Consider the following 57,535-nt stretch of genomic DNA (forward strand, 5'->3'; position numbering starts at 1 on the left):
GAACGTTGAAGACGACGACGTTGATAGGCCGGGTGTGTAAGCGCAGCGATGCGTTGAGCTAACCGGTACTAATGAACCGTGAGGCTTAACCTTACAACGCCGAAGCTGTTTCGGTGGNTTTGAGAGATTTTCAGCATTGATTCAGAGTTAAGTACACAATAGTTTGCGCAGCAGCAAGGCGGCAAGCGAAGGAAAGAAAGGAGCATACTGAAGTATGTGACTGACTTTACGAGCGCAGCCAACGCGGCTGATGCGATAAAGTATTGCGTACAGAGCACCAAGAATTTGCCTGGCGGCTGTAGCGCGGTGGTCCCACCTGACCCCATGCCGAACTCAGAAGTGAAACGCCGTAGCGCCGATGGTAGTGTGGGGTCTCCCCATGCGAGAGTAGGGAACTGCCAGGCATCAATTAAAGCCGAAAGCCCATCCTCACGGATGGGCTTTTTGCGTTGGGCGTTAAAAAAGCCGGGTGGCGGCTTCGCCTTACCCGGCCTACGGCTATCCCTTTCTTGAAACTTTCTCACCTTTCACATGCAGACTCGACATTTTCCCGATTCCTGGTTATTGTCAGCTATCTGGATGTCTAAACGTTTATACGTATGCTGTGAGGATGTAAAGTTATGCCGATTCGGGTGCAGGACGAGCTACCAGCCGTCAATTTCTTGCGTGAAGAAAATGTCTTTGTCATGACGGCTTCGCGCGCTACAGGTCAGGAAATTCGCCCTCTGAAGGTGCTTATCCTGAATCTGATGCCAAAGAAGATTGAGACGGAAAATCAGTTCCTCCGCTTGCTCTCAAACTCCCCGCTGCAGGTCGATATTCAGCTGCTGCGTATTGATGCGCGCGAGTCCCGTAACACGCCTTCTGAGCATCTCAATAACTTCTACTGCAACTTTGAAGATATCCGTAACGAAAACTTTGATGGCTTGATCGTTACCGGTGCGCCGCTTGGCCTGGTTGAATTCAACGACGTGGCCTACTGGCCGCAAATCAAGCAGGTGCTGGAGTGGGCCAAAGATCATGTCACTTCAACCCTGTTCGTCTGCTGGGCGGTCCAGGCGGCGCTCAACATTCTGTACGGCATCCCTAAACAAACCCGTACCGAAAAGCTCTCTGGTGTCTATGAGCATCATATTCTGCATCCTCATGCGCTGCTGACTCGCGGGTTTGATGACTCCTTCCTGGCGCCGCATTCGCGCTATGCCGATTTCCCGGCTGCATTGATTCGTGACTACACCGATCTTGAGATCCTCGCGGAAACCGAAGAGGGCGATGCCTATCTGTTTGCCAGCAAAGACAAGCGTATTGCCTTTGTCACCGGTCATCCGGAATACGATCCCGATACCCTGGCGAGCGAATATTTCCGCGATGTGGAAGCGGGTTTAAATCCGGACGTACCGTACAACTATTTCCCGCAAAACGATCCGCAAAACAAACCGCGTGCCACCTGGCGCAGCCACGGCAATCTGCTGTTTACCAACTGGCTTAACTACTACGTCTATCAGATCACGCCGTACGATCTGCGCCACATGAATCCGACGCTGGATTAATCTTCTGACGATCCTCATCCTGTAGCGTTTCAGCTCTCCAGTTAAGGCACCTTTGGGTGCCTTTTTTATTTCCGAAATTCACTCCGTCTGTAGATATATTTTTAAACCTATCTTTATCAGTAAGTTACATAGCATTTTAATTAAAAATGGAAATTGTTTTTGATTTTATCGTAGAGCGAGGTAGTCTTAACTCTGCTGAACGAAAACTACACAAGGATCTTTCGTTCGCGTGGGGGAAAAAAATTCGGATCAATGACGAGGAGCAGCGCAATGAATCAACAGGCAACCATTATCGATGAACTGTCCTTTACTCAACCGCATGGTGAGCAGGAGAAGCAGATCCTGACCGCCGATGCCGTAGAGTTCCTTACCGAGCTGGTGACCCGCTTCACGCCAAAACGCAATAAATTACTGGCGGCACGCATTCAGCAGCAGCAAGACATTGATAACGGCAAGCTGCCTGACTTTATTTCGGAAACTGCTTCCATTCGAGAAGGGAACTGGACGATCCGCGGTATCCCGCAGGATCTGCAGGACCGACGCGTTGAAATCACCGGCCCGGTAGAACGCAAGATGGTGATCAACGCGCTGAACGCCAATGTGAAGGTCTTTATGGCCGATTTTGAAGATTCACTGGCACCCGACTGGAATAAAGTGATTGATGGGCAGATCAACCTGCGTGATGCGGTTGATGGCACCATCAGCCACACCAACGAAGCGGGCAAAATCTACCAGCTTAAGCCCAACCCGGCGGTACTGGTTTGCCGCGTACGTGGCCTGCATTTACCAGAAAAGCATGTCACCTGGAACAATGAGGCGATCCCCGGCAGCCTGTTCGATTTTGCGCTCTACTTCTTCCATAACCATAAAAACCTGCTGGCAAAAGGCAGCGGACCTTACTTCTATCTGCCAAAAACGCAGTCATGGCAGGAAGCGGCCTGGTGGAGTGAGGTCTTTAGTTACACTGAGGACCGTTTTGAACTGCCGCGCGGCACCATCAAGGCCACGCTGCTGATTGAAACGTTGCCTGCGGTCTTCCAGATGGATGAGATTCTGCATGCCCTGCGTGACCACATTGTTGGCCTGAACTGTGGCCGCTGGGATTACATCTTCAGCTACATCAAGACTCTGAAGAACCACCCGGATCGCGTTCTGCCCGATCGTCAGGTGGTGACGATGGATAAATCTTTCCTCAATGCCTATTCGCGTCTGCTGATCAAAACCTGCCACAAACGCGGCGCCTTCGCGATGGGCGGAATGGCAGCGTTTATTCCCAGCAAAGACAGCGAACGTAACACCCAGGTGCTGAATAAAGTGAAGGCCGATAAAGAGCTGGAAGCCAGCAACGGCCATGACGGCACGTGGGTGGCGCACCCCGGCCTGGCAGATACCGCCATGGAGGTGTTCAACCGCATCCTGGGCGATAACAAAAACCAGCTGCACGTAACCCGCGAAGATGATGCGCCCGTTACCGCTGCACAGCTCCTCGAGCCGTGCGAGGGCGAGCGCACCGAAGAGGGGATGCGCGCCAACATCCGCGTAGCCGTCCAGTACATCGAAGCGTGGATCTCCGGTAACGGCTGTGTACCGATTTACGGTCTGATGGAGGATGCCGCCACCGCCGAGATCTCCCGCACCTCTATCTGGCAGTGGATCCATCATCAGAAAACGCTCAGCAACGGCAAGCCCGTCACCAAAGCCCTGTTCCGCCAGATGCTGTCGGAAGAGATGCTGAACATTCAGGAAGAGCTGGGCGAGCACCGCTTCAGCAGCGGCCGCTTCGACGCCGCCGCGCGCCTGATGGAACAGATCACCACCTCAGATGACTTAATCGACTTCCTGACGCTGCCGGGCTACCGCCTGCTGGCCTGATTTCACCACATAACAATATGGAGCATCTGCACATGAAAACCCGTACCCAACAGATCGAAGCATTACAGAACGAGTGGACTCAGCCGCGCTGGGAAGGCATTGAACGCCCTTATAGCGCTGAGGATGTGGTGAAGTTGCGCGGCTCGGTAAACCCGGAATGCACCCTGGCGCAGCTGGGTGCCGCCAAAATGTGGCGTCTGCTGCACGGCGAGTCGAAGAAAGGCTACATCAACAGCCTCGGCGCGCTGACCGGTGGCCAGGCGTTGCAGCAGGCGAAAGCGGGCATTGAAGCGGTCTATCTGTCAGGCTGGCAGGTGGCGGCAGATGCCAACCTCGCGTCCAGCATGTACCCGGATCAGTCCCTCTATCCGGCGAATTCCGTCCCGGCCGTGGTGGAGCGAATCAACAATACCTTCCGTCGTGCGGATCAGATCCAGTGGGCATCCGGTATTGAGCCAAACGATCCGCGCTTCGTAGATTACTTCCTGCCGATTGTGGCCGACGCCGAGGCGGGCTTTGGTGGGGTTCTGAATGCCTTTGAGCTGATGAAAACGATGATTGAAGCCGGTGCAGCGGCTGTCCATTTCGAAGATCAGCTGGCCTCCGTGAAGAAGTGTGGACACATGGGCGGCAAAGTGCTGGTTCCGACTCAGGAGGCGATCCAGAAACTGGTTGCTGCCCGTCTGGCCGCTGACGTCATGGGCGTCCCGACGCTGGTGATTGCCCGTACCGATGCCGATGCTGCGGATTTGATCACCTCTGACTGCGACCCTTACGATAGCCAGTTTATTACCGGCGAACGCACCAGCGAAGGGTTCTACCGTACCCATGCCGGCATTGAGCAGGCGATCAGCCGCGGTCTGGCGTATGCCCCCTATGCTGACCTGGTGTGGTGCGAAACCTCCACCCCGGATCTGGCGCTGGCGAAACGCTTTGCCGATGCCATCCATGCGAAATACCCGGGCAAGCTGCTGGCTTACAACTGCTCGCCCTCCTTTAACTGGCAGAAAAACCTGGATGATAAAACGATCGCCAGCTTCCAGCAGGAACTGTCGGAGATGGGCTACAAATACCAGTTCATCACCCTGGCCGGCATTCACAGCATGTGGTTCAACATGTTCGACCTGGCGCACGCCTACGCGCAGGGCGAGGGCATGAAGCACTACGTCGAGAAGGTCCAGCAGCCGGAGTTCGCGGCAAGCCAAAAGGGCTATACCTTCGTCTCGCACCAGCAGGAGGTGGGAACAGGCTACTTCGACAGAGTGACCACCATCATTCAGGGCGGTGCCTCCTCCGTCACCGCCCTGACCGGGTCGACCGAAGAAGCGCAGTTCTGATAACGGAAACGCCCGGTGGCGCTGCGCTTACCGGGCCTACGGTTCTGTTTCCTGGGGTGAGGGACATCTATGTCGCGTGGCCTGGAATTGCTGATTGCGCAGACCATTTTGCAGGGCTTTGATGCTCAGTATGGCCGTTTTCTGGAAGTGACGGGCGGGGCGCAGCAGCGCTTCGAGCAGGCAGACTGGCACGCCGTGCAGCAGGCCATGAAACAGCGTATTCATCTCTACGATCATCATGTGGGTCTGGTGGTAGAGCAGCTGCGCTGCATCACCGGCAGCATCGATATCAATGCCGCTTTTTTGCTGCGGGTGAAAAGCCATTACACCCAGCTTATGCCGGACTATCCGCGCTATGAGATTGCAGAAAGCTTTTTTAACTCCGTCTACTGTCGGCTGTTTGATCACCGCTCGCTGTCACCGGAGCGGCTTTTTATTTTCAGCTCTCAGCCGGGGCAACGTTTCCGCACCCTGCCGCGTCCGCTGGCGAAAGATTTCTATCCTGAACAGGGATGGGAGGCGTTGTTAACCAAAGTGTTAGCCGACCTTCCCCTGCGCCTGCCGTGGCAAAATCGCCCTCGAGATGTCGGGTATATCATCGCCCATCTTTGCGAAACGCTCGGTGCAGACAACCTGCGCAACTGCCATCTGCAGGTGGCTAACGAACTTTTCTACCGCAACAAAGCCGCCTGGCTGGTGGGGAAACTGATTACCCCGGGCGCCACGCTGCCGTTTTTACTGCCCATTCACCGCAGCGATGAAGGTGAACTGGTGGTGGATACCTGCCTGACTACCAGCGCCGAAGCGAGCATTGTTTTCGGCTTCGCCCGTTCCTACTTTATGGTTTACGCCCCCCTGCCAGGCGCGCTGGTGGAGTGGCTGCGTGAGATCCTGCCCGGTAAAACCACCGCTGAGTTGTATATGGCGATAGGGTGCCAGAAACATGCGAAAACCGAGAGCTACCGGGAATATCTGCACTATATCACCCATGCGGATGAGCAGTTTATCGAGGCGCCAGGCATTCGCGGCATGGTGATGCTGGTCTTTACCCTGCCGGGTTTTGACCGGGTGTTTAAGGTGATAAAGGATAAATTCGCCCCGCAGAAAGAGATGTCTGCCGCCCATGTGCGCGCCTGCTACCAGCTGGTTAAGGAGCACGATCGCGTCGGGCGCATGGCGGATACCCAGGAGTTTGAGAATTTTGTTCTCGATAAGCGACAGATTGCGCCGCAGCTGATGGCGCTGTTGCTCCAGGAAGCGCCAGAAAAAATCAGCGATCTGGGGGATAAAATCGTCATCAGCCATCTCTACATTGAACGGCGCATGGTGCCGCTCAATATCTGGCTGGAGCAGTCAGAGGGGCAGGCGCTGCACGATGCGATTGAAGAGTACGGCAATGCCATCCGGCAGCTGGCGGCAGCCAATATCTTCCCGGGCGACATGCTGTTTAAAAACTTTGGCGTCACCCGTCACGGGCGGGTCGTATTCTATGACTACGACGAAATCTGCTACATGACGGAAGTGAATTTTCGTGAAATCCCGCCGCCGCGCTACCCGGAAGATGAGCTCGCCAGCGAGCCGTGGTACAGCGTCTCGCCGGGGGATGTCTTCCCGGAGGAGTTTCGCCACTGGTTATGCGCTGACCCGCGTATCGGAGCTCTGTTTGAAGAGATGCATGCCGATCTGTTTCGCGCCGATTACTGGCGTGGCCTGCAGACCCGCATTAAGAACGGGCATGTGGAAGATGTTTATGCTTACCGGCGTAAGCAGCGGTTTAGCGTGAAGTATGCGGCTTAACGCCGGGTGGCGGCTGCGCCTTATCCGGCCTACAGAGTTTTGTAGGCCCGTGCAAGCGTAGCGCCGCCGGGCATTGAAGACTTAACGAATCCCACCATACGCCAGCGTCACCTCTTTCGCCGCCTTAATCACCAGCGCTCCCAGCTCTGTCACCCGGTCGTCGGTCATGCGTGAGATAGGCCCGGAGATGGAGATAGCGGCAAACGGCTCGCGGTGCTCATCATAAATGCAGGCGGCAATACAGCGCAGGCCGAGAGCATGCTCTTCATCATCGAAGGAGTAGCCACGCTTGCGCGTCAGGGCTAAATCCTCTTTCAGATGGACCGGTGATACCAGCGTGGCATGGGTATAGGCGTGTAAACCTTTGCGGTGCAGCAGACCCGTTACCTGCTCTTCGCTGAGCTGGGATAAAAACGCTTTTCCCGCCCCGGAGGCGTGCATCGGCAGCTTGCCGCCAATCGGGGCCGACATGCGCATCAGTTGGGTACACTGCACCTGGTCGATAATAATCGCCTGGTGATCGCTCTGATCGAGCACCGCCAGGTTGACCGTCTCGCCGGAGTCTTCCATCAGCTTGCGCAGGATCGGATGGACAATGGCGAGCAGGTTACGGCTCTGCAAAAAGCTGCTGCCGACAATAAACGCGTGGGCACCCACGGACCAGTGCCCGAGCTCGCCCACCTGACGAACAAAGCCCAACTGCTGCATAGTGGTCAGCAGGCGATGGGTGGTGGAGTTTGGCAGACCTGCCTGCTGGGCCAGCTCCGTTAGCGCCACGCTGCTGTGCGACTCGGCTATCCATTCAAGGAGCTTTAACCCCCGTGTCAGGGACTGGACTTGACCGCCCGCCTGGGCGGTCGCGGCGGCGGGTTTTCTGCCGCGTTTAGCGGGAACGGTGGCGACCATGGCAGGCTCCTTTTTTCTGTATCGTGGAAATCATTTTCGTTTTATTTGGATGTTTTGCAACCGTTATCCTGACTGATCGGATGAGTCATGCTGAACATGTCTCATGTTACCGCGGTGTGACTTTTCCCCTTAGCAAGATTATGCCAGTATGGACTGCTGGCCTTTTGGCCTGGTTGAGCGTTGTCGGGAGCAAGTGTGAGCAGCAAAGTAGATCAACTGCGTGCGCAGTTAAATGAACGCATTCTGGTACTGGATGGCGGTATGGGCACCATGATCCAGAGCTATCGTCTGAGTGAAGACGACTTTCGCGGCGACCGTTTCGCCGACTGGCCCTGCGATCTGAAAGGTAACAATGACCTGCTGGTACTCAGCAAGCCAGAGATTATCGCCGCCATTCACTACGCCTATTTCGAGGCGGGTGCGGATATCGTTGAAACCAACACCTTTAACTCGACAACCATCGCCATGGCGGATTACGAGATGGAATCCCTGTCGGCGGAGATCAACTACGAGGCAGCGAAGCTGGCCCGCGCCTGCGCCGATGAGTGGACGGCCCGCACGCCAGAGAAACCGCGCTATGTGGCGGGCGTACTTGGCCCGACCAACCGCACCGCCTCTATCTCGCCGGATGTGAACGATCCGGCTTTTCGTAATATCACCTTTGACCAGCTGGTGACCGCGTACCGCGAGTCCACCAAAGCGCTGGTGGAAGGCGGTGTCGATCTGATCATGATTGAAACGGTCTTCGATACGCTCAACGCCAAAGCCGCCATCTACGCGGTGAAAGAGGAGTTCGAAGCCCTGGGTGTCGACCTGCCGATTATGATCTCCGGCACCATCACCGATGCCTCTGGCCGTACCCTTTCCGGGCAGACGACCGAAGCCTTTTATAACTCCCTGCGCCACGCCGATGCGCTGACCTTTGGTCTGAACTGTGCGCTGGGGCCGGACGAACTGCGCCAGTATGTGCGGGAGCTGTCGCGCATCGCGGAGTGCTACGTCACTGCCCACCCGAATGCCGGTCTGCCAAACGCATTTGGTGAGTACGATCTCGATGCCGCCACCATGGCGGCGCAGATCCGCGAGTGGGCTGAATCCGGGTTCCTGAATATCGTCGGCGGCTGCTGCGGCACCACGCCAGAGCACATTGCTGCCATGAGCAACGCGGTGGCGGGCCTGGCACCACGTAAGCTCCCCGACCTGCCGGTGGCCTGTCGACTGTCTGGTCTTGAGCCGCTGAACATTGGCGATGAGAGTCTGTTTGTGAACGTTGGCGAACGTACCAACGTGACCGGCTCCGCGAAGTTCAAACGCCTGATCAAAGAAGAGAAGTACAGCGAAGCGCTGGACGTTGCCCGCCAGCAGGTTGAGAGCGGGGCGCAGATTATTGATATCAACATGGATGAGGGGATGCTCGACGCCGAAGCGGCGATGGTGCGTTTCCTCAACCTGATCGCCGGTGAGCCGGACATTGCCCGCGTGCCGATTATGATCGACTCCTCGAAGTGGGAAGTGATCGAAAAAGGGCTGAAGTGCATTCAGGGTAAGGGGATTGTTAACTCCATCTCCATGAAAGAGGGGGTTGAGCCCTTTATCCATCACGCGAAGATGGTGCGCCGCTACGGTGCCGCCGTGGTGGTGATGGCCTTTGACGAAGTGGGCCAGGCGGATACCCGTGAGCGCAAAATTGAGATTTGCCGCCGCGCATACCAGATTTTGACCGAAGAGGTCGGCTTCCCGCCGGAAGACATCATCTTTGACCCGAACATCTTCGCCGTCGCCACCGGGATTGAAGAGCACAATAACTACGCCCAGGACTTTATCGGCGCGTGTGAAGACATCAAACGTGAGCTGCCGCATGCGCTGATCTCCGGCGGTGTCTCGAACGTGTCGTTCTCGTTCCGCGGCAACGACCCGGTACGTGAAGCGATCCACGCCGTATTCCTCTACTACGCCATCCGCAACGGGATGGACATGGGGATCGTCAACGCTGGCCAGCTGGCGATTTATGACGACCTGCCACTGGAGCTGCGCGACGCGGTTGAGGATGTGATCCTGAATCGCCGCGACGACGCCACCGAGCGCATGCTGGAGCTGGCCGAAAAGTATCGCGGCAGCAAAGCTGATGACAGCGCCAACGTTCAGCAGGCGGAGTGGCGTACCTGGGATGTGAAAAAACGCCTCGAATATTCGCTGGTAAAAGGGATCACCGAGTTTATCGAGCAGGATACCGAAGAGGCCCGCCAGCAGGCCACGCGCCCGATTGAAGTGATCGAAGGGCCGCTGATGGACGGCATGAACGTGGTTGGCGATCTGTTCGGCGAGGGCAAAATGTTCCTGCCGCAGGTGGTGAAATCCGCCCGCGTAATGAAGCAGGCTGTAGCGTATCTGGAGCCGTTTATCGAAGCCAGCAAAGAGAAGGGCTCCAGTAACGGCAAGATGGTCATCGCCACCGTAAAAGGCGACGTGCATGATATCGGCAAAAACATCGTCGGCGTGGTGCTGCAGTGTAATAACTACGAGATTATCGATCTGGGCGTGATGGTGCCGGCGGAGAAAATCCTCAAAACCGCACGCGAAGTGAATGCCGATCTGATTGGCCTTTCCGGACTGATCACCCCGTCGCTGGATGAGATGGTCAACGTGGCAAAAGAGATGGAGCGCCAGGGCTTTACCCTTCCGCTGCTCATTGGCGGGGCGACCACCTCAAAAGCGCATACCGCGGTGAAGATTGAGCAGAACTACAGCGGGCCGACGGTCTACGTGCAGAACGCCTCGCGCACGGTTGGCGTGGTTTCGGCGCTGCTGTCCGAAACCCAGCGCGACGACTTTGTTGCCAGAACCCGCAAAGAGTATGAAACGGTGCGCATTCAGCACGGGCGTAAAAAGCCGCGTACCCCGCCGGTAACGCTGGCTGCGGCGCGGGATAACGACCTGGCCTTTGACTGGTCGAGCTATACGCCGCCGGTCGCCCATCGCCTGGGCGTGCAGGAGGTGACGGCCAGCATCGAGACCCTGCGTAACTATATCGACTGGACGCCGTTCTTTATGACCTGGTCGCTGGCCGGGAAGTACCCGCGTATTCTGGAAGATGAGGTGGTAGGCGAGGAGGCGAAGCGCCTGTTTAAAGACGCCAACGACCTGCTCGACAAGCTCAGCGCCGAGAAAACCCTCAACCCGCGCGGCGTGGTGGGGCTGTTCCCGGCGAACCGCGTGGGCGACGACATCGAAATTTATCGCGATGAGACGCGTACTCATGTGCTGACCGTAAGCCATCATCTGCGTCAGCAGACCGAGAAGGTCGGGTTTGCCAACTACTGCCTGGCCGATTTCGTCGCGCCGAAGCTGAGCGGTAAAGCGGACTACATCGGTGCCTTCGCCGTGACCGGCGGGCTGGAGGAGGACGCGCTGGCGGATGCCTACGAAGCGCAGCATGATGATTACAACAAAATCATGATCAAAGCGATTGCCGACCGTCTGGCAGAGGCTTTTGCGGAATACCTGCACGAGCGGGTGCGTAAGGTGCACTGGGGTTACGCGCCTACTGAGAATCTCAGCAATGAGGATCTGATCCGCGAGAACTACCAGGGGATCCGTCCGGCGCCAGGCTACCCGGCCTGCCCGGAGCATACCGAGAAAGGCACTATCTGGCAGCTTCTGGATGTCGAAACCCATACCGGCATGAAGCTCACCGAGTCCTTCGCCATGTGGCCGGGTGCATCGGTTTCCGGCTGGTACTTCAGTCACCCTGACAGCAAATACTTCGCCGTGGCGCAGATCCAGCGTGACCAGGTGGAAGATTATGCCCTGCGTAAAGGGATGAGCGTGGCGGAGGTGGAGCGCTGGTTAGCGCCAAACCTCGGCTACGACGCCGACTGACCTGACTGCGCCGCCGACGGTCAGGGCCCGGCTCACGTCACGTTTCCTTACAACAAACAGGGCACCCAATGGGTGCCCTGTCTCTTTCTTACATTTAAGCCCTTATACTGGAAGAAGGCTCAGCGATCCGCGCCACAACGTAGGCCGGATAAGGCGTAGCCGCCATCCGGCACTACCGCGCGCAATGAGCCTCAGGACAACGCATAACGAAAAGGAGAACCTGTATCCGTGCTGACTCTGCTACATCTGCTTTCTGCCGGGGCGTTGCTGGTCTGGGGCACCCATATTGTCCGTACCGGCGTAATGCGCGTTTTTGGCGCCCGCTTACGTACCGTTCTCAGCCGCAGCGTTGAGAAAAAGCCGCTCGCGTTCTGTGCAGGCATTGGCGTCACCGCGCTGGTGCAAAGCAGTAATGCCACCACCATGCTGGTCACCTCGTTTGTGGCCCAGGATCTGGTGGCGCTGACGCCTGCGCTGGTGATTGTTCTCGGTGCCGATGTAGGGACCGCGCTGATGGCGCGGGTATTGACCTTTGATCTCTCCTGGCTGTCGCCGCTGCTGATCTTTATCGGCGTGATATTTTTCCTTGGCCGTAAGCAGACCCGGGCCGGACAGCTGGGGCGCGTGGGGATCGGCCTTGGGCTGATTCTGCTGGCCCTGGAGCTGATCGTTCAGGCCGTCACCCCCATTACGCAGGCGAGCGGCGTCCAGGTTATCTTCGCTTCGCTGACCGGCGACATCATGCTGGATGCGTTGATTGGTGCGGTGTTTGCGCTTATCAGCTACTCCAGCCTGGCGGCGGTACTGTTAACCGCGACCCTGACCGCGGCGGGGATCATCTCCTTCCCGGTCGCCCTCTGTCTGGTGATTGGTGCGAACCTTGGCTCCGGCCTGCTGGCGGTACTAAACAACAGCGCCGCCAATGCCGCAGCGCGCCGCGTAGCGCTTGGCAGCCTGCTGTTTAAGCTGGTGGGAAGCCTGATTATTCTGCCGTTCGTTAAGCCGCTGGCGGACCTGATGGATAACCTGTCGCTGCCGGAATCGGAGATGGTCATCTACTTCCACGTCTTCTATAACCTGGTGCGCTGCGTGGCGATGGTGCCCTTTGCTGGGCCAATGGCGCGCTTCTGTGAACGTATCATCCGTGATGAACCGGAGCTTGATACCCGTCTGAAACCGAAACATCTTGATACCAGCGCGTTGGATACCCCGGCGCTGGCACTGGCCAATGCCGCCCGCGAAACGCTGCGCATGGGCGATGCAATGGAGTTAATGCTGGAGGGGCTGAAAAAGGTGGTGCATGGCGAGCCGCGGGAAGAGAAAGCGCTGCGTAAACTCGCCGACGATATCAACGTGCTCTATACCGCCATCAAACTCTATCTGGCGCGGATGCCAAAAGATGAGCTGGCGGAAGAGGAGTCCCGCCGCTGGGCGGAGATCATCGAAATGTCGCTCAACCTGGAGCAGGCCTCCGATATCGTCGAGCGCATGGGGAGCGAAATCGCCGACAAATCGCTGGCGGCCCGCCGGGCATTCTCCCTGGAAGGGGTTAAAGAGCTGGACGCACTGCACGATCAGCTGCTCGCTAACCTTAAGCTGGCGATGTCGGTCTTTTTCTCCGGCGACGTACCCAGCGCCCGCCGTCTGCGCCGTAATAAACACCGGTTCCGTATTCTCAACCGTCGCTATTCCCACGCGCACGTTGACCGTCTGCACCAGCAGAACGTGCAAAGCATTGAGACCAGCTCCCTGCACCTGGGGCTGCTTGGCGACATGAAGCGCCTTAACTCCCTGTTCTGCGCGGTGGCTTACAGCGTCATGGAGCAGCCGGATGAGGACGATGATCGGGATGAGTATTGATCTGGAAAGCGCCTCGCAGAACGGAGCGGCGAGGCGTGAGTAAACACATCGCCTGGTTTAATGTTATGCCATGGATGATATGTATAAAATTTTATACAGGGATGTGTTATGCTGCCAGAAAGACCGACCCTGCGCCCGATAGCCTGGGTAGGGAGTGCGTTCGATGATTTGCTCTGTTTTCCCTAAGAGGTCCGCCGGGAGGCTGGCTATCAGTTGCACCGCCTGCAGGCAGGGTTAGAGGCGGCAGACTGGAAGCCAATGACAGAGATTGGCAGAGGCGTGGAAGAAGTCAGATTGCGCAGTAGTTCAGGGGCTTACCGTATCCTCTACCTGGCCCGTTTTGAAGAGGCTGTTTATATCCTGCACTGTTTTATAAAAAAAAGCCGACGTACATCCGAGCACGATAAGCGTATCGCGAAAGCGCGTTTTCAGAGCGTAATGGAGGAGCTAAGGAGTGGAAAATGAGTCAGGCCATTGATTGTAAAATTCGCCATATCACCCCTACAGAGGCAAATATTTTTGCCGAACTCGGCTTTAACGAGCATGAATCTAAACATCTGCAGGAGGATGCCCAGAAAGAAGTCGAACAACTGTTGCTGCTTAAACGACAGCTGATGCAAGAAATTTCAGCATGGATTGCTGAGCATAACCTTCGTCAGGCGGACGCCGCGGAGAAGCTCAATGTCTCACGACCGCGTGTGTCAGATGTCGTGAATCTTAAAACCAGCAAGTTTACTCTTGATACCCTGGTGATGATGCTCAGCAAACTTGGGAAACCTGTCTCAGTGACGGTAGGCTGATCTTTTTACCAGCCGAAACCTAAGGTATATTTCGCCTCTACAGGAGAAATTATGCTGCCAACTCAATCCACCCGATTAAACAAATACATTAGCGAGAGCGGGATCTGCTCGCGCCGCGAGGCTGATCGTTACATCGAACAGGGCAACGTGTTTATCAACGGTAAACGCGCCACCATTGGCGATCAGGTCGTTCCTGGCGATGTGGTCAAAGTGAATGGTCAAACGATCGAGCCCCGTAACGCAGAAGACCTGGTGTTTATCGCGCTGAATAAACCGGTTGGCATTGTCAGTACCACGGAAGATGGCGAGCGTGACAACATCGTGGATTTCGTCAACCACAGCAGCCGTATCTTCCCGATTGGCCGCCTGGACAAAGACTCCCAGGGGTTGATTTTCCTCACCAACCACGGCGATCTGGTGAACAAGATCCTGCGTGCCGGTAACGACCACGAAAAAGAGTACATCGTCACGGTTAACAAACCGGTGACGGACGACTTTATCCGCGGCATGGGGGCAGGCGTTCCGATCCTCGGCACGGTGACGAAAAAGTGCAAGGTGAAGAAAGAGGCGCCGTTCGCGTTCCGCATTACCCTGGTTCAGGGGTTAAACCGGCAGATCCGCCGCATGTGCGAATATTTCGGTTACGACGTGACGAAGCTGGAACGTACGCGCATCATGAACGTCAGCCTCTCCGGCATCCCGCTGGGCGAGTGGCGCGATCTGACCGATGATGAACTGATTGAGCTCTTTAAGCTGATTGAGAATTCATCCTCGGAAGCAAAACCCAAAGCCAAAGCCAAACCGAAAACCCAGGGCATCAAACGCCCGGTGGTTAAGGCTCCGCAATCGGAAGAGAAAAGCCGGGCGAAGCCTGCCGGAAACGGAAAGCGCTTTACGTCGCCAGGCCGTAAAAAGAAAGGGCGCTAATCAGCGCCTTCCACGGGTTGGGGTATTCGCCGACCAGGAAAACGTCGCCTCTTTATCTACTTTATAAGCCTGCTCTTTTCGAAGTTTGCGGGCTTTTTTGGCATCCAGCTCACGCTGCGCCATCAGTTTGTCGATGTACTCTTTTTTGAGGTGATTGGTTTCGGCGTTGGTCAGCAGACGGCCATGGGCGATACGCGCGCGGTCGAGCAGAGTTTTCAGTTCGCGCTGCTCGCTTTCCGTCATCTCTTTCTGGGTCAATCTTGGTGTGGACATACCTGAAGCCTCCTGTGAAAGAGGCTTCAGTGTAAAGCATGCCTTCGCTGCGGCGAAGTGAATTAACCTTCCTTCACCACATCGCTTTTCTTTTGTCCCTCGAGCGGCTTACCCGACCAGTAACCCGCCAGCAGCGAGCCGGAAAGGTTATGCCATACCGAGAAGAGCGCGCCCGGCAGCGCAGCCAGCGGCGAGAAGTAAATTTTGCCGAGGGCCGCGGCCAGGCCGGAGTTCTGCATCCCCACTTCAATCGCCAGCGTGCGGCAGGTGGATTCGTCAAAGCCGAACAGCTTCCCGCCCCAGTAGCCGCCCATCAGGCCAATAATGTTGTGCAGCACCACGGCGATAATCACCACAAAACCGACAGAGGCAATATGCGCCGCAGAACCGGCGACCACGGCGCTGATGATCGCCAGAATGCAGGCCATGGAAAACGCCGGCAGGTACGGCTCTACAGCTATCACCAGCCGTGGGAACAGATGATGAATCACCAGCCCCAGCGCAATCGGGATCACCACGATTTGCAGAATGCTCAGCAGCATTCCCATCACATCCACCTGAATGTGGGCATCCACATACAGACGCGTCAGCAGCGGAGTGGCGACCACGCCAACCAGGGTGGAGACAGAGGAGATAGTCACCGACAGCGCCACATCTCCTTTCGCCAGATAGATCATCACGTTGGAGGCGGTACCGCTGGCCACGCTGCCCACCAGCACCATCCCGGCGGAGAGGTCTGGCGGCATCTTAAAGGCGATAGCGAGCGCCCATGCTGCCAGGGGCATCACCAGATAGTGCAGAAAGATCCCCGCCACGACCGGGGCGGGACGTGACAGGACGCGTTTAAAATCGTCGATTTTCAGGTGCACGCCCATGCCGAACATGATCAGCATCAGCAACGTAGTGACCCACGGGCCGACAGGGGTAAACGTGGTGGGCGTATAATAGGCTATAACAGAGAGCAGCAGCGCCCATAGCGGGAACAGCCGGGTGATGGCGGATAACATACAGATTCCTTGCGATTTGTTGTGTTGTGTCGTTATTAAAAAAGCCGGGATCGAGCCCGGCTTAGAGGTATTGTTTATCCTGCTAAGTAATTTTGTTCAATCAAATAATATTCATGATCGCTGACGTACGCTTTCCCAGCTCAGGCCAAAGCGGGCCAGATATTTGCGGAGCCTGTCGGCATCGTTAGGATTCGCTTTTTTCAAACGCGAGACGGCAAAAAGTTCGCGTCCGGCCTCAGACAAGGAGGCACTGCGGCGACATACCTCCAGCACGGTTTCCAGTTGACGCAAATCGAAAAGGTCGATCGCCATTTCTGCCGTAGCCGGTAGCGAAACAGCCTGCCAGTCACTAAGCAGACGGGCAATTTCCTCCTCAACCAATGCCAGCGTGATGCGACCCTGCTCGGCAAGCGTGGCCATTCGCGCCACAGAAGAGCCCAGTTCACGAAAGTTACCGCGCCATAACGCCTGCGGAGAGTCAGCAAAACGCAGATAGCGCTCGCGCGCCTCTTTGTCGAAGCGAACCTGAGATTGTGCTTCGGTCGCAAAGCGTTGCAGTTCGTACTCCACGTTGGGGGCGATATCTTCCCGGCGCTGCGCCAGGCCGGGCAGGGCAAAACTCCACATATTGATACGGGCGTAGAGATCTTCGCGAAAACGACCTTCCGCCACCCACTGGCGCATATCCCGGTGCGTGCCGGCAATCAGCTGAAAATCGCTCCTGACCTCTTTATCGGAGCCAAACGGGAAGAAGGTTTTTTCTTCGATAGCTTTTAACAGCATGGCCTGTTCATCGAGACCCAGTTCGGCAATCTCATCTAAGAACAGCACGCCGCCGTCGGCCTCACGCAGCAGCCCGGCGCGGGCGGCGACTGCCCCGGTAAATGCCCCTTTAACATGGCCAAAAAGAGTCGACATGGCGTTGTCGCCCCGCAGCGTAGCGCAGTTTACCGCCACCAGCCTGCCGGAAAGCTGATGACGGGATTGCTTAAGCTGGTAAATGCGATTGGCGAGAAACGATTTTCCGGCCCCCGTTGGGCCAGTCAGCAGGAGAGGAGCGGTTGAGCGCAGCGCCACACGCTCAATCTGATCGATCAGGGCGTTGAAGGTGGCATTGCGGGTATCAATCCCGGCTTTCAGGAACGAAACGGATTCCTGCTGTTCACGCTGAAAGCGGCTGGTCAATGTGGCATAACGGCTTAAATCCAGGTCGATGATCGAATAACGTCCGACGGGGACGGCCTCTTCTGGCGCCTCCCTGCTGGCAGGGCCGGTCTGGATCAGGCTGGCGGGGAGATACCGCGCTTCGGTCAGCAAAAACCAGCAAATCTGCGCCACGTGCGTGCCGGTGGTGATATGGACCAGGTACTCTTCATGTTCGGTGTCAAACTGATAGTGTGTGGCGAAGTCGAGGAAGGCGGCGTAGACCTCTTCAAAATCCCAGGGATCGGCTATGGTGACGGGACATGCGCGCACGGTGGTATGTGGGGAAAGCTGGCTGATATCTTCCGTTATCTGTTCCGCCATCCCCCGGTCCTGCGGCTGGTGGAGTAGTTCAAGCCTGTCGACGGGGAGATCGGGCTGCAGACAAAGTGCGACCGTTGGGCGCCATTTACGTAAGCGGTTAGCCCGCTTGCCGCGCTTATCCATCACCGTACCCAGTACCCCAATAACCACTCGCCGCTTTTTCATGTTTATCCTGAAAGATAAAAACTGATATTGAAAGATAAAAATATTCTGTGGATTAAGCAATGTCCGTGAAGGGCTTCTAAGTTAATTTCAGTTTAATCAATGAGATATATTCAATCGGTGCTGGCTGTACCTTTTGGCACGCTTCTGGCAATACCTGTTACTAACAGACAAAGTAAATGGGTTGGCCGTGAAAGTTTCAGGCGACCCTGAGGGTGAGTACCATGAAACAGACTGATTTTGATGTTTTAAGCGCGCAGCACAGCGCACCGGTAAAAATGTGGACGCACGGGGTGCCCGTTGAGCCAGAGGCGCGCGAACAGTTGCTCAATACCGCAAAGATGCCGTTTATTTTTAAGCATATGGCGGTGATGCCGGATGTGCATCTCGGAAAAGGCTCCACCATTGGCAGCGTAATCCCCACTAAAGGGGCGATCATTCCCGCGGCGGTGGGGGTGGATATTGGTTGCGGGATGATTGCCGTGCGGACATCTCTGCTGGCAGGCGATCTGCCGGATAACCTTCACGGACTGCGCAGCGCCATTGAACAGGCGGTGCCGCACGGGCGGACCAACACCCGCTCCCGTCGCGACAAGGGAGCATGGGCAAAGACGCCGGATGAGGTGGATAACCACTGGGCCCGGCTGGCGCCGCGCTTCAAACGGCTGACGGATAAATATCCGCAACTGCTGAAAACCAATAACCATCAGCATCTGGGGACGCTGGGCACCGGGAACCACTTTATCGAGATCTGCCTGGATGAGCAGCAACGCGTCTGGGTCATGCTGCACAGCGGTTCGCGTGGCGTGGGCAATGCCATCGGCAATGTGTTTATCACGCTGGCGCAGAAGGATATGCAGCAGCATATTGCCAACCTGCCTGACAGAAACCTGGCCTATTTCCAGGAGGGGAGCCGGCACTATAACGACTACATCGAAGCCGTGGAGTGGGCACAGGATTTTGCGCGCCATAACCGCGAGGTAATGATGTCCCGCGTGCTGGCCGCGCTCTCGCGCATTGTGCCAAAGCCTTTCCTGACCCAGCAGGAGGCGGTGAATTGCCATCACAACTATGTCCAGAAAGAGCGTCATTTTGGTGAAGAGATCCTGGTGACGCGCAAAGGGGCGGTGTCGGCGCAGAAGGGCGAGATGGGGATCATCCCCGGGTCGATGGGGGCGAAAAGCTTTATCGTGCGCGGCCTGGGCAATGAAGAGAGCTTCTGCTCCTGCAGTCATGGGGCAGGGCGGGTGATGAGCCGCACGGCGGCCAAAAAACGCTTCACCGTTGCCGATCAGGTTCGTGCCACGGCCCACGTCGAGTGCAGAAAAGACAGCGAGGTCATCGATGAGATCCCGATGGCCTATAAAGATATCGATGCCGTCATGGCGGCGCAGGCGTCGCTGGTCGAAATCGTCCATACCTTGCGCCAGGTGGTCTGTGTAAAAGGATAAAAGAGATGGCTGATAACGGTGTAGATGCCGCCATGCGCGAGCGCGTGCGGCAGCAACTTAACGAGATAGAGCAACGGTTCAATGTGTCCGTGCTGTACGCCTGTGAGTCGGGCAGCCGGGGCTGGGGCTTTGCGTCGCCGGACAGCGATTATGACGTGCGCTTCCTGTATGTGCATAAACCTGACTGGTATTTGCGCGTCGAACCGCAGCGGGATGTGATCGAGCTGCCCATAGACGACGAACTGGACATAAGCGGCTGGGAGTGGCGCAAGGCGCTGGGTTTGCTGAAAGCGGCCAACCCCACGCTTATCGAGTGGCTGGATTCGCCGGTGGTCTATCAGCAGAGCGATACGGTAATCACGGAGCTGCGCGCGCAGGTACCCGCCTGGTTTTCACCCGTGCGTGCGCGCTGGCACTACTACTCTATGGCGCGTAAAAACTTCCGCGGTTATTTACAGGGCGAAGAGGTGCGGCTGAAGAAGTACTTTTACGTCCTGCGTCCGCTGCTGGCAGTGCGGTGGGTGGAGGCCGGAAAAGGGATGCCGCCGATGCGTTTTGCTGAACTGCTGGCGGGAAGCGAGCTTGATGCGCCATTACGTCAGGAAATCGATGCCCTGCTGGCAATAAAACAGCGTGCCGGGGAAGCGCAATATGGTCCCAGACGCCCTTTGCTGCACGCTTTCATCACCCAGGAGCTGGCGCGGGGCGAAAACCCGCCCACGCTGCCGGACAGCCGTCATGGCAAGGTAGCCTCGCTGGATGCGCTGCTGATGAGAACGGTGCTGGCAGGATAAAAAAAGGGCCCGGTTGTCCGGGCCCTTTTTTGTTATTCAAACAAGTTATGATGCAGTTTCTGCACGACCTGCTCGGCTTCATGGCCTGGTACCAGGAAGCAGAGGTTGTAGCTGGATGCGCCATAGCAAATCATGCGGATGTTAAACGGATCCAGCACGCCAAACACCTCTTTGCCCACGCCGCTGGCGCGGGACAGCTCGTTACCGATGATCGCCACCAGGGCGAGATCTTCTTCCACCTCGACGCGGCACAGCTCAGAGAGCTCCATCAGCAGAGATTGCGTCAGTAGGGTATCGCCGGTGGAGGTTGAGCCGGTGGTGTCCAGCGTCAGGGCGATGTTCACCTCTGAGGTGGTGACCAGATCAACCGAGATGCTGTGGCGCGCCAGAATGCTGAATACCTCGGCCAGGAAGCCGCGGGAGTGCAGCATGCTCAGGCTGTGCAGGGTCAGCAGGGTCTGCTTGCGACGCAGGGCGATGGCGCGGAACAGCGGTGGGTTTTCGGTGGTGTTGCACACCATGGTGCCGCCCGCTTTTGGATCCTTGCTGGAGCCGACGAACACAGGAATGTCGCTGCGCACTGCCGGCAGTAATGTCGCCGGGTGCAGCACTTTCGCGCCGAAGGTCGCCATCTCGGCGGCCTCTTCAAAGGCGATCTCGTCAATACGTTTTGCCGCCGGCACCACGCGCGGGTCGGTGGTGTAAATACCCGGCACGTCCGTCCAGATATCCACGCGGGAGGCGCGCAGCGCCTCGCCCAGCAGGGCTGCGGTGTAGTCGCTGCCGCCACGGCCCAGCGTGGTGGTGCGGCCTTTGGCTTCGCTACCGATAAAGCCCTGGGTGATGACAATCCCTTCCGCCAGACGCGGCGCCAGCTGTTGGGTGGTCAGCTCGGCAATGGCCTCAATATCCGGCTCGGCACGACCGAAACGGTCGCTGGTGCGCAGCACTTTACGCACGTCAAACCACTGCGACTGAACGTTACGCTCGCGCAGCACTTCGACAAACAGCAGGGTCGACATCAGCTCACCGTGGCTGACCAGCTCGTCGGTCAGGGCGGTGGAGGTGGCCAGAGAGGCGGCTTCGGCCAGGGTGATGATATTTTCCAGCAGGCGCTCAATCTCTTCGCTGATGACGCTCGGATCGCGCAGACGGCTAAGGATATCGAACTGAATTTTGTGCAGCGCTTCCAGCTTCGCCTGGCGCTCGCTCGCTTCCAGCCCTTCTGCCAGGGCTACCAGCAGATTAGTGACGCCCGCCGAAGCGGACAACACCACCAGCCGGGTATTCGGATCGGCCAGCACCACATCGGCGCTGCGGTTCATGGCATCAAAATCGGCCACGCTGGTACCGCCAAACTTGGCGACAACAAAACTCGTCATAACAACCTCGTGTCAGGGAAGGAAAAAAGCGACCATGGCACAAGGACAAAATAGTTTTATCGGTGCAGGCGCAAATACCGTGTGTATAAATAAAATGTGCAGGGGATCCTGTCAACGCTGGGATTATGCGGATTTTTCATGCTGCATTCCATATGAGAAACAGGACTTATAACAGCTATACTTTTGGAGCTTTTGCACTGCACTTGATGCAAGCCAGGCCAATGGCATAAAAACCATCACAATTTTTAGCGGCAGAGGCTACAATCGACCGAGGTCACAATTCTCAATTCAGAAGAGTATTGCTATGAAAAATATCAACCCAACGCAGACTGCAGCCTGGCAGGCATTACAGAAACACTTTGATGAGATGAAAGACGTTACTATCGCGGAGCTGTTCGCGAAAGACGGCGATCGTTTCAATAAGTTCTCCGCGACGTTTGACGATCAGATGCTGGTCGATTTTTCCAAAAACCGCATCACTGAAGAGACGCTGGCAAAACTGCAGGATCTGGCGAAAGAGACCGATCTGAGCGGTGCCATCAAGTCCATGTTCTCTGGCGAGAAGATCAACCGTACTGAAGATCGCGCCGTACTGCATGTTGCACTGCGTAACCGTAGCAATACTCCAATCATCGTTGACGGCAAAGATGTGATGCCTGAAGTGAACGCCGTGCTGGAAAAGATGAAAACCTTCTCGGAAGCAATCATCTCAGGTCAGTGGAAAGGCTACACCGGCAAACCGATCACCGATGTGGTGAACATCGGTATCGGCGGCTCCGACCTTGGCCCATTCATGGTGACCGAAGCGCTGCGCCCGTACAAAAACCACCTCAACATGCACTTTGTCTCTAACGTCGATGGCACTCACATCGCCGAAGTGCTGAAAAAAGTGAACCCGGAAAGCACCCTGTTCCTGGTGGCGTCCAAAACCTTCACCACCCAGGAAACCATGACCAACGCCCACAGCGCGCGCGACTGGTTCCTGCAGAGTGCCGGTGACGAGCAGCACGTGGCGAAACACTTCGCGGCGCTCTCCACCAACGCTAAAGCGGTCGGCGAGTTCGGCATCGACACTGCCAACATGTTCGAGTTCTGGGACTGGGTTGGCGGTCGTTACTCCCTGTGGTCCGCGATCGGTCTGTCTATCATACTCTCCGTGGGCTACGACAACTTTGTTGAGCTGCTCTCCGGCGCGCATGCGATGGATAAACATTTCTCTACCACGCCGGCAGAGAAAAACCTGCCGGTACTGCTGGCGCTGATCGGTATCTGGTACAACAACTTCTTTGGTGCAGAAACCGAAGCGATCCTGCCGTACGACCAGTACATGCACCGTTTCGCAGCCTACTTCCAGCAGGGCAACATGGAATCCAACGGTAAATACGTTGACCGTAACGGCAACGCCGTGGATTACCAGACCGGCCCAATCATCTGGGGTGAGCCAGGCACCAACGGCCAGCACGCGTTCTACCAGCTGATCCACCAGGGCACCAAAATGGTACCGTGCGATTTCATCGCCCCGGCTATCACTCATAACCCGCTGTCTGACCACCATCCGAAGCTGCTGTCGAACTTCTTCGCGCAGACCGAAGCGCTGGCGTTCGGTAAAGCGCGTGACGTGGTTGAGCAGGAGTATCGCGATCAGGGTAAAGATCCGGCGACCCTGGATCACGTGGTGCCGTTCAAAGTGTTCGAAGGCAATCGTCCAACTAACTCCATCCTGCTGCGTGAGATCACCCCGTTCAGCCTGGGCGCGCTGATTGCCTTGTATGAGCACAAAATCTTCACCCAGGGCGCGATCCTGAACATCTTCACCTTTGACCAGTGGGGCGTTGAGCTGGGCAAACAGCTGGCTAACCGCATCCTGCCTGAGCTGGGGGATAACCAGGACATTAGCAGCCACGACAGCTCCACCAACGGCCTGATTAACCGTTATAAAGCCTGGCGCGCATAATTCTGCTGCGGTCTGTCTGCCCGGTGGCGCTACGCTTACCGGGCCTACAAAACCCCGTAGGCCGGGCAAACTGAGTGCCGCCCGGCAGATCTGCACAAAATATAAACAAAAAATATAGATCCCCGTCACATTTTTGCGTTATACAGGAATCTCGTCCCGGAGAATGAGGTGCTGTATGACATCCCTGACTCGCCCGCGTGTTGAGTTTATCTCAACCATTCTGCAGACCGTGTTGAACCTGGGTCTGCTGAGCCTTGGCCTGATCCTGGTCGTCTTCCTCGGTAAAGAGACGGTGCATCTGGCTGATGTGCTTTTCGCCCCTGAGCAAACCAGCAAATACGAGCTGGTTGAAGGGCTGGTGGTTTACTTTCTCTACTTCGAATTTATCGCCCTGATCGTCAAGTACTTTCAGTCTGGCTTTCACTTCCCGCTGCGCTACTTTGTCTACATTGGTATCACCGCGATTGTGCGACTGATCATCGTCGATCATAAATCGCCCCTCGACGTGCTGCTCTACTCGGCGGCTATCCTGCTGCTGGTGGTCACCCTCTGGCTGTGCAACTCGAAGCGACTGAAGCGGGAATAAAAAAAGGGCGGCCCGAGGGCCGCCGAAAACAGTCACAAGTTTGGATCAAGACATCAAGGCAAAGTTGAGGGTTGCAGTGGAATAACAATGAAACTTAACCTTTCACGCCTCCCGCGGTCAGGCCGTTCACCAGCCAGCGCTGGGCCAGCAGGAAGACGACGGTGATCGGGATAGCGGAGAGGACAGCGGCTGCGGCAAAGTCGCCCCACAGATAGTTTTGCGGGTTGAGGTATTGCTGCATCCCTACCGCCAGGGTGTAGCTGTTCACATCACGCAGCAGCAGTGAGGCGACCGGCACTTCGGTGATGGCGGCGATAAACGACAGAATAAAGACCACCGCCAGAATCGGCACGGAGAGCGGCAGCAGCACCAGGCGGAACGCCTGCCACGGGGTGGCGCCATCCAGCGACGCGGCCTCTTCCAGCGAGTTGTCGATGGTTTCGAAATAGCCTTTGATGGTCCAGACGTGCAGCGCAATCCCGCCGAGGTAGGCGAAAATCACCCCACCGTGGGTGTTCAGACCGATAAACGGCACATACTGGCCGAGGCGGTCAAACAAGGCGTACAGCGCCACCAGGGACAGGACCGCCGGGAACATCTGGAAAATCAGCATCCCTTTCAGCAGCGTCGCTTTCCCTTTGAAGCGCATACGGGCAAAGGCGTAGGCGCAGGTGGTGGAGAGCGTCACGATACCGATCGCGGTGATGGTGGCGACTTTCACCGAGTTCCACAGCCACAGCAGCACCGGGAACGGCGGCGGGGTGACGCGGCCATCAGCATGTTCCACGCTGAAGCCCAACGCTAACTTCCAGTGCTCCCAGGAGATTTGCTCCGGGATCAGGCTACCGGTGGCGAAGTTACCCGAACGCAGGGAGATGGCGATAACCATCAGCAGCGGGAACATGATTGCCGCGATAAAAATCAGCAGACCCAGGTGGGTGATCAGTAAACGTAATTTCTGCGATTTGGGTTGGACCATAGCCATTTTCAGTACCCTCCTTAGTCAAACTTCATGCGGGTTGCTTTCAGGTTCACGATTGCCAGCGCGCCCACCAGCAGGAAGATCAGGGTGGCAATCGCTGCCGCCAGACCGAAGTCCTGACCACCGCCGCCTTCGAAGGCGATGCGGTAGGTGTAGCTCACGAGCAGGTCGGTATAACCGGCTGGCGTAGTGGTGCCGAGACGGTCCGGGCCACCGTTGGTCAACAGCTGAATCAACACGAAGTTGTTAAAGTTAAAGGCGAAGCTGGCAATCATCAGCGGCGTCAGCGGCTTGATCAGCAGCGGGAGCGTAATCTTAAAGAAGTTCTGGAACGGGGTGGCTCCGTCCATGGCCGACGCTTCATACAGGTCATCCGGGATCGCCTTCAGCAGCCCCATGCACAGGATCATCATGTACGGATAGCCGAGCCAGGTGTTGACGATGATGATCATGCTGCGGGCGGTAGTCGGGTCGCTGAACCACGCCGGTTTGATACCAAACAGGCTGCTCAGCATCATGTTGATTTCACCAAAGCTCTGGTTGAACAGCCCTTTGAAAATCAGAATCGAAATGAACGACGGTACGGCGTAGGGCAGGATCAGCAGGACGCGGTAAATCGCTTTGCCTTTCAGGGCTTCCCACTGCACCAGGCAGGCCAGCACCATGCCAACGGCCACGGTCAGGATCACGGTCAGTATCGAGAAGACCACGGTCCAGACAAAGATGGCGAAGAACGGTTTCTGAATGCCTTCGTCGGTAAAGACGCGGGTAAAGTTATCCCAGCCGATGGTGACGGTATAGCCCGGGCTGAGCTTATCGTCGCCCCAGGTGCCGTCAGCATTCACGGACTGGTAGAAGCCGACGTCGTTATTCGGGCGGTACTTCACGCCGGTCTGGTTGTTGGTGAGCGTGCTGTCATCGCCCAGCGTGTACAGCGGGCGGGTGCCGGAGAACTGGCGCAGCGAGCTCATAATGACTTTGCTTTCGTCCGGCAGCTCAGCGGTAATCTGGGTCAGCGCCTGACGGTTCTGGGTGATGACGCGCAGGTTGGCGCGTTCCCCTTCCGGCAGGGCATCAGCTTCTTTCAGGGCCAGTTTCTGCTCGCCGCCAAATTTAAAGGCGTCGGAGACGTAATATTTGCCTGCGGCATCGTCGGTCAGCGCCAGCTTCCATTCGTCACCTGCGGGATAGAGACCAAAGTTAAAGGTCTTACCGGCCTGATAGGAACGATCCATCAGTACCTGCTGGGCGCGCTCCTGGGCGAGCTGGTTGGTGCTGCTGTAGTTGGTGAAAGCGATGGCGATGGTGCAAATAAGCGGGAACAGGACAAACAGCCCCATCCCGGCAACGCCTGGATAGACATAGCGCCAGGCGTAGGCTTTGCGGTTAGCAAAAATATAGAGGCCGACCGAGCTTAAAATCAGCGTCATGGCGGCAAACAGGTACTCCCCCTGGGCGTACATCAAAACAATAAGGTAACCCACCAGCAAACCCAGCAGACCAATCACTGACCATTTCAGCGTGTCGCTTTGCCACCAGTGTTTCTTTTTAACGACATCCATGGGGTTCTTCCTCTACAACTGTGAAAACTGATTGTCAGGTGGCGCTCCGCTTACCTGACCTACGGCTCGAACCGTAGTTGTAGGGCGGGTAAGCGAAGCGCCACCCGCCGCTTTTACTTACTTAGTGATACGACCCTGAGCATCTTTCAGCGCAGCATCCACAGTCTGACGACCGCTGGCGGCGTTGATCACCGCGGTACGGGTGGCGTACCAGAAGGCAGCCATCTGCGGGATGTTAGGCATGATTTCGCCCTTCTCCGCGTTGCTCATGGTGGCGGCGATACGTGGATCTTTCGCCAACTGCTCCTGGAAGGATTTCAGCGCGACGGCGCCCAGCGGTTTGTCCTTGTTCACTTCGTCCAGACCCTGATCGGTCAGCAGGTAGTTTTCGAGGAACTCTTTCGCCAGCTCTTTGTTCGGGCTGGCGGCGTTGATACCGGCACTCAGCACGCCAACGAACGGTTTAGACGGCTTGCCTTTGAAGGTTGGCAGCACCGCGACGCCGTAGTTGATTTTGCTCTTGTCGATGTTGGACCACGCCCACGGACCGTTGATGGTCATCGCGGTTTCGCCCTTGTTGAAGGCCGCTTCTGCGATGGAGTAGTCGGTATCCGCATTCATCTGTTTGTTCTTGATCAGGTCAACCAGGAAGGTCAGACCCGCTTTCGCGCCCGCGTTGTCCACGCCGACGTCTTTCACGTCGTATTTGCCGTTTTCAAACTTGAACGCATAACCGCCGTCGGCTGCAATCAGCGGCCAGGTGAAGTACGGCTCTTGCAGGTTGAACATCAGCGCGCTCTTACCTTTCGCCTTCAGCTCTTTATCCAGCGCCGGGATCTCTTCCCAGGTTTTTGGCGGGTTCGGTACGAGGTCTTTGTTGTAGATCAGGGAGAGCGATTCAACCGCAACCGGGTAAGCGATCAGCTTGCCGTTGTAGCGCACGGCGTCCCAGGTGAACGGGAACAGCTTGTCCTGGAAGGCTTTATCCGGGGAGATCTCGGCCAGCAGGCCAGACTGAGCATAGCCGCCGAAACGGTCATGGGCCCAGAAGATAATGTCAGGGCCGTCGCCGGTTGCAGCAACCTGTGGGAATTTCTCTTCCAGCTTGTCCGGGTGTTCAACGGTGACTTTAATGCCGGTATCTTTCTCGAATTTTTTACCCACTTCAGCCAGGCCGTTATAGCCTTTGTCGCCGTTAATCCAGATTACCAGCTTACCTTCTTCAATTTTGGCGAGCGCAGGTGCGGAAATCATCATTGCTGCAAGGGCGGACAATGCGAAAACGCGTGCGCCAGTCTTGATATTCATATCTGCCATCCTTTTTGGTGATGTGCTGTGGATACATTGAGGTGGTTCAACGTCGCTCAGTCTCCTTATTTGACATCCTCTTTCCATCCTCCTGGCCCCTACGCCCCACCCCCTCTTTATGTGATCTGCGTTGCATAAATTTCAGTTATGTGTCCTGGCGCACACAAAAGAGCGATGAATTTTGCCGGTGACATCACGAATTTTGCCTCCGCCCCCGGGGGGCGCTGGCGGAGTCCACTCTCTCATCCTCCCGCCTCCTCCCCCATAAAAAAGGCTGGGGGTGGAGGATTCGCGAAACGCCCCGATACCGCATAGTCAGCCCATATTGAATGTTTCTGTTGATGACAGGCTGTAACGAAGGGAGTAGGGCATGGCGAGCGTAGAACTGCGTAACGTAACGAAAGCCTGGGGTGACGTGGTGGTATCGAAAGATATCAATCTCGATATCCAGGAAGGTGAATTCGTGGTTTTTGTTGGCCCGTCAGGCTGCGGTAAATCCACGCTGCTGCGTATGATTGCCGGTCTGGAAACCATCACCAGCGGCGATCTGATGATTGGCGATACCCGCATGAACGATATTCCGCCCGCGGAGCGTGGCGTCGGGATGGTCTTCCAGTCCTATGCGCTTTATCCCCACCTCTCCGTTGCCGAGAACATGTCGTTCGGCCTCAAGCTGGCGGGCGCCAAAAAAGAGACCATCAACCAGCGCGTGACCCAGGTTGCTGAAGTGTTGCAGCTGGCGCATCTGCTGGAGCGTAAGCCGAAGGCCCTGTCCGGTGGGCAGCGCCAGCGCGTGGCGATTGGCCGTACGCTGGTGGCAGAGCCGCGCGTGTTCCTGCTCGATGAGCCGCTGTCGAACCTCGACGCCGCGCTGCGCGTGCAGATGCGTATTGAGATTTCCCGTCTGCACAAGCGTCTTGGTCGCACCATGATTTACGTCACCCACGATCAGGTCGAAGCGATGACTCTCGCCGACAAGATTGTGGTGCTGGATGCCGGTCGCGTGGCGCAGGTGGGTAAACCGCTGGAGCTCTATCACTACCCGGCAGACCGCTTTGTTGCGGGCTTTATTGGCTCGCCAAAGATGAACTTCTTGCCGGTAAAAGTCACCGCCACTGCCATCGATCAGGTTCAGGTTGAGCTGCCGAACCGCCAGCAGGTGTGGCTGCCGGTAGACAGCGTAAACGTCAACGTGGGGGCCAACATGTCCCTCGGGATCCGTCCTGAACATCTGCTGCCAAGCCACATCGCTGATGTGACCCTGGAGGGCGAGGTTCAGGTGGTTGAGCAGTTAGGTCACGAAACACAGATTCATATCCAGATCCCAGCCATTCGTCAGAACCTGGTCTACCGCCAGAACGACGTGGTGTTGGTAAAAGAGGGTGCCACATTCGCTATCGGCTTGCCGCCAGAGCGCTGCCATCTGTTCCGTGAGGATGGCACCGCATGTCGTCGGCTGCATCAAGAGCCCGGCGTTTAAGCAATCCCAATAATAAGCACGAAACCATCAGGTGAAGTGTTCAAAGAAAAGCAATGATCTCAGGAGATAGAATAATGATTACTCTGCGCAAAGTCCCTCTGGCACTCGCCATTGCGGCAGGCATCCTGTCTGCCCAGGCCGGCGCTGTAGACTTCAAAGGTTATGCTCGTTCTGGCATTGGCTGGACCGGGAGTGGTGGCGAACAACAGTGTTTCCAGGCAACAGGTGCACAGAGCAAATACCGTCTTGGTAACGAATGTGAAACCTATGCCGAACTGAAACTGGGTCAGGAAGTGTGGAAAGAGGGCGACAAGAGCTTCTACTTCGACACCAACGTAGCCTACTCTGTTTCTCAGCAGAACGACTGGGAATCAACCAGCCCGGCCTTCCGCGAAGCTAACGTGCAGGGTAAAAACCTGATTGAATGGCTGCCAGGTTCCACTATCTGGGCCGGTAAGCGCTTCTATCAGCGTCATGACGTTCACATGATCGACTTCTACTACTGGGATATCTCCGGTCCTGGTGCAGGTATCGAAAACATCGATCTGGGCTTCGGTAAACTCTCTCTGGCAGCGACCCGTTCTTCTGAGTCCGGCGGCTCTTCTGCATTTGCCGACTTCGATGCAAATGGCGACCGTATTTACGACAATATCGTACCAAACGATGTCTTTGACGTTCGTTTAGCCGGTATGGAAATCAACCCAGGCGGTACGCTGGAGCTGGGCGTTGACTACGGTCACACCAACATTCCTGACGACTACTACCTGCAGCCTGGCGCCTCTAAAGATGGCTGGATGTTCACCGCTGAACATACTCAGAGCATGCTGAAAGGCTTTAACAAGTTTGTTGTTCAGTACGCAACAGACTCCATGACTTCTAACGGTAAAGGTATTCCGCAGGGTGCGAGCCTGAACAACGACGGCTCCATGATCCGCGTTCTTGACCACGGTGCTGTCACCCTGGCTGACCAGTGGGATCTGATGTACGTCGGTATGTACCAGAACATCGACCTGGACAATAACAACGGTACCGAGTGGTGGACCGTCGGTGTTCGTCCGATGTTCAAATGGACGCCAATCATGTCCACCTTGCTGGAAGTGGGCTACGACAACGTCAAATCTCAGAAAACTGACGACACCAACAGCCAGTACAAAATCACCCTGGCCCAACAGTGGCAGGCTGGCGACAGCATCTGGTCCCGTCCGGCTATCCGCGTCTTCGCAACCTACGCCAAGTGGGATGAGAAATGGGGTTACGCGAACAATGGCGATGCAGGCTACACCTCTGGCGTAGCGTACAACGACACCTCCGCGAAAACCTTCAGCCGTGGCGACAACGATGAGTGGACCTTCGGTGCCCAGATGGAGATCTGGTGGTAAGTCGTAACACCTGATGTATTGACCTAAAAGAGGGGCGCAAGCCCCTCTCTTCATAGGGTGCTGCGCGCTATTGCCTGGCCACCGCAGTGCTAACGCAATCTGAGGTAAACATAATGAAAATGAAAAAAAGTCTCGTCGCGCTGTGCCTCTCCGCAGGTCTGCTGGCAGGAGCTCCTGCCATCACGCTTGCGAACGTCAATTTCGTCCCACAAAACACCAGCGCTGCGCCTGCGGTTCCGGCAGCCGCGCTGCAACAGCTGGTCTGGACGCCTGTCGATCAGTCCAAAACCCAGACCACCCAACTTTCTACCGGCGGCCAGACCTTAAACGTGGCGGGGATCGCCGGCCCGGTGGCGGCGTACAGTGTGCCGGCTAATATCGGCGAAATCACCCTGACGCTGACAAGCGTGGTGGAGAAACAGACCAGCGTATTTGCACCGAACGTGCTGATTCTGGATCAGAACCTGACGCCGTCTGCCTACTTCCCAAGCGAATACTTCACCTACCAGGAGCCGGGCGTAATGAGCGCCGATCGTCTGGAAGGGGTCATGCGCCTGACGCCAGCCCTGGGTCAGCAGAAACTGTACGTCCTGGTCTTTACCACCGACAAAGATCTGCAGCAAACCACCAAACTGATCGATCCGGCGAAAGCCTATGCCAAAGGCACCGGCAACGCCGTACCGGATATTCCGGACCCGATTGCCCGTCATGTGACGGATGGCCAGCTGAAGCTGAAAGTCTCCACTAACAGCACCTCCAGCGTGCTGGTCGGTCCGCTGTTTGGCTCCTCCGGTCCTGGCCCGGTCACCGTAGGCAATACCGCGGCACCGGTCTATGCTGCGCCAGCGGTTGCACCTGCTGCGGCTCCGGCTGCCGCGCCAGCCGTTGCCCCGGCCCCGGCGAAGAAGAGCGAGCCGGTACTGACCGATACCGAAGCCTATTTTAATCAGGCCATTAAGCAGGCAGTCGCAAAAGGTGATGTCGATAAAGCGCTGAAACTGCTGGATGAAGCAGAGCGTTTAGGCTCGACCACTGCCCGTTCCACCTTTATCAGCAGTGTAAAAGGCAAGGGGTGACCGTCTCCCCACAATGCTGATTTTGTCAGTAGTTTGGTGCGCCCCTGTGGGCGCACTTTTTTTTGTGATTTACACCGCTGTTGCATCTCTGTTGCGATAATGTTCGCTAACTCACGTTTGCCCGCCCCCAGTAGGCGTTTCTGCGATACAATAGCTTTACGTTATGTATCGGAGAGACTGGCATGTCACACCCCGCGCTTTTGCTCCTGCGTGCGCTGCGTTATTTTGACGAAATCCCTGCGCTGGAACCGGAGCAGCTCGACTGGCTGCTGCTGGAAGATTCCATGACTAAACGTTTTGAGCAGCAGGGCAAGAACGTCACCGTTACCCTCATTCAGGAGGGATTCGTCACGCCTGACGCGGTGGCGGATGAGCTGCCATTATTGCCGAAAGAGGCGCGCTACTGGCTGCGGGAGATCCTGCTCTGTGCCGACGGCGAGCCGTGGCTGGCCGGACGCACGGTGGTGCCAGAGTCCACCCTTACCGGGCCGGAGATGGCGCTGCAGCAGATGGGCAAAACCCCGCTGGGACGCTATCTGTTCACCTCCTCCGAGCTGACCCGCGATTTTATTGAAATTGGACGCGATGCCGGATTATGGGGACGCCGTTCCCGCTTGCGCTTAAGTGGAAAACCCTTAATGCTGACCGAGCTGTTTTTACCGGCGTCACCGTTGTACTAAGAGGAAGAGAAAATGGAGTGGAGTCTGACGCAGAACAAGCTGCTGGCGTACCACCGCCTGATGCGAACGGATAAGCCGATCGGTGCGCTACTGCTGCTGTGGCCGACCCTGTGGGCGCTGTGGGTTGCAACCCCCGGGCTGCCGCCGCTGTGGATCCTGGCGGTATTTGTGGCGGGTGTCTGGCTGATGCGAGCCGCGGGCTGTGTGGTTAACGATTATGCCGATCGCAAATTTGACGGCCACGTGAAACGCACCGCGAATCGTCCGCTGCCGAGCGGTGATGTCACGGAGAAAGAGGCGCGGACGCTGTTTGTGGTGCTGGTCCTGCTCTCGTTCCTGCTGGTGTTGACCCTCAACACCATGACCATCCTGCTCTCCGTGGCAGCGCTGGCCCTGGCCTGGGTCTACCCGTTTATGAAGCGCTATACCCATCTGCCCCAGGTGGTGCTGGGCGCCGCCTTTGGCTGGTCGATCCCCATGGCCTTTGCCGCCGTCAGCGAAAGTGTGCCGCTGAGCTGCTGGCTGATGTTCCTGGCCAATATCCTCTGGGCGGTGGCCTACGATACCCAGTACGCGATGGTTGACCGCGACGATGATCTGAAGATTGGCATTAAATCGACGGCCATTCTGTTTGGTCGTCAGGACAAGCTGATCATTGGGATTTTGCAGGTCGCGGTGTTGGCACTGATGATGGCAATTGGTTACCTGAACCAGCTGAACGGGGCATTTTACGGGGCGGTTGCGGCGGCGGGTGTGCTCTTTATCTACCAGCAAAAGCTCATTGCCAACCGCGAACGCGAGGCCTGTTTTAAAGCGTTTCTGAACAATAACTACGTTGGTCTGGTGTTGTTTGTCGGGTTAGCGATTAGCTATTGGGCATAAAAAAGCCGGGTGGTGGCTTCGCCTTACCCGGCCTACGATTTGGCAGAATATGTAGGCCGGGTAAGCGTTAGCGCCACCCGGCTTTTTTACGCACTATTCTCCCTGCGTCGCGCTCTCAATCGTTAAGCGCACGTCAGAGGTGATCAGCTCTGCCAGCATCTGGTAAACCTTCATCGTCTCTTCCGGCTCGGCATCACCGCTGTCACTGATATAACCCTCATCACGTAGCGTCAATACCAGCGAACTGAAGACCGCTTTGTCGAAGAACTCCGGCGCGTTGATACCGTGCAGCATCGACAGACGCTGGGCCAGAGTACGGCTCTCTTTCTCCAGCGTACCGCGGTTGATCGACGGGTTGGCGCTCAGCAGCCAGAAGGTGATGGCGTAGCGCTGCACAGTCTCGCGCGCACCCGCCGCCAGCAGCTGTAGCGTGCGTGAGCGGGACGGGTTGATCACCAGAACGTCCTCTTTCTGCGTCATCAGCCCCTGGCGGACCAGCTCTTCAGTATGCTTATCCAGCACCTCTGCCAGCTCGTCGCTGTTCCAGCGCAGGAACAACTCGGCTTTCAGCATCGGGTAGAGAGCGGTGACATGCTCCAGCAGCGCCTGACGGCTGATCTGGCGATGCTGGGTCACGATGGCGGCCATCAGCGAAGGCAGCATCAGCATATGCGCGATGTTATTGCGGTAGTAGGTCATCAGCACCGCCTGCTCGCGCGGCAGAATGATGATATCGCCGATCGTGTCTTTCTCGACCTCGAACTTGTTCATCTGCAATGCGTGATCGATGAGCTCGCTGGCGCTGGCCGTCGGCACCGTGGCATCGGCGGCGTAGGGCACGTTGCGCATCAGGTTCAGGTAGCAGTCGATCTGCTCGGTCAACTGCTCGCGGGTGAGCGAGCGCTGGCGTGAGGCAAGCAGGGCGGTACAGCACAGGTTCATAGCGTTCGCCGCCCCGGCGTTGTTAATGCGCACCATCAGATCGGCAGCAATGGCGTTCACCGTCGGCGTCAGCCAGGCCGGACGCACCGCTTCGATCGGATCGATGGACTCACGCCACTCCGGTACACGGTGGTTGAGGTAGGTCATCAGCGGCATCGGCTCGCCGAAGTTAACATACCCCTGGCCGAGGTTACGCAGCTTGCTCAAACCACGCAGCATCTGCAGCAGGCTCTCTTTCTCTTTGGTGGCGCCGCGCAGCTCTTTGGCGTAGGTGCCCACTTCCATCACGTGCTCGTAACCGATGTAGATCGGCACCAGGGTGATAGGACGCGTACCGCCGCGCAGCATCGCCTGGATAGTCATCGACAGGGTGCCGGTCTTCGGATCGAGCAAACGCCCGGTACGGGAACGGCCACCCTCCACAAAGTACTCGACGGAATAGCCGCGGCTGAACAGCTCGCCCAGATATTCACGGAAGACGGTGGAGTAGAGCTTGTTGCCTTTAAAGGTACGGCGAATAAAGAACGCACCCAGACGGCGGAAGATCGGCCCTGCCGGCCAGAAGTTGAGGTTAATGCCCGCCGCAATGTGCGGTGGCACCAGCCCCTGGTGATAGAGCACGTACGAGAGCAGCAGGTAGTCCATGTGGCTGCGGTGGCAGGGGACGTAGACAATTTCATGGCCGTCATGGGCCAGCTGGCGCACACGCTCGGCGTTGTGCACGTTAATCCCCTGATAGAGACGGTTCCAGGTAAAGCTCAGGATACGGTCGCTGAGGCGGATCATCTCGTAGGAGAAGTTGGCGGCAATCTCTTCCATCAGGGCGATGGCGTTTTGCTGCGCCTTCTCATGGGAGATCTTTTTGCTGCGCGCTTCGTCTTCGACGGCACGGGCAATGGCTTTCGACGCCAGCAGCTTATTGAACAGATCCTGGCGAGCAGGCAGGCGCGGGCCTACCGCGGCAAGACGCTGGCGGGCAAAGTGCATACGCGCCACGCGGGCCAGCTTCTGGGCGATGGTTTTATCCGTGCCGTGCTCATCGGCCATGCGGCGCAGGGAGACGGAAGGTGAAAAACGGACAAAGCTGTCGCGGCCCAGCCAGTTGACGGCGAAAAACTTCTGCACCCCGTTGAGCATGCGCAACGGCGGATTCTCTTCGCCTTTATCGCGCCCCGGACGACGGCCAAACATCACCGATACCGGCACCATCTGCACATCCAGCAGCGGGTTGCTGCGGTGCAGGTCGAGGTAATCATGGAACAGCTTAATGGACTCTTCTTTCGGCGTGTACCAGGTGAATACGCGAGGTCCGCCGTGGATAAAGATGTAGCGTGGCAGTTGGGTGCCGTCGATCTCCAGCGGCTCCAGCGGATCCGGGAGATCGTGCGCCAGGCATTGGGCGCGGAGCGTCAGCAAGTCGGCCTTCGAGTTGTAAGGCAAAACGTACATAATAGGACGCGAGGTATCGAGTCCCAATTCCAGCGTGGGAACCGCCGGAATAGACTTGCTTTTTACCAGGACGCTTAATGGTAAATTAAGTAATTTGTAGTAAATTCGTGGCCAGCCAGACATAAACGATGTAAAGCCTCTGGTTAAAAATGCAATTGCGGCGCAAGGATAACAGAAAGCGCGCAAAATTTCTGTTGTTACCCGTCATACTTCCGGCGGCAGCGCAGCGCGCTTAAGCCACCGTTTCTGACGCTATTTTCGAAGAAAGGTTTCTTTTAATGGCCAACAATACCACTGGGTTAACCCGAATCATTAAAGCTGCCGGCTATTCCTGGAAAGGCATTCGTGCTGCCTGGATCAATGAAGCCGCTTTTCGCCAGGAGGGGGTAGCAGTCATCGCGGCGATTATTATTGCCTGCTGGCTGGATGTTGATCCCATCACCCGCGTACTCCTGATTGGATCGGTAATGTTGGTGATGATAGTCGAAATTCTGAACAGTGCGATCGAGGCGGTGGTCGACCGCATTGGCAGCGACTTCCATGAGCTTTCGGGCCGGGCGAAAGATATGGGCTCTGCCGCTGTGCTGATGGCGATTATCGTTGCTCTGTTTACCTGGGTCACGCTGCTTTGGGGGCATTTGCGATAAGCCTTCAGAAACCGAACAAGTCTCTGGTTTTTTATGCGGTTTGTGGTTCCAAAATCGCCTTTAGCTGTATATACTCACAGCATAACTGTATATACACCCAGGGGGCGGAATGAAAGCGTTAACGACCAGGCAGCAAGAGGTGTTTGATCTCATTCGGGATCATATCGGCCAGACGGGTATGCCGCCGACGCGTGCAGAAATCGCGCAGCGTCTGGGCTTCCGTTCTCCAAACGCCGCTGAAGAGCACCTTAAAGCCCTGGCGCGTAAGGGTGTGCTTGAGATTGTCTCCGGCGCGTCTCGTGGTATTCGTCTGCTCGTTGAAGCAGAAGAGGGCCTTCCGCTTGTCGGTCGTGTCGCCGCCGGGGAACCGCTGCTGGCGCAACAGCATATTGAAGGCCACTATCAGGTCGATCCGGGCATGTTCAAACCGAGCGCGGACTTCTTGCTGCGCGTCAGCGGGATGTCCATGAAGGATATCGGCATTCTCGACGGCGATCTGCTGGCGGTACATAAAACGCAGGATGTGCGCAACGGCCAGGTCGTTGTGGCGCGCATAGATGATGAAGTGACCGTTAAGCGTCTGAAAAAACAGGGCAACACGGTACAGCTGCTGCCGGAAAACAGCGAGTTTTCCCCGATTGTTGTCGATCTGCGTGAACATAACTTTTCCATCGAAGGGCTGGCGGTAGGCGTCATCCGCAACGGTGAATGGTTATAACCTCTTTCTGACAGACTGCGGCAACCCCGCAGTCTGCTTTTCTTTTTTCTCCCGGTCATACACATGTCTCTGCTGACTGCTTCAGACAAGGCGTTGTGGCGTCTTGCCCTCCCGATGATCGTCTCCAATATCAGCGTCCCGCTGCTGGGGCTGGTGGATACCGCCGTTATCGGCCATCTCGACTCTCCGGTCTATCTGGGCGGTGTCGCCATCGGCGCCACGGCAACCAGTTTCCTGTTTATGCTGCTGCTCTTTTTGCGTATGAGCACCACCGGTCTCACCGCTCAGGCCTATGGCGCGAAAGATCCGCTGCGTCTGGCCCGGGCGCTGGTGCAGCCGCTGATCCTCGCGCTCGGCGCCGGTCTGCTGATTGTGCTGCTGCGCACACCGCTTATCGATCTGGCGCTACATATCGTGGGTGGCAGCGAGGATGTCCTGCATCAGGCGCGGCGCTTCCTTGAGATCCGCTGGCTCAGCGCCCCGGCATCGCTGGCTAATCTGGTGCTGCTCGGCTGGCTGCTGGGGGTGCAGTATGCCCGGGCACCGGTGATCCTGCTGGTGGTGGGTAATCTGCTCAATATCGTGCTGGATCTATGGCTGGTGATCGGGCTGAAAATGAACGTGCAGGGGGCCGCCCTGGCGACTGCTGCCGCCGAATACGCCACCCTGTTGCTCGGCTTGTGGATGGTCTGGCGGGTGCTGGCTCTGCGCGGCATTTCCCTGGCGCTGCTGAAAGCGAGCTGGCGCGGCAATATCCGCAAGCTGCTGGCCCTGAACCGGGACATTATGCTGCGCTCGCTGCTGCTGCAACTCTGTTTCGGCGCGCTGACGGTGCTGGGCGCGCGTTTGGGGCCGGAGATTATCGCCGTTAACGCCGTGCTGATGACGCTCCTCACCTTTACCGCCTACGCGCTGGATGGTTTTGCCTATGCGGTTGAAGCGCACTCCGGGCAGGCCTATGGCGCCCGGGAAAGCGGCCAGCTGCGCGAAGTATGGCGGGCAGCCTGCCGTCAGTCTGGCATGGTGGCGCTGGCCTTCGCGCTTGTCTATGCCCTGGCGGGTAACCCGATCGTGGCGCTGCTGACTTCGCTGCCAGAGCTGCGCGCGCTGGCGAGCCATTATCTTGTCTGGCAGGTGATTTTGCCGGTGGTGGGGGTCTGGTGCTATTTGCTCGACGGCATGTTTATCGGCGCAACCCGTGGCGCAGAGATGCGCAACAGTATGGCCGTCGCGGCCGCCGGGTTTGGTCTGACGCTGTTCACCTTGCCCTGGCTGGGTAATCACGGCCTGTGGCTGGCCCTGAGCGTTTTCCTGGCGCTGCGGGGGCTCTCTCTGGGCTGGATCTGGCGCCGGCACTGGCGCAACGGCACCTGGTTTCAATAACGGCTTCACCTTACTGAATGGTAAAAGATTCCGAATAACAAACCCAACGCCGCACGCTTATCTATAATTATTATCACGTCCAGCACGAAATCTATTTCAGGACGAACTTATCCTTAACGACCGAGCGAAGAGGAATCGATGATGAATAAAGACCAAGTCGGCGGTAACTGGAAGCAGATCAAAGGTAAAGTAAAAGAACAGTGGGGCGACCTGACTGACGATGACATGACCGTTATCGAAGGTAAACGTGACCAGCTGGTGGGGAAAATTCAGGAACGCTATGGTTATGAGAAAGACCAGGCGGAGAAAGAAGTTGGTGACTGGGAAACCCGTAACAACTATCGCTGGTAATTCAGCTCTACCCGCAGGTACACGGATGTACGCCCAGGGCGACCTTCAGGTCGCCCCTTTTTTTGTGCTCAACGCGGCTTCTTTTTCAACTGGATAGAGTGGTCATGCTGGCAATTTTCCTGATGGCGGCAGGCCTCGACTTCTACGCAGTTGCGGCACAGACCGTGCGCTTCAATCACGTTGTGACGCAGGGCAAATCCCATCTTCGCCGCCAGAGTATGCATGATGTCTTCCACCCCTTCCGCGCCTTCTTCCTTCACGCTGCCGCAGCGATCGCAAATAAACATCGCTGAGGTGTGGGTAGGCTGATCGAAAAGGTGGCACAGCACATAGCTGTTGGTCGATTCCACTTTATGCACAAAACCCTGCTCAAGCAGAAAATCGAGCGCCCGGTATACGGTAGGGGGCTTCGCCTGCGGCTCGCTTTCGCGCAGCAGATCGAGCAGGTCGTAAGCGCTGATGGCCCCGTTTTGCAGGCTCAGCAGGCGCAACACTTCAAGGCGCTGCGGAGTCAGGCGCACATTGCGTTGCGCACAGAGCTTTTCGGCTTGCGCTAACAGTGCCTGCATTGTGGTCGTTTCCATTTTGCACCTCGAATAACGTGGAATAACAAACCGCCAGTTTACCATGTTCTGGCCTAAACGCCGAGATCCAGCAGGTGTGCTACCCTGACGAAAAACCACGGGGGACCAAAAGATGAAAAGACCGGACTGTATTCGACACTGGCGTGAGGTAGAAGGGGCCGACAATTCAACCTATCCCGATAGCACAGAGCGTTTCTCCATTGGCGCGCCCCTGGCTCGAGCGCTTGGCTTAGGCCGCCTCGGTATTCACCATGAACGCCTGCCGCCTGGGCGTCGTACCTCCTATCCACATGCCGAAAGCGATGAAGAGGAGTTTATCTTTGTGCTGGAGGGTTATCCCGAAGCCTGGATCAACGGGTATTTATGGAAGCTGGAGCCGGGGGACAGCGTAGGATTTCCGGCCGGGACGGGGGTTTGCCACACCTTTATTAATAACACCACTGAAGAAGTGCGGTTATTAGTGGTGGGCGAAGCCAATAAAAAATATAACCGAATTTATTATCCGCTAAATGCAGTATATGCCGCCACCCGTGAAGATCGCTGGATCGATCACCCGCCACAATTTTTTGGTCCGCATGATGGAAAACCCGGGCGAAAATAAATTCTTGTTCTATACCTATTTAAAGCCATAAGGAAATCAATAGCTTATCTAATACTAAAGTTTAAGACATATTTAGCTTCTAATACTTTTTTCACAGAGGACGTATTTCCCTGCGCGGCGTATAGCCGCCGGGGTTAATTTACCCAAAATAAGTCAGGTGTCCTGTGAAAATAAAACTCAAACTTTCTGTGGCGGGAATTGCCACCGGTATTCTTTTGTCTCATCAGGCTGGAGCCGCAAATACCTGGACGGAAGCACGCGGCGATGCAATGGGCGGAACAGGCGTTGCATCGGCCCATTATGGCAGCGGGGTGTTAATTAACCCGGCGCTGTTGGCAAAATCAAAAGAAGAGGATGACGTCGCCATCATTTTCCCCTCCGTGGGAGCGCAAATTAGCGATAAAGACAATTTGCAGGATAAGATCGATGAAATCAGCGATGAGATCACCGACGATCGGCAGATGATCGACGATCTGACCGTGGCGCAGATCGCCGCCGATCCGCAAGGCACGCTTAGTGAGCTGCAGAGAGCCGCCGGCAGCCTTGCCGATCAGCTGGAATTTCTTGATGGCAAAACGGCGCATGCCAACGCCGGCGGCGGGATAGCCGTGAGCATCCCGGGTTCCGGCCTGTCGCTGGCGTTTGTCGCCAAAGCTAATGCCCATGCCCGCGTCAGCTCAGAAATCGATCCTCAGGACATCGATTTTTTACGCCGATTGCAGGGTAGCCCGGGAATGACCAACCAGATGGCGCTGAGCGCGGCGCGCAACGGCAGCGACGTGATTACCCGCAATCTTAACTCTGTTGCCATGGGCAGAGGGGCCATCGTCTCCGATTATGGCGTGGCGATTGCCCGTCAGTTTACGGTAAGCGACCTGCCGGTTTCGGTGGGCGTCACGCCGAAACTGCAGCAAACCTGGCTCTATAACTACACCACCTCCATTTATACCTACGACAGCGGCGACTTTAACAGCAGCCGCTACCGTAACGACGATACCAGTTTTAACGTCGATGTCGGCGTGGCGGTGGACTTTGGTGAGAACTGGACGGTGGGCCTGAGCGGGCAGAACCTCTTATCACGTGATATTGATACCAATGACATCCGCATTCTCAACGGGCGTACCGGGCAGGTGGTGAGCTATCAGGACACATACCAGATCCGCCCCCTGGTAACGGCGGGTGTCGCCTGGCATACCGGCCTGCTTACCCTCAGCGCCGATGGCGATCTGACCGAAACCCGCGGCTTTAAGAGTGAAGAAAACGCGCAGTATGTCGGCGTGGGGGCAGAAGTGACCCCTCTGAGCTGGCTGGCGGTACGCGCAGGCTTTCGCGGTGACGTGAGGGGCACCGACAGCAACGTCTTCACGGGCGGGTTAGGCTTTGCGCCGTTTAATACCGTGCATATCGATTTGACCGGTATTTACGGGGAAGATGAAACCTGGGGGGCCGGGGCCCAGTTGAGCCTGACCTTCTGAAGGCATCCGGAGGCGCTCGGCCTCCGGCGAATATGTGCTATAGTAGCGCCCCATTTTCACCAGATGCTTAAAACTTCGCCATGTCGTCAGAAAACTCGTCCCGCTATCCTGCCCACCGTTTTTCCATCGCGCCGATGCTCGACTGGACAGACAGACATTGCCGCTACTTCCTGCGTCTGCTGTCGCGCCACACCCTGCTCTATACCGAGATGGTGACCACCGGGGCGATCATTCACGGCAAGGGTGACTATCTCGCCTACAGCGAAGAGGAGCATCCGGTGGCGTTGCAGCTGGGCGGCAGCGATCCGGCGGCGCTGGCGCACTGCGCGAAGCTGGCTGAGGCGCGTGGCTACGACGAGATTAACCTCAACGTCGGCTGCCCTTCCGATCGCGTGCAGAACGGCATGTTTGGCGCCTGCCTGATGGGTAATGCGCAGCTGGTGGCCGACTGCGTGAAAGCGATGCGCGACGTGGTCTCCATTCCGGTGACGGTAAAAACCCGCATCGGCATCGACGATCAGGATAGCTACGAATTTCTCTGTGATTTCATCGGTACGGTGGCTGGCAAGGGGGAGTGCGAGATGTTTATCATCCATGCCCGCAAAGCCTGGCTCTCTGGCCTGAGCCCGAAAGAGAACCGTGAGATCCCGCCGCTGGATTACCCGCGCGTGTATCAGCTAAAGCGCGATTTCCCTCAGCTGACCATGTCCATTAACGGCGGCATCAAGTCCCTTGAAGAGGCGAAAGGGCATCTGCAGCATATGGACGGCGTTATGGTGGGCCGTGAGGCGTACCAGAACCCGGGCGTGCTGGCGGCGGTAGATCGCGAAATCTTTGGTGTGGACGTTGCCGATCGTGACCCGGTGGCGGTGGTGCGGGCGATGTACCCTTACATTGAGCGCGAGCTGAGCAACGGCACCTATCTGGGCCACATCACCCGTCATATGCTGGGGCTGTTCCAGGGTATTCCGGGGGCGCGCCAGTGGCGCCGTTACCTGAGTGAAAACGCCCATAAAGCGGGTGCCGATATCGAGGTGCTGGAGCAGGCGCTGCGTCTGGTGGCAGACAAACGATAATTTTCACCAATACTTCGTCAAATTCACCACGCCCGGCACCGCATTGCCGGGCGTTTGGTTTCATTATCAAGAGGTTATTTTTGGCACGGATCTTGTAACTATCACATCAGCGTATCGTTGTGATGCATTTGGGAGAGAGCCATGCTGGAACTACTTTTTGTGATTGGATTTTTTGTCATGCTGCTGGCAACCGGCGTCTCGTTGCTGGGGATCATCGCCGCACTGGTGGTTGCGACAGTGGTGATGTTTATCGGGGGACTGTTTGCCCTGATGTTGAAACTGTTGCCGTGGTTGCTGTTAGCCGTGGCGGTGGTGTGGGCAATACGGGCGATTAAATCGCCAAAACTTCCACGCTATCAGCGCAATAACCGTTTTCGTTACTAAGGTATTGAGCGGTTCGTCACATCCTTGCAACTTTTACGGCATCATCACTTAGAACAGAATAGGATTTAGTTATCGAATCTGTCACTATGACCGCCGTTAAAGAATTCATCGTGCTGTACCCTACATACAGCCGAACTAAAAAAAAGCAAAGCAAGAAAGGGCTTCCCAAGGGAAGCCCAATTTTTTATCAAGGGATAAGCAAACTCGATCCCTGCGTCGCCCGGCTCTCCAGCGCTTCATGCGCGCGTTGCGCATCACTCAGCGGATACTTCTGCGCCTCGGCCACATCCACCTTAATGACCCCGCTGGCAATCAACGAGAACAGTTCGTTGCTGGCCTCGACCAGTTCGTCATGGTTGGTGATATAGCCCTGCAGCGAAGGACGGGTGGCAAACAGCGACCCCTTCTGGTTAAGAATGCCGAGGTTAACGCCGGTCACCGGGCCGGAAGCATTGCCGAAGCTAACCATCAGACCGCGACGTTGCAGGCAGTCCAGCGAAGCTTCCCAGGTATCTTTCCCCACCGAGTCATACACCACACGCACCTTCTTGCCGCCGGTGATCTCTTTCACCCGCTCAACAATGCTCTCTTCACGGTAGTTAATCACCTGCCAGGCACCCGCCTGTAGCGCGCGCTGCGCCTTTTGCGCATTACCCACCGTGCCGATGAGTTTAGCCCCCAGCGCTTTTGCCCACTGGCAGGCGATCAGGCCCACACCGCCGGCGGCAGCGTGGAACAGAAACTGTTCGTCAGGTTTGATTTCGTAGGTTTTACGCAACAGGTAGAAGACCGTCAGCCCCTTCAGGAAGGAGGCGGCTGCCTGCTCATAGGAGATGGCGCCGGGCAGAATCGCTGCTTTATCTGCCGGGACGTTATGGACCGAGCTGTAGGCACCGAGAGCCGATTGCGCATACACCACGCGATCGCCCTCTTTAATATGTTTTACCGCACTACCGACTTTCACCACCACGCCCGCCGCCTCGGTACCCAGACCGCTCGGCAGAGCAGGGGGCGGATAGAGCCCGCTGCGGATGTAGGTGTCGATGTAGTTAATACCAATGGCTTTGTTTTCGACCTGGACTTCGTTCTCCCCAGGCGCGGTGGGAGTGAACTCTACCGCCCTGAGAACGTCCGGGCCGCCGTGTTTATGAAATTCAATACGCGTTGCCATGCTCCCTCCATTAGAATTAGAAAATATGGTAATCTTTCGACCCACTCTCTATCTCGGTAACTCCATTCACTATGGCAGGAAACAAACCCTTCAACAAACAGACTGAACCCCGGGAACGCGATCCCCAGTTAGCCGGATTAAAGGTCCCGCCTCACTCGATCGAAGCGGAACAGTCGGTGTTGGGCGGTTTAATGCTGGATAACGAACGCTGGGACGATGTCGCCGAGCGCGTGGTCACTGACGATTTCTACACCCGCCCGCACCGCCATATCTTTACCGAAATGGCGCGTTTGCAGGAGTCAGGCAGCCCTATCGACCTGATCACGCTCGCGGAATCGCTGGAGCGTCAGGGGCAGCTGGAGTCGGTAGGCGGCTTCGCTTATCTGGCTGAACTGTCAAAAAACACCCCAAGCGCGGCGAACATCAGCGCCTATGCGGACATCGTGCGTGAACGTGCGGTGGTACGTGACATGATTTCCGTTGCCAACGAAATCGCCGAAGCTGGTTTCGATCCGCAGGGGCGTAACAGTGATGAACTGCTCGACCTGGCCGAATCCCGGGTCTTTAAAATTGCCGAAAGCCGGGCCAATAAAGACGAAGGGCCGAAGAACATCGCCGACGTGCTTGATGCCACCGTGTCGCGTATTGAGCAGCTGTTCCAGCAGCCGCACGATGGGGTGACGGGCGTTAACACGGGTTATGACGATCTGAATAAAAAGACCGCCGGTTTGCAGCCGTCGGATCTGATTATCGTCGCCGCCCGTCCGTCGATGGGTAAGACGACCTTTGCGATGAACCTCGTCGAAAACGCGGCGATGTTGCAGGATAAACCGGTTTTAATCTTCAGTCTGGAGATGCCCTCCGAGCAGATCATGATGCGTTCTCTGGCCTCGCTGTCCCGCGTGGACCAGACCCGGATTCGTACCGGGCAGCTGGACGATGAGGACTGGGCGCGGATCTCCGGCACCATGGGTATTCTGCTGGAAAAACGTAATATCTATATTGATGACTCCTCCGGCCTGACGCCAACGGAAGTGCGCTCCCGTGCGCGCCGTATCGCCCGCGAGCACGGCGGCATTGGCCTGATCATGATCGACTACCTCCAGCTGATGCGCGTCCCGTCGCTCTCTGATAACCGAACGCTTGAGATCGCCGAAATCTCCCGCTCGCTGAAAGCGCTGGCGAAAGAGTTGCAGGTGCCAGTGGTTGCGCTGTCGCAGCTTAACCGCTCCCTGGAGCAGCGTGCCGACAAACGTCCTGTTAACTCCGACCTGCGTGAATCCGGCTCTATCGAGCAGGATGCCGACTTAATCATGTTCATCTATCGTGACGAGGTTTATCACGAGAACAGCGACCTGAAAGGGATCGCGGAAATTATTATCGGTAAGCAGCGTAACGGCCCCATCGGTACGGTGCGGCTTACCTTTAACGGCCAGTGGTCGCGTTTCGACAACTATGCTGGCCCGCAATACGATGACGAATAACTCTCCGACCTTCTTTTAACAAGGATTTGCAATGCAAGCGGCAACAGTTGTCATTAACCGCCGCGCTCTGCGACACAACCTGCAACGCCTGCGTGAACTGGCGCCCGCCAGCAAGCTCGTTGCAGTCGTGAAAGCGAACGCTTACGGACACGGTCTTATTGAGACCGCGCGAACGCTCCCTGATGCCGACGCCTTTGGCGTCGCCCGTCTCGAAGAAGCCCTGCGTCTGCGCGAAGGGGGGATCACCCAGCCGATTCTGCTGCTCGAAGGCTTCTTTAACGCCGCCGATCTCCCGACTATCGCCACGCAACGGCTGCATACCGCCGTACACAATCTTGAGCAGCTCGAAGCGCTGGAAAACACGGTGCTCAGCGAGCCCGTCACCGTTTGGATGAAGCTCGACACCGGCATGCACCGTCTGGGCGTGCGTCCGGAGCAGGCGGAGGCGTTTTACCAGCGCTTAAGCCAGTGCAGGAATGTACGTCAGCCGGTCAATATCGTCAGCCATTTTGCCCGCGCCGATGAGCCTGACTGTGGTGCCACCGAGCAGCAGCTCGATATCTTCAACACCTTCTGCGAAGGCAAGCCGGGCATGCGCTCGATTGCGGCATCCGGCGGTATTTTGCTCTGGCCGCAGTCTCATTTCGACTGGGCACGTCCAGGCATAATCCTGTACGGCGTCTCGCCGCTGGAGTGTAAGCCCTGGGGGCCGGACCTCGGTTTTCAGCCGGTAATGTCGCTCACCTCCAGCCTGATTGCGGTGCGTGAGCACAAAGCCGGGGAGCCGGTCGGCTACGGCGGGACCTGGATCAGCGAGCGCGACACCCGTTTAGGCGTGGTGGCGATGGGCTACGGCGACGGCTATCCGCGCGCGGCGCCATCCGGGACGCCAGTGCTGGTGAATGGCCGGGAAGTGACCATCGTTGGCCGTGTGGCGATGGATATGATCTGCGTCGACCTCGGGCCAGAGGCCCTGGAGAAAGCGGGCGATCCGGTGACGCTGTGGGGTGAAGGTTTGCCCGTGGAACGGATCGCGGAAATCACGAAAGTAAGTGCTTACGAACTTATCACGCGACTGACGTCGCGCCTGGCGATGCGGTACCTGGATTGAGCGTGACTTTGCTTGTAGGGATGAGAGAGCGCCAGTAATTTTCTTGTCGGTAGCCCGGGTCGCCAGGGTGGTGGCGATGGAGCCACCCTGGCACGTTCACCGGTTCAGATGTATCAGAGAAGCAAGGAACGTAAGGTGAACGGAACCACCACCTGAGTCGCAGGTTCCCCCTCATCCTCAGGTTGAAGAAGCCGACTGTGCCCGTTTTTTATGAAGTGCCACGCAACGTGTCGACCATACCCCATCTTCATTAACATCCTCTCGATCTTCTGCCACTTCCGGTTTATTGTTGAATTCCCTGCCTCATTATTATCCGGAGAACCATCGCGTGTTCCAGAAAGTCGACGCCTATGCTGGCGACCCTATCCTCTCCTTAATGGAGCGTTTCAAAGACGATCCGCGTGGCGATAAAGTTAACCTCAGTATCGGTCTTTACTACAACGAAGCGGGCATCATCCCGCAGCTGCAGGCCGTTGCCAAAGCCGAAGCGCGTCTGAACGCCACGCCACACGGTGCGTCGCTCTATCTGCCGATGGAAGGACTCAACAGCTACCGTCACACCATCGCCCCACTGCTGTTTGGCGCAGACCATCCGGTGCTGGCACAGAAGCGTGTTGCAACCATCCAGACGCTGGGCGGGTCAGGCGCGCTGAAGGTCGGCGCCGACTTCCTGCACAAATATTTTCCGGAGTCGGGTGTCTGGGTGAGCGATCCGACCTGGGAAAATCATGTCGCCATCTTTGAAGGCGCGGGCTTCACGGTGAATACCTATCCGTGGTTCGACGACCAGACTAACGGCGTACGCGTTGGCGCCTTGCTGGAAAAACTGAGCACCCTGCCGGAACGCAGCATCGTGCTGCTGCATCCGTGCTGCCATAACCCGACCGGTGCCGATCTGACGAATGCGCAGTGGGATGCGGTTATCGAGGTGCTGAAAGCCCGCAACCTGATCCCGTTCCTCGACATCGCCTACCAGGGCTTTGGCGCCGGGATGGAAGAGGATGCTTACGCCATCCGCGCCATTGCCAGCGCAGGTCTGCCGGCGCTGGTCAGCAACTCCTTCTCCAAAATCTTCTCGCTGTATGGCGAACGTGTCGGCGGTCTGTCTGTGGTCTGCGAAGATCAGGACGCCGCCGGGCGCGTGCTGGGCCAGCTGAAGGCGACCGTGCGTCGTATCTACTCCAGCCCACCAAACTTCGGGGCGCAGGTGGTGGCGACCGTGCTCGGCGATGACGAACTCAAAGCCGAGTGGCTGGCAGAGGTGGAAGCGATGCGTACCCGCATTCTCGCCATGCGTCAGACGCTGGTGGATGTGCTGAAGGATGCCGTTCCGGGGCACAACTTCGACTACCTGCTACAGCAGCGCGGCATGTTCAGCTATACCGGCTTCAGCGCACAGCAGGTGGACCGCCTGCGCGACGAGTTCGGCGTCTATCTGATTGCCAGTGGACGCATGTGCGTTGCAGGCCTGAATAGCGGCAACGTTCAGCGTGTGGCGAAGGCCTTTGCCGCTGTAATGTAAGCACTTACTCACGACCTCCTTCTTTAGCGAAGGGGGTCGTTAAGAAGTACAGCCGCGCTTTGTGATATCCCTCTTTCTATTGCGACAGAGAGAGAAATTCTCCTTTCCTTCCCCTCCCGCTGCGGTTATTTTCGATGGGGCTTTTGACCATCCGCTCAAAAATAAAACAACAATCTGAATATTCTGGGTAAAAAATGCGCAAGATCATACTGGCGCTCAGCGCTGCCTGCTTATTGCTCTCGCTCAGCAACCCAGCCGTGGCTCGCCCCTCTTCACCTCCACCGTTATATCCGGGCACAACCGCCGCCAGATTGGCTGAGCAGGCGCCCGTCCACTGGGTTTCCGTCGCGCAAATTGAAAAAAGTCTGCTCGGGCGTCCACCCATGTCGGTGGGGTTTGATATTGATGACACCGTCCTGTTTTCCAGCCCTGGTTTCTGGCGGGGTAAAAAAACCTGGTCTCCGGAGAGCGATGAGTACCTGAAAAATCCGGCATTCTGGGAGCAGATGAATAACGGCTGGGATGCGTTCAGCATTCCCAAAGAGGTGGCGCGGGCGCTGATCGCCATGCACCTGAAGCGCGGCGACAACATCTGGTTTATTACCGGGCGTCATTTCACTAAAACCGAAACGGTCACGAAAACCTTGCAGGACGCCTTTCTGATACCCGCCGTATCTATGAATCCGGTGATTTTTATTGGCGGAAAGGGGGAGAGGACCAAAACGCCGTGCATTGCCCAGAAACAGATTAAGATTTACTACGGCGACGCGGATAGCGACATCAACGCGGCGCGTGAAGCGGGTGCCAGGGGGATTCGGGTTTTGCGGGCGTCGAACTCCACCCAAAAACCGCTGCCTCAGGCGGGAGACTTTGGGGAAGAGGTGATCGTTAACTCAGAATATTGAGTCTCTTTTGGCGCAGGAAAGAACACTTTTTAAGCAGATTTACCTGCTGCGGGTTTTACCTTTCGTCGTATTGCTGCACACTTAGAGGGATCAACCTGTAAAACGGAGCAGCACATGTGGTATCAGCAAACCCTGACCCTGCGCGCCAGGTCTCGCGGTTTTCACCTGGTGACGGATGAGGTCATCGGTCAGATTCGCGATCTTCCCCGCATCAACGTGGGTTTACTTCATCTGTTGCTGCAACACACGTCAGCCTCTCTCACTCTTAACGAGAACTGCGATCCCACCGTCCGTTCCGATATGGAGCAGCATTTTCTCAAATCCATTCCCGATAATGCCCGCTGGGAACACGATGACGAGGGGCCAGACGACATGCCTTCCCATATTAAATCCTCCACGCTAGGCGTCTCTTTACTGCTGCCGGTCAATCATGGCCGTCTGCAGCTGGGCACCTGGCAGGGGATCTGGCTGGGAGAACATCGTATCCACGGCGGTTCGCGCAAAATCATCGCCACGCTACAAGGGGAATAAAGATGACAATTTCGGAGATACTTCAGTACTGCATGAATAAGCCGGGTGCGGAGCAAAGCGTGCACAGCGACTGGAAGGCAACCCAGATCAAAGTCGCCGACGTGCTGTTTGCGATGGTGAAAGATGTGGAGGGGCGTCCGGCGGCCTCGTTAAAAACCAGCCCTGAACTGGCGGAACTGTTGCGCCAGCAGCACAGCGACGTGCGTCCCAGCAAGCACCTGAATAAAGCGCACTGGAGCACGGTCTATCTGGACGGGTCGATTCCTGATTCGCAGATTTATTACCTGGTGGATGCCTCTTACACGCAGGCGGTGGAACTGCTGCCGGAGATGACCCGGCAGCAGCTGTCAGTATAACTACTTCAGAAGCGGTTTAAGGAAGCGGGCGGTGTGCGAGGCTTCGCACTCCGCGACGGTTTCCGGGGTGCCGGAAACCAGTATTTCACCGCCGCCGCTACCGCCTTCCGGACCGAGATCGACAATCCAGTCCGCGGTTTTAATCACGTCCAGGTTGTGCTCAATCACCACGATGGTGTTGCCCTGATCTCTGAGCTGGTGCAGCACGTCGAGAAGCTGCTGGATATCGGCAAAGTGCAGACCGGTGGTCGGCTCATCCAGAATGTAGAGCGTCTGTCCGGTGCCGCGTTTGGAGAGTTCACGCGCCAGCTTCACGCGCTGCGCCTCCCCGCCCGAGAGGGTAGTTGCTGACTGGCCCAGACGAATGTAGGTCAGACCAACATCCATCAGGGTCTGGAGCTTACGCGCCAGCGCCGGAACGGCATCAAAGAACTCGCGCGCCTCTTCGATGGTCATATCCAGCACTTCGTGGATGGTCTTGCCTTTATATTTGATCTCCAGCGTTTCGCGGTTATAGCGTTTGCCTTTGCACTGGTCGCACGGCACGTAGATATCCGGCAGGAAGTGCATCTCAACTTTGATCACCCCATCGCCCTGACAGGCTTCGCAGCGCCCGCCGCGCACGTTAAAGCTGAAGCGGCCCGGCGTGTAGCCGCGTGAGCGCGATTCCGGCACGCCGGCAAAGAGTTCACGTACCGGCGTGAAGACACCGGTATAGGTCGCCGGGTTAGAGCGCGGGGTACGACCAATCGGGCTCTGGTCGATATCGATCACCTTGTCGAAGTGCTCAAGCCCGGTGATGTCACGGTACGGCGCGGGCTCTGCCAGCGTTGCACCGTTCAGCTGAGTCTGCGCAATCGGGAACAGCGTGTCGTTAATCAGCGTCGATTTACCGGAACCTGACACCCCGGTAATGCAGGTGAACAGGCCGACCGGCAGGGTGAGCGTCACGTCTTTCAGGTTGTTGCCGCGAGCGCCGGTGAGCTTCAGTACTTTTTCCGGGTTGGCAGGCACGCGCTGTTTTGGCACCTCAATCTTGCGTTGACCGCTCATGTACTGGCCGGTCAGGGACTCCGGCACCGCCATGATGGCGTCCAGCGGCCCTTCCGCCACTACCTGGCCGCCGTGGACACCCGCGCCCGGCCCGATGTCGATCACGTGGTCGGCGGCGCGGATGGCATCTTCATCATGCTCGACCACAATCACCGTGTTGCCGAGGTTACGCAGGTGGATCAGGGTGCCAAGCAGACGTTCGTTGTCACGCTGGTGCAGGCCGATAGAGGGCTCATCCAGTACGTACATGACGCCCACTAAGCCCGCACCAATCTGGCTCGCCAGACGGATACGCTGGGCCTCGCCGCCGGAGAGCGTCTCTGCGGAGCGGGAAAGCGTCAGGTAGTTGAGGCCAACGTTCACCAGGAATTTCAGACGATCGCCAATCTCTTTCAGCACTTTCTCGGCGATTTTCGCCCGCTGGCCGGAGAGCTTCAGGTTGGTGAAGAAGTCCATCGCATGACCGATGCTCATGTCTGAGATGGCCGGCAGCGGCGTGTTTTCCACATACACATGGCGCGCTTCACGACGCAGACGGGTGCCGTCACAGGTGGCGCAGGAGCGGTTGCTGATGAACTTCGCCAGCTCTTCACGCACGGCGCTGGATTCGGTCTCTTTGTAGCGGCGCTCCATATTGTGCAGCACGCCTTCAAACGGATGGCGACGCACCGAGGTATCGCCGCGATCGTTCATGTATTTGAACTCGATGTTCTCTTTACCGGAACCGAACAGGATCACTTTGTGCACGTTCGGGCTCAGGCTGCCCCACGGCGCTTCAACGTCAAATTTATAGTGCTCTGCCAGCGACTTCAGCATCTGGAAATAGTAGAAGTTACGCTTATCCCAGCCGCGGATGGCGCCGCCAGCCAGCGACAGTTCGGGATTCTGGATCACCCGATCGGGATCGAAGTACTGCTGTACGCCCAGGCCATCACAGGTCGGGCAGGCGCCCGCCGGGTTGTTGAACGAGAACAGACGCGGTTCCAGCTCGCGCATGCTATAGCCGCACACCGGGCAGGCGAAATTGGCGGAGAAGAGCAGCTCCTCCGCTTTCGGGTCGTCCATATCGGCAACTACCGCCGTACCGCCGGAGAGATCCAGTGCGGTCTCGAACGACTCCGCCAGGCGCTGGGTCATATCGTCACGCACCTTAAAGCGGTCGATCACCACCTCTATAGTGTGTTTCTTTTGCAGTTCCAGCTTCGGTGGATCGGAGAGATCGCACACTTCCCCGTCGATACGGGCGCGGATATAGCCCTGGCTTGCCAGGTTTTCCAGCGTTTTGGTGTGTTCGCCCTTACGCTCTTTAATGATTGGCGCAAGCAGCATCAGGCGTCTGCCTTCCGGCTGCGCCAGCACGTTGTCCACCATCTGGCTGACGGTCTGCGCCGCCAGCGGGACATCGTGATCCGGACAACGCGGCTCGCCTACGCGGGCATAGAGCAGACGCAGGTAGTCATGGATTTCGGTGATGGTCCCGACGGTGGAACGCGGGTTGTGGGAGGTCGACTTCTGCTCAATAGAGATGGCAGGCGACAACCCTTCAATATGGTCGACGTCCGGTTTTTCCATCAGCGACAGGAACTGACGCGCATAGGCAGAGAGCGACTCAACGTAACGACGCTGACCTTCGGCATACAGGGTGTCGAAAGCCAGAGAGGATTTGCCTGAGCCTGAAAGCCCGGTGACGACAATCAGCTTGTCGCGAGGGATGACGAGGTTGATATTCTTGAGATTGTGGGTGCGGGCGCCCCGTACTTCGATCTTATCCATTCACCTTTCCCGGTAGGTAGATACACGGAATGCCTGGTTTGTTTGAAGGACAACCGGCATAAACGATTAATTATGACACAAATTGACCTGGCTGGATATACAGTATTGAGATGCAAATTCAGATTCGTTGTGCAAAAATAGACCACGAAAAGAGTTGGGTGGAATCCGCCTCGCAGCTATGAACATGCGGCATGGAAATGGTACACTCGCGCGTTTACACTATTTAGAAATTGTTTTCAGGAGACACGATCATGGCCAGCAGAGGCGTAAACAAGGTGATTCTCGTCGGTAATCTGGGCCAGGACCCGGAAGTACGCTATATGCCGAGTGGTGGTGCAGTGGCCAACATTACGCTGGCTACCTCCGAATCCTGGCGTGATAAAGCGACCGGTGAGATGAAAGAGCAGACCGAATGGCACCGCGTCGTGCTGTTTGGCAAACTGGCCGAGGTGGCCGGTGAGTATCTGCGTAAAGGTTCTCAGGTCTATATCGAAGGCCAGCTGCGTACCCGCAAATGGACCGATCAGTCTGGCCAGGAAAAATACACCACTGAAGTGGTGGTGAACGTTGGCGGTACCATGCAGATGCTGGGTGGCCGTCAGGGCGGTGGCGCGCCAGCAGGCGGCGGCCAGCAGCAGCAGGGCGGTTGGGGTCAGCCTCAGCAGCCGCAGGGCGGCAACCAGTTCAGCGGCGGCGCACAGTCCCGTCCGCAGCAGCCATCTGCGCCAGCGCAGTCCAACGAACCGCCAATGGACTTCGATGACGACATCCCGTTCTGATCTCTTGCAGAACGAAATAAAAACCCTGCCTGGCAGGGTTTTTTTATACCTGAGGGTCAGGAAAGGGTGAGTTACGGCTGTCGCCACTGCCTGATATGCTCGATCAGGGCACGCAGTTTTGGCGCCATATTGCGACGTTGCGGAAAATAAAGATAAAACCCTGCAAATTCAGGCAGGTAATCATCCAGTATGGATACAAGCTGCCCACTTTCAATATAGGGCCTGAATGTCTCCTGAGGAGCAAAAGTGATGCCGCCGCCGGCAAGGGCGATGTTCAGCATAAGACGCAGATCGTTAGTGGTGATCTGCGGATCGATGGCCACATCGAAAGGGACGCCTGCCTCCTCAAATTCCCAGCGATAGGGTGCTACATCCGGGGAAGGGCGCCAGCCGATACAGCGATGGCGAACCAGCTCCCGGGGATGTCGGGGGGCGCTGTTGGCCGCCAGCCAGGAGGGCGATGCAACCACCATTTCCCGCTGCGGCCCCGTCAGAGGCACGGCGATCATATCTTTTTCGATAACCTCTCCCAGCCTCACGCCGGCATCATAGCCCGCCGCCACGATATCGAACTCCTCATCCGACACCAGAATATCAATAGTCACACCCGGATTCGCTGCCGCAAAGGAGGCGAGCAAGGGGCCAGAAAGAAACTCTTCGGCTATTGATGTTACCGCAATCCGCAGAAGCCCGCGCGGCGCGCTGTCCGGGGCGATCTCTTCAAAGGCCGCTTCGATATTTGCTAAAGGCAAAGATAAGGCGTTACGCAGCCGCTCGCCTGCTTCGGTCAGGTTTACCGAACGCGTTGTGCGCATGACAAGCAGGGTTTCGAAAGCATCCTCAAGACGCCTTATACCCTGGCTGACTGCCGACCGGGTGACGCCAAGGCGTGCGGCGGCCGCGCTGAAGCTGTGCTCCTCGGCGACCGCGAGAAAAAGAGGCAGGAGATTAAGATCGACCTTCATTGTTTAGATCTGCTAACCAGTGAGTCAAGTGATAGCAGGATACAAGAAACAATCTAAGGGTTCTATTATCTTCCTGAACTCAACTGAAGGAGCACATCATGAATAAAGTTATCTTAATCACGGGCGCATCCAGCGGTATTGGTGAAGGTATTGCCAGAGAGCTTGGGTATGCTGGCGGGAAGGTATTGCTGGGGGCACGCAGGCTGGATCGCATAGAAGCCATTGCGGCAGAGATCCGCAATACGGGCGGCCAGGCTGAAGCCCATGAGCTGGATGTTACCAGCCGTCAGTCGATGGCTGGCTTCGTCCAGGCGGCAGTCGAAAAGTGGGGGCGCGTTGACGTTTTAATCAACAACGCAGGCATTATGCCGCTTTCACCCCTTGCGGCGGGGAAACAGGATGAATGGGAACGTACCGTTGACGTTAATATTAAAGGTGTTCTCTGGGGAATTGGGGCGGTACTTCCCATTATGGAGGCGCAGGGCAGCGGTCAGATTATCAATATTGGCTCTATCGGTGCCCTTTCCGTTGTGCCAACGGCCGCCGTCTATTGCGCCACAAAATTTGCAGTACGGGCAATTTCGGATGGTTTACGCCAGGAAAGCTCGAATATCCGCGTAACCTGCGTTAATCCCGGCGTGGTAGAAAGCGAACTGGCTTCGACCATCACCCACAAAGAAACCATGGCGGCGATGGACGCCTATCGTGCCATTTCGCTCAAACCCGCTGATATTGCCCGCGCCGTGCGGCAGGTTATTGAGGCACCCGAAAATGTTGATACCACCGAAATAACCATCAGGCCTACTGCGTCAGCAAATTAAAGCTGAATATTGTACGCGTTTCGCTATTAACAGGGCCTGATAAATAAGCGTGATGAAAAAATAACGCTGGTCTTGAGTAAATTCGTCCCATTTGTTTACGGCAGATTTAATTCTGTTAAAAAACGTTCGCTGAAATCAGGTGGGGATAGTATTTCCGTTTCGCTGGAAAGCTATCCAGCCGTATACCGATCCGATTAAAGGAGATCAGACATGAAAAATATGACTGGCTTAATGGCAGGTATTGCTTTATCTGTGATGTCATTCTGTAGCGTGGCACAGACGGTAAGCGCAGTTGACTCCACTCTGGATGGCGCGGAAGCAAAAATAGCGGTCCAGGCGCAAAAGGCTGGTGCGTCATATAAAATCACCAGTGCGCGCTTTAATAATAAGGCTTACGTAACGGCTGAACTGACCAAATAAATTTGCATAAGCATTGCAAAAAAAAGCTGCCCGGCGGGCAGCTTTTTTTGTTTTACCATGGCTGTTCGGTGGGCATAATAAATAGCTCTGCCACGTCCACATGGTCCGGCGCCTGTAACGCGTAGAGAATAGCGTCAGCGATATCGGCAGACTTCAGAAATGTCATCTGCTCTTTTAACTGCTCCATCCGGGCGCGGTAATTCTCGTCACTGATATGCTCAAATAACTCGCTTTCAACCGCGCCAGGCTGTAGCGAGGTAACACGGATATTGAATTCAGGCGATATCTCCATGCGCAAAATATCGCTGAAGGCCGCTACCGCGTGTTTGGTCGCACAGTAGACACCCAGTCCCGGAAAAGTTTTACGCCCGGCGATCGAGGAGGTATTGATAATATGTCCTGATTTCTGGGCCTGCATAACAGGGAGTACCGCTGCGACGGTATTAAACAGGCCCTTAATGTTGACGTCTACCATACGATGCCATTCTTCAAGTTTAAGGCTGGCGATGTCCGAAATGGGCATCAGCCCGGCATTGTTAAAGGCGATATCAATGCGGCCATAGGTTTTGTGCAACGTCGCCACGCCTGCAGATACGGAGGCCTGGTCTGTCACATCCATTTCCAGCGCGATGGCTTTACCGCCAGCAGCCTCAATTTCGCTGACCAGAGCCTGCAGGCGATCCAGGCGGCGCGCGGCGAGGCCAACTTTAACGCCATGTGCGGCTAATTTTTTGGCGGTAGCAGCACCGATGCCGCTTGATGCCCCGGTCACGATGGCGGTTTTACCGTTGAGTTCCATAATTGATCCTCTTGTGAATGGATTTCAGCGCTTCAGAAAGAACCTCTGAAGTACGGAACAATCATGTCTCTTTCACCCGGTCTCTTCGCGCGGCGGATTGCTCAAACTGTCGTGATTTTGCTACGACGATAATCGCTACGATATTTTGAAGGCGATATGCCGGTTACCCGGCGAAATGCTGAGGCAAAATGGCTGGGGCTGTTGTAACCCACGGTCAGGGAGATACTGATAATGGAATCATCTGTTTCGGAAAGCAGGCGACGCGCCTCTTCCATCCGCAGTCGGATAAAATAGTGGGAAGGCGAAAGCCCGGTAGACTGCTTAAAGACGCGGCTGAAGTGGAATTCGCTCAGTCCGGTCAGACAGGCCAACCGCGCCAGGTCAAAGGGCTGAGCCAGATCGTCACGCATCGCCTTAAAGACCCGGTGTAATTTAAACGCCTGCAGGCCGCCGCGATGCCGCTTCGCATCGGTCCGGTAAGTACGTGCCAGATGGACCGCCAGCGCCTGGGCGATACCCTGAATAAACGGGCCGCTGGGTTGATTTTGCTGGTAAAGCTCCGCGCGTATATGTTCCAGCAAAGCGGACAGCGTTTCGTCCCGCTCTCCGGAGACTTCGCGCAATTCAACGCCCTGCATCATGGCTACGCCAATATAGACGTGCATTACGATGAACGGCGCGCCTGGCTCGGCTCGCCATCTCATTTCGGTGGGCGAATCTGCCGTAGTGAGAAAAAAATCCCCTGCGACAACGGGGTTTGCTATCCACCCTTCTCCCGGGGAGCGTTCTTCAACCAGGGCACAGCCTGAAAGTATCCACACA

The 57,535-nt window shown here is 56.6% G+C and carries 49 protein-coding genes, 2 rRNA genes and 1 pseudogene (1 of these 52 cut by a window edge); 37 read left to right on the forward strand and 15 right to left on the reverse strand.

All coding sequences use genetic code 11. The annotated features are described in order from the left end of the window. The 6 genes from ACOKCT_RS03695 to aceK all read left to right on the forward strand — a co-directional run. A 23S ribosomal RNA gene (locus ACOKCT_RS03695) occupies positions 1-93 on the forward strand; the annotation flags it as partial. Between the two features lie 195 nt (positions 94-288). After that, positions 289-404, forward strand: a 5S ribosomal RNA gene (rrf, locus tag ACOKCT_RS03700). 216 nt (positions 405-620) lie between these two features. Next, positions 621-1,550, forward strand: a complete 930-nt coding sequence (gene metA, locus ACOKCT_RS03705; protein WP_103177818.1) for a homoserine O-acetyltransferase MetA — start codon at positions 621-623, stop codon at positions 1,548-1,550. 270 nt (positions 1,551-1,820) lie between these two features. After that, positions 1,821-3,422 (forward strand): malate synthase A, encoded by a 1,602-nt coding sequence (gene aceB, locus ACOKCT_RS03710; RefSeq protein WP_103177819.1) that lies wholly within the window; start codon positions 1,821-1,823, stop codon positions 3,420-3,422. Between the two features lie 32 nt (positions 3,423-3,454). Then, positions 3,455-4,759 (forward strand): isocitrate lyase, encoded by a 1,305-nt coding sequence (gene aceA, locus ACOKCT_RS03715; protein WP_420193176.1) that lies wholly within the window; start codon positions 3,455-3,457, stop codon positions 4,757-4,759. Between the two features lie 69 nt (positions 4,760-4,828). Next, positions 4,829-6,556 (forward strand): bifunctional isocitrate dehydrogenase kinase/phosphatase, encoded by a 1,728-nt coding sequence (gene aceK, locus ACOKCT_RS03720; RefSeq protein WP_156653714.1) that lies wholly within the window; start codon positions 4,829-4,831, stop codon positions 6,554-6,556. An 81-nt stretch (positions 6,557-6,637) separates the two neighbouring features. Here aceK and iclR read toward each other — a convergent pair whose 3' ends face one another. Then, the gene (gene iclR, locus ACOKCT_RS03725) at positions 6,638-7,462 is read right to left on the reverse strand and encodes a glyoxylate bypass operon transcriptional repressor IclR (RefSeq protein WP_103177822.1); all 825 of its coding nucleotides are present in this window, start codon (positions 7,460-7,462) and stop codon (positions 6,638-6,640) included. 195 nt (positions 7,463-7,657) lie between these two features. On the opposite strand from iclR, the gene metH reads away from it, so the two are divergent. The 5 genes and pseudogenes from metH to rluF all read left to right on the forward strand — a co-directional run bounded on the left by metH (position 7,658) and on the right by rluF (position 14,928). Next, positions 7,658-11,341, forward strand: a complete 3,684-nt coding sequence (metH, locus tag ACOKCT_RS03730; RefSeq protein ID WP_103177823.1) for a methionine synthase — start codon at positions 7,658-7,660, stop codon at positions 11,339-11,341. A 228-nt stretch (positions 11,342-11,569) separates the two neighbouring features. Then, entirely contained in the window at positions 11,570-13,201 is a 1,632-nt protein-coding gene (locus ACOKCT_RS03735) for a Na/Pi cotransporter family protein (RefSeq protein WP_420193177.1), read from the forward strand. 108 nt (positions 13,202-13,309) lie between these two features. Then, a pseudogene (locus tag ACOKCT_RS03740) lies at positions 13,310-13,666 on the forward strand (type II toxin-antitoxin system RelE/ParE family toxin). Continuing rightward, entirely contained in the window at positions 13,663-14,001 is a 339-nt protein-coding gene (locus ACOKCT_RS03745) for a helix-turn-helix domain-containing protein (protein WP_103177826.1), read from the forward strand. Before ACOKCT_RS03740 ends, ACOKCT_RS03745 begins: the two are co-directional and overlap by 4 nt. Before the next feature lie 51 nt (positions 14,002-14,052). Continuing rightward, entirely contained in the window at positions 14,053-14,928 is an 876-nt protein-coding gene (gene rluF / locus ACOKCT_RS03750; RefSeq protein ID WP_103177827.1) for a 23S rRNA pseudouridine(2604) synthase RluF, read from the forward strand. On the opposite strand, the gene ACOKCT_RS03755 is transcribed toward rluF, so the two are convergent. The 3 genes from ACOKCT_RS03755 to rtcR all read right to left on the reverse strand — a co-directional run bounded on the left by ACOKCT_RS03755 (position 14,929) and on the right by rtcR (position 17,900). Beyond that, positions 14,929-15,201: a DUF3811 domain-containing protein gene (locus tag ACOKCT_RS03755; RefSeq protein ID WP_103177828.1), complete on the reverse strand. Its 273-nt coding sequence runs from the start codon at positions 15,199-15,201 to the stop codon at positions 14,929-14,931. A 62-nt stretch (positions 15,202-15,263) separates the two neighbouring features. Beyond that, complete coding sequence (gene panS, locus ACOKCT_RS03760) at positions 15,264-16,208, reverse strand: ketopantoate/pantoate/pantothenate transporter PanS (RefSeq protein ID WP_420193178.1); 945 nt, start codon at positions 16,206-16,208, stop codon at positions 15,264-15,266. 111 nt (positions 16,209-16,319) lie between these two features. Continuing rightward, entirely contained in the window at positions 16,320-17,900 is a 1,581-nt protein-coding gene (rtcR, locus tag ACOKCT_RS03765; RefSeq protein WP_103177830.1) for an RNA repair transcriptional activator RtcR, read from the reverse strand. 221 nt (positions 17,901-18,121) lie between these two features. Between rtcR and ACOKCT_RS03770 the strand changes: the two genes are divergently transcribed. Beyond that, a complete protein-coding gene (locus ACOKCT_RS03770) occupies positions 18,122-19,348 on the forward strand; it encodes an RtcB family protein (RefSeq protein ID WP_420193179.1) in 1,227 nt (408 codons plus the stop codon). A gap of 5 nt (positions 19,349-19,353) precedes the next feature. Then, a complete protein-coding gene (locus ACOKCT_RS03775) occupies positions 19,354-20,142 on the forward strand; it encodes a DNA polymerase beta superfamily protein (protein ID WP_156653717.1) in 789 nt (262 codons plus the stop codon). A gap of 32 nt (positions 20,143-20,174) precedes the next feature. Here the strand turns inward: ACOKCT_RS03775 and lysC are convergent, their stop codons facing one another. Next, complete coding sequence (gene lysC / locus ACOKCT_RS03780) at positions 20,175-21,524, reverse strand: lysine-sensitive aspartokinase 3 (RefSeq protein WP_114388200.1); 1,350 nt, start codon at positions 21,522-21,524, stop codon at positions 20,175-20,177. Positions 21,525-21,828: 304 nt separating this feature from the next. On the opposite strand from lysC, the gene pgi reads away from it, so the two are divergent. Both pgi and psiE read left to right on the forward strand, forming a co-directional pair. Continuing rightward, the gene (pgi, locus tag ACOKCT_RS03785) at positions 21,829-23,478 is read left to right on the forward strand and encodes a glucose-6-phosphate isomerase (RefSeq protein WP_156653718.1); all 1,650 of its coding nucleotides are present in this window, start codon (positions 21,829-21,831) and stop codon (positions 23,476-23,478) included. Positions 23,479-23,653: 175 nt separating this feature from the next. After that, positions 23,654-24,064, forward strand: coding sequence for a phosphate-starvation-inducible protein PsiE (gene psiE, locus ACOKCT_RS03790; RefSeq protein ID WP_103825384.1), 411 nt, complete (start codon positions 23,654-23,656; stop codon positions 24,062-24,064). A 94-nt stretch (positions 24,065-24,158) separates the two neighbouring features. On the opposite strand, the gene malG is transcribed toward psiE, so the two are convergent. The 3 genes from malG to malE all read right to left on the reverse strand — a co-directional run bounded on the left by malG (position 24,159) and on the right by malE (position 27,916). Then, positions 24,159-25,049, reverse strand: a complete 891-nt coding sequence (gene malG / locus ACOKCT_RS03795; protein ID WP_032615951.1) for a maltose ABC transporter permease MalG — start codon at positions 25,047-25,049, stop codon at positions 24,159-24,161. A gap of 14 nt (positions 25,050-25,063) precedes the next feature. Then, positions 25,064-26,608, reverse strand: a complete 1,545-nt coding sequence (gene malF / locus ACOKCT_RS03800; protein WP_103177836.1) for a maltose ABC transporter permease MalF — start codon at positions 26,606-26,608, stop codon at positions 25,064-25,066. A gap of 117 nt (positions 26,609-26,725) precedes the next feature. Next, the gene (gene malE / locus ACOKCT_RS03805) at positions 26,726-27,916 is read right to left on the reverse strand and encodes a maltose/maltodextrin ABC transporter substrate-binding protein MalE (RefSeq protein WP_139156313.1); all 1,191 of its coding nucleotides are present in this window, start codon (positions 27,914-27,916) and stop codon (positions 26,726-26,728) included. A gap of 370 nt (positions 27,917-28,286) precedes the next feature. Between malE and malK the strand changes: the two genes are divergently transcribed. From malK to ubiA, 5 genes are all read left to right on the forward strand, one after another. Then, entirely contained in the window at positions 28,287-29,396 is a 1,110-nt protein-coding gene (gene malK / locus ACOKCT_RS03810) for a maltose/maltodextrin ABC transporter ATP-binding protein MalK (RefSeq protein ID WP_103177838.1), read from the forward strand. A gap of 71 nt (positions 29,397-29,467) precedes the next feature. After that, on the forward strand, positions 29,468-30,775 hold the full coding sequence (locus ACOKCT_RS03815; RefSeq protein WP_103181013.1) for a maltoporin: 1,308 nt from the start codon (positions 29,468-29,470) through the stop codon (positions 30,773-30,775). 113 nt (positions 30,776-30,888) lie between these two features. Then, positions 30,889-31,851, forward strand: coding sequence for a maltose operon protein MalM (gene malM / locus ACOKCT_RS03820; protein ID WP_159340272.1), 963 nt, complete (start codon positions 30,889-30,891; stop codon positions 31,849-31,851). 182 nt (positions 31,852-32,033) lie between these two features. Beyond that, positions 32,034-32,531 (forward strand): chorismate lyase, encoded by a 498-nt coding sequence (gene ubiC, locus ACOKCT_RS03825; RefSeq protein ID WP_156653720.1) that lies wholly within the window; start codon positions 32,034-32,036, stop codon positions 32,529-32,531. 12 nt (positions 32,532-32,543) lie between these two features. Next, on the forward strand, positions 32,544-33,413 hold the full coding sequence (gene ubiA / locus ACOKCT_RS03830; protein ID WP_159340271.1) for a 4-hydroxybenzoate octaprenyltransferase: 870 nt from the start codon (positions 32,544-32,546) through the stop codon (positions 33,411-33,413). 93 nt (positions 33,414-33,506) lie between these two features. Here the strand turns inward: ubiA and plsB are convergent, their stop codons facing one another. After that, on the reverse strand, positions 33,507-35,927 hold the full coding sequence (plsB, locus tag ACOKCT_RS03835) for a glycerol-3-phosphate 1-O-acyltransferase PlsB (protein WP_103177842.1): 2,421 nt from the start codon (positions 35,925-35,927) through the stop codon (positions 33,507-33,509). Positions 35,928-36,082: 155 nt separating this feature from the next. Between plsB and ACOKCT_RS03840 the strand changes: the two genes are divergently transcribed. From ACOKCT_RS03840 to ACOKCT_RS03855, 4 genes are all read left to right on the forward strand, one after another. Further along, a complete protein-coding gene (locus ACOKCT_RS03840; protein ID WP_103177843.1) occupies positions 36,083-36,451 on the forward strand; it encodes a diacylglycerol kinase in 369 nt (122 codons plus the stop codon). 109 nt (positions 36,452-36,560) lie between these two features. Next, positions 36,561-37,169 carry a transcriptional repressor LexA gene (lexA, locus tag ACOKCT_RS03845; RefSeq protein ID WP_103825393.1) on the forward strand — a complete coding sequence of 203 codons (609 nt, stop codon included), beginning with the start codon at positions 36,561-36,563 and terminating at the stop codon, positions 37,167-37,169. A gap of 63 nt (positions 37,170-37,232) precedes the next feature. Then, positions 37,233-38,552: an MATE family efflux transporter DinF gene (dinF, locus tag ACOKCT_RS03850; protein ID WP_420193180.1), complete on the forward strand. Its 1,320-nt coding sequence runs from the start codon at positions 37,233-37,235 to the stop codon at positions 38,550-38,552. 141 nt (positions 38,553-38,693) lie between these two features. After that, positions 38,694-38,903 carry a CsbD family protein gene (locus ACOKCT_RS03855; RefSeq protein WP_103177846.1) on the forward strand — a complete coding sequence of 70 codons (210 nt, stop codon included), beginning with the start codon at positions 38,694-38,696 and terminating at the stop codon, positions 38,901-38,903. A gap of 68 nt (positions 38,904-38,971) precedes the next feature. Here ACOKCT_RS03855 and zur read toward each other — a convergent pair whose 3' ends face one another. Next, positions 38,972-39,487, reverse strand: coding sequence for a zinc uptake transcriptional repressor Zur (gene zur, locus ACOKCT_RS03860; RefSeq protein WP_039031935.1), 516 nt, complete (start codon positions 39,485-39,487; stop codon positions 38,972-38,974). 112 nt (positions 39,488-39,599) lie between these two features. Here zur and ACOKCT_RS03865 point away from each other — a divergent pair, with 112 nt between their 5' ends. The 4 genes from ACOKCT_RS03865 (at position 39,600) to pspG (ending at position 43,023) form a co-directional block, all read left to right on the forward strand. Next, entirely contained in the window at positions 39,600-40,088 is a 489-nt protein-coding gene (locus ACOKCT_RS03865) for a cupin domain-containing protein (protein WP_180209705.1), read from the forward strand. A gap of 164 nt (positions 40,089-40,252) precedes the next feature. Then, complete coding sequence (locus ACOKCT_RS03870; RefSeq protein ID WP_159340269.1) at positions 40,253-41,563, forward strand: conjugal transfer protein TraF; 1,311 nt, start codon at positions 40,253-40,255, stop codon at positions 41,561-41,563. A gap of 80 nt (positions 41,564-41,643) precedes the next feature. After that, entirely contained in the window at positions 41,644-42,639 is a 996-nt protein-coding gene (gene dusA, locus ACOKCT_RS03875) for a tRNA dihydrouridine(20/20a) synthase DusA (RefSeq protein ID WP_103177849.1), read from the forward strand. 141 nt (positions 42,640-42,780) lie between these two features. Further along, positions 42,781-43,023: an envelope stress response protein PspG gene (gene pspG, locus ACOKCT_RS03880; protein ID WP_039031939.1), complete on the forward strand. Its 243-nt coding sequence runs from the start codon at positions 42,781-42,783 to the stop codon at positions 43,021-43,023. A gap of 187 nt (positions 43,024-43,210) precedes the next feature. Here the strand turns inward: pspG and ACOKCT_RS03885 are convergent, their stop codons facing one another. Next, positions 43,211-44,194 carry a quinone oxidoreductase gene (locus tag ACOKCT_RS03885; protein WP_103177850.1) on the reverse strand — a complete coding sequence of 328 codons (984 nt, stop codon included), beginning with the start codon at positions 44,192-44,194 and terminating at the stop codon, positions 43,211-43,213. 71 nt (positions 44,195-44,265) lie between these two features. Between ACOKCT_RS03885 and dnaB the strand changes: the two genes are divergently transcribed. From dnaB to ACOKCT_RS03915, 6 genes are all read left to right on the forward strand, one after another. Then, a complete protein-coding gene (gene dnaB / locus ACOKCT_RS03890; RefSeq protein WP_103177851.1) occupies positions 44,266-45,678 on the forward strand; it encodes a replicative DNA helicase in 1,413 nt (470 codons plus the stop codon). A gap of 31 nt (positions 45,679-45,709) precedes the next feature. After that, positions 45,710-46,789, forward strand: coding sequence for an alanine racemase (alr, locus tag ACOKCT_RS03895; protein ID WP_420193181.1), 1,080 nt, complete (start codon positions 45,710-45,712; stop codon positions 46,787-46,789). A 328-nt stretch (positions 46,790-47,117) separates the two neighbouring features. Next, the gene (tyrB, locus tag ACOKCT_RS03900; RefSeq protein WP_103177853.1) at positions 47,118-48,311 is read left to right on the forward strand and encodes an aromatic amino acid transaminase; all 1,194 of its coding nucleotides are present in this window, start codon (positions 47,118-47,120) and stop codon (positions 48,309-48,311) included. 194 nt (positions 48,312-48,505) lie between these two features. After that, positions 48,506-49,216, forward strand: a complete 711-nt coding sequence (gene aphA, locus ACOKCT_RS03905) for an acid phosphatase AphA (RefSeq protein WP_420193182.1) — start codon at positions 48,506-48,508, stop codon at positions 49,214-49,216. Between the two features lie 114 nt (positions 49,217-49,330). Beyond that, entirely contained in the window at positions 49,331-49,747 is a 417-nt protein-coding gene (locus ACOKCT_RS03910; protein WP_103177855.1) for a secondary thiamine-phosphate synthase enzyme YjbQ, read from the forward strand. Positions 49,748-49,749: 2 nt separating this feature from the next. Further along, positions 49,750-50,103 carry an MmcQ/YjbR family DNA-binding protein gene (locus tag ACOKCT_RS03915; protein ID WP_103177856.1) on the forward strand — a complete coding sequence of 118 codons (354 nt, stop codon included), beginning with the start codon at positions 49,750-49,752 and terminating at the stop codon, positions 50,101-50,103. Here the strand turns inward: ACOKCT_RS03915 and uvrA are convergent, their stop codons facing one another. After that, positions 50,104-52,929 (reverse strand): excinuclease ABC subunit UvrA, encoded by a 2,826-nt coding sequence (gene uvrA, locus ACOKCT_RS03920; protein ID WP_159340265.1) that lies wholly within the window; start codon positions 52,927-52,929, stop codon positions 50,104-50,106. Positions 52,930-53,180: 251 nt separating this feature from the next. Between uvrA and ssb1 the strand changes: the two genes are divergently transcribed. Then, complete coding sequence (gene ssb1, locus ACOKCT_RS03925) at positions 53,181-53,708, forward strand: single-stranded DNA-binding protein SSB1 (RefSeq protein WP_103177858.1); 528 nt, start codon at positions 53,181-53,183, stop codon at positions 53,706-53,708. A gap of 71 nt (positions 53,709-53,779) precedes the next feature. On the opposite strand, the gene ACOKCT_RS03930 is transcribed toward ssb1, so the two are convergent. Beyond that, positions 53,780-54,673 (reverse strand): LysR family transcriptional regulator, encoded by an 894-nt coding sequence (locus ACOKCT_RS03930; protein WP_159340264.1) that lies wholly within the window; start codon positions 54,671-54,673, stop codon positions 53,780-53,782. A gap of 98 nt (positions 54,674-54,771) precedes the next feature. Here ACOKCT_RS03930 and ACOKCT_RS03935 point away from each other — a divergent pair, with 98 nt between their 5' ends. Together ACOKCT_RS03935 and ACOKCT_RS03940 are read left to right on the forward strand one after the other, a co-directional pair. Continuing rightward, positions 54,772-55,494 carry an SDR family oxidoreductase gene (locus ACOKCT_RS03935; protein WP_159340263.1) on the forward strand — a complete coding sequence of 241 codons (723 nt, stop codon included), beginning with the start codon at positions 54,772-54,774 and terminating at the stop codon, positions 55,492-55,494. A gap of 210 nt (positions 55,495-55,704) precedes the next feature. Further along, entirely contained in the window at positions 55,705-55,914 is a 210-nt protein-coding gene (locus ACOKCT_RS03940) for a DUF1471 domain-containing protein (RefSeq protein WP_159340262.1), read from the forward strand. A 52-nt stretch (positions 55,915-55,966) separates the two neighbouring features. Here the strand turns inward: ACOKCT_RS03940 and ACOKCT_RS03945 are convergent, their stop codons facing one another. Continuing rightward, positions 55,967-56,713 carry an SDR family oxidoreductase gene (locus tag ACOKCT_RS03945; protein WP_156653728.1) on the reverse strand — a complete coding sequence of 249 codons (747 nt, stop codon included), beginning with the start codon at positions 56,711-56,713 and terminating at the stop codon, positions 55,967-55,969. 101 nt (positions 56,714-56,814) lie between these two features. Continuing rightward, positions 56,815-57,535, reverse strand: partial view of a helix-turn-helix domain-containing protein gene (locus tag ACOKCT_RS03950; RefSeq protein WP_103177863.1) — the 3' portion only. Its footprint extends 161 nt past the window's final position; 721 of the gene's 882 nt are visible here — the last part of the coding sequence; its start codon lies off the right edge, out of view; it ends in the stop codon at positions 56,815-56,817.

Origin of the sequence: Leclercia sp. M-A074-M, assembly GCF_965195605.1 — a bacterium.
Lineage (GTDB): Bacteria > Pseudomonadota > Gammaproteobacteria > Enterobacterales > Enterobacteriaceae > Enterobacter.

What these genes read in the sequence shown, in the direction of transcription:
- metA (WP_103177818.1), top strand. Translation starts at nt 621, where the DNA reads ATGCCGATTCGGGTGCAGGACGAGCTACCAGCCGTCAATTTCTTGCGT.
- aceB (WP_103177819.1), top strand. Translation starts at nt 1,821, where the DNA reads ATGAATCAACAGGCAACCATTATCGATGAACTGTCCTTTACTCAACCG.
- aceA (WP_420193176.1), top strand. Translation starts at nt 3,455, where the DNA reads ATGAAAACCCGTACCCAACAGATCGAAGCATTACAGAACGAGTGGACT.
- aceK (WP_156653714.1), top strand. Translation starts at nt 4,829, where the DNA reads ATGTCGCGTGGCCTGGAATTGCTGATTGCGCAGACCATTTTGCAGGGC.
- iclR (WP_103177822.1), bottom strand. Translation starts at nt 7,462, where the DNA reads ATGGTCGCCACCGTTCCCGCTAAACGCGGCAGAAAACCCGCCGCCGCG.
- ACOKCT_RS03745 (WP_103177826.1), top strand. Translation starts at nt 13,663, where the DNA reads ATGAGTCAGGCCATTGATTGTAAAATTCGCCATATCACCCCTACAGAG.
- rluF (WP_103177827.1), top strand. Translation starts at nt 14,053, where the DNA reads ATGCTGCCAACTCAATCCACCCGATTAAACAAATACATTAGCGAGAGC.
- ACOKCT_RS03755 (WP_103177828.1), bottom strand. Translation starts at nt 15,201, where the DNA reads ATGTCCACACCAAGATTGACCCAGAAAGAGATGACGGAAAGCGAGCAG.
- panS (WP_420193178.1), bottom strand. Translation starts at nt 16,208, where the DNA reads ATGTTATCCGCCATCACCCGGCTGTTCCCGCTATGGGCGCTGCTGCTC.
- rtcR (WP_103177830.1), bottom strand. Translation starts at nt 17,900, where the DNA reads ATGAAAAAGCGGCGAGTGGTTATTGGGGTACTGGGTACGGTGATGGAT.
- ACOKCT_RS03770 (WP_420193179.1), top strand. Translation starts at nt 18,122, where the DNA reads ATGAAACAGACTGATTTTGATGTTTTAAGCGCGCAGCACAGCGCACCG.
- ACOKCT_RS03775 (WP_156653717.1), top strand. Translation starts at nt 19,354, where the DNA reads ATGGCTGATAACGGTGTAGATGCCGCCATGCGCGAGCGCGTGCGGCAG.
- lysC (WP_114388200.1), bottom strand. Translation starts at nt 21,524, where the DNA reads ATGACGAGTTTTGTTGTCGCCAAGTTTGGCGGTACCAGCGTGGCCGAT.
- pgi (WP_156653718.1), top strand. Translation starts at nt 21,829, where the DNA reads ATGAAAAATATCAACCCAACGCAGACTGCAGCCTGGCAGGCATTACAG.
- psiE (WP_103825384.1), top strand. Translation starts at nt 23,654, where the DNA reads ATGACATCCCTGACTCGCCCGCGTGTTGAGTTTATCTCAACCATTCTG.
- malG (WP_032615951.1), bottom strand. Translation starts at nt 25,049, where the DNA reads ATGGCTATGGTCCAACCCAAATCGCAGAAATTACGTTTACTGATCACC.
- malF (WP_103177836.1), bottom strand. Translation starts at nt 26,608, where the DNA reads ATGGATGTCGTTAAAAAGAAACACTGGTGGCAAAGCGACACGCTGAAA.
- malE (WP_139156313.1), bottom strand. Translation starts at nt 27,916, where the DNA reads ATGAATATCAAGACTGGCGCACGCGTTTTCGCATTGTCCGCCCTTGCA.
- malK (WP_103177838.1), top strand. Translation starts at nt 28,287, where the DNA reads ATGGCGAGCGTAGAACTGCGTAACGTAACGAAAGCCTGGGGTGACGTG.
- malM (WP_159340272.1), top strand. Translation starts at nt 30,889, where the DNA reads ATGAAAATGAAAAAAAGTCTCGTCGCGCTGTGCCTCTCCGCAGGTCTG.
- ubiC (WP_156653720.1), top strand. Translation starts at nt 32,034, where the DNA reads ATGTCACACCCCGCGCTTTTGCTCCTGCGTGCGCTGCGTTATTTTGAC.
- ubiA (WP_159340271.1), top strand. Translation starts at nt 32,544, where the DNA reads ATGGAGTGGAGTCTGACGCAGAACAAGCTGCTGGCGTACCACCGCCTG.
- plsB (WP_103177842.1), bottom strand. Translation starts at nt 35,927, where the DNA reads ATGTCTGGCTGGCCACGAATTTACTACAAATTACTTAATTTACCATTA.
- ACOKCT_RS03840 (WP_103177843.1), top strand. Translation starts at nt 36,083, where the DNA reads ATGGCCAACAATACCACTGGGTTAACCCGAATCATTAAAGCTGCCGGC.
- lexA (WP_103825393.1), top strand. Translation starts at nt 36,561, where the DNA reads ATGAAAGCGTTAACGACCAGGCAGCAAGAGGTGTTTGATCTCATTCGG.
- dinF (WP_420193180.1), top strand. Translation starts at nt 37,233, where the DNA reads ATGTCTCTGCTGACTGCTTCAGACAAGGCGTTGTGGCGTCTTGCCCTC.
- ACOKCT_RS03855 (WP_103177846.1), top strand. Translation starts at nt 38,694, where the DNA reads ATGAATAAAGACCAAGTCGGCGGTAACTGGAAGCAGATCAAAGGTAAA.
- zur (WP_039031935.1), bottom strand. Translation starts at nt 39,487, where the DNA reads ATGGAAACGACCACAATGCAGGCACTGTTAGCGCAAGCCGAAAAGCTC.
- ACOKCT_RS03865 (WP_180209705.1), top strand. Translation starts at nt 39,600, where the DNA reads ATGAAAAGACCGGACTGTATTCGACACTGGCGTGAGGTAGAAGGGGCC.
- dusA (WP_103177849.1), top strand. Translation starts at nt 41,644, where the DNA reads ATGTCGTCAGAAAACTCGTCCCGCTATCCTGCCCACCGTTTTTCCATC.
- pspG (WP_039031939.1), top strand. Translation starts at nt 42,781, where the DNA reads ATGCTGGAACTACTTTTTGTGATTGGATTTTTTGTCATGCTGCTGGCA.
- ACOKCT_RS03885 (WP_103177850.1), bottom strand. Translation starts at nt 44,194, where the DNA reads ATGGCAACGCGTATTGAATTTCATAAACACGGCGGCCCGGACGTTCTC.
- dnaB (WP_103177851.1), top strand. Translation starts at nt 44,266, where the DNA reads ATGGCAGGAAACAAACCCTTCAACAAACAGACTGAACCCCGGGAACGC.
- alr (WP_420193181.1), top strand. Translation starts at nt 45,710, where the DNA reads ATGCAAGCGGCAACAGTTGTCATTAACCGCCGCGCTCTGCGACACAAC.
- aphA (WP_420193182.1), top strand. Translation starts at nt 48,506, where the DNA reads ATGCGCAAGATCATACTGGCGCTCAGCGCTGCCTGCTTATTGCTCTCG.
- ACOKCT_RS03910 (WP_103177855.1), top strand. Translation starts at nt 49,331, where the DNA reads ATGTGGTATCAGCAAACCCTGACCCTGCGCGCCAGGTCTCGCGGTTTT.
- ACOKCT_RS03915 (WP_103177856.1), top strand. Translation starts at nt 49,750, where the DNA reads ATGACAATTTCGGAGATACTTCAGTACTGCATGAATAAGCCGGGTGCG.
- uvrA (WP_159340265.1), bottom strand. Translation starts at nt 52,929, where the DNA reads ATGGATAAGATCGAAGTACGGGGCGCCCGCACCCACAATCTCAAGAAT.
- ssb1 (WP_103177858.1), top strand. Translation starts at nt 53,181, where the DNA reads ATGGCCAGCAGAGGCGTAAACAAGGTGATTCTCGTCGGTAATCTGGGC.
- ACOKCT_RS03930 (WP_159340264.1), bottom strand. Translation starts at nt 54,673, where the DNA reads ATGAAGGTCGATCTTAATCTCCTGCCTCTTTTTCTCGCGGTCGCCGAG.
- ACOKCT_RS03935 (WP_159340263.1), top strand. Translation starts at nt 54,772, where the DNA reads ATGAATAAAGTTATCTTAATCACGGGCGCATCCAGCGGTATTGGTGAA.
- ACOKCT_RS03940 (WP_159340262.1), top strand. Translation starts at nt 55,705, where the DNA reads ATGAAAAATATGACTGGCTTAATGGCAGGTATTGCTTTATCTGTGATG.
- ACOKCT_RS03945 (WP_156653728.1), bottom strand. Translation starts at nt 56,713, where the DNA reads ATGGAACTCAACGGTAAAACCGCCATCGTGACCGGGGCATCAAGCGGC.